Source organism: Betaproteobacteria bacterium (genome assembly GCA_016713305.1).
Classification (GTDB): Bacteria; Pseudomonadota; Gammaproteobacteria; order Burkholderiales.
This window is the reverse complement of sequence record JADJPK010000019.1, coordinates 1-57,671: the sequence shown is the minus strand read 5'-3', so window position 1 is coordinate 57,671 and position 57,671 is coordinate 1. Positions and strand designations below refer to the sequence as shown.

The window sequence follows — 57,671 nt, the reverse complement described above, 5'->3', positions numbered from 1 at the left end:
TCGCCGTGCTTTCGGCATGACGGATGAAAAGGAAGTCAGCGGCGGAAGCGGGTACCGCCTGGAGCGCCGCGAATACGAGAGTACCGATAGACAGCGTCTTGCGCATTGTTCATCTCCCCGATGGCAATTGAGTCACATGCAAGCGCACGCATCGCAAGAACGTTGGATGGTGAGCTTGTGTGCTTCGCCATCGTAGCCAGCCATCTTGGCTAGAGCATGGCAACGCATGGGATGGCGGAAGATCCGAGTGGACTATGTTGAAGATGGGCTCGGATCGAGCGAGGCATGCGCTCGTTTGCTTGTGGGTTCGCGTCGTCCCTGTGCAGTTCGGCACCGGCTCGGTCGTGGGTCAAACCGACGGGTGGCGGTACGAGTTCGCGCTAAGGGGTATCCGTTACACGGTCTTGCTGTTCGGGTGGTCGTCAATGAAGCGCTCCGTCCTCTGGCTGCGGCGCTGCGCCTGCGGAGCCGTCGCGAAGACGTGCCGCCGGACCCTGAGGCTATGAGAAAGCGTCTGACTTCAGTTCCTGTTTGAGACTGCCTATCATATGGTGCAATTTTGGCTTCATAAGAAAGGCAGCCATCTGATGGCAACCGTCGCTGGGACCCCGCCCCGAGCAGGACGCTACATCACCCGCCCTGTGGGCTGTCCGGCCTCATGCGTGCACTCCTGCCGCCGCAGCGTGCACCCAGCGGCGAGCTGTAGGCCGCGGTGGTCCAACGGTCGGTTACAAGGCCGAGTTTTGGCCGATGGCCGACGCCACTTTCATCGCCGATGTGAAGACGCAGACGAATTCCGTCGACGATGCCTTGCGTGCAGGCACGTTGGCCGCGTCGCCCTCAACGAACAAATGCGGCGCCTGCGACTACCGCGGCATGAGCACCGCCGGCCGCTCGGCGTCAAAGTGCTGACTTCCTAGACGCGCCGCCCATGCTCCTGACCATCGCCGAGTTCCGCGAAGCCGTACGTTCCGATCGGCCTGCGCTGATCGCCGCGCTCAAGTCCGCCACCGGCCGGGGCGGTGATGACGAGCGCGAAGCGTGGGAGTCCTCGCTGCCGGCACTCGCCGAAGTGCTGGCGGCGCCTGCGCTAGGGCCGCTGCACCTGTACCTAGGTGGCCACGGCTACCTGGCGCTGGAGTATCAGCTCCCGGCGGCATCTTCTTGGTGCGACGTCGTGCTGCTCGGCCGCGGCGCATTCAAGCCTTCGGTCGTCATCGTTGAACTGAAGCACTGGATCACCCGCGGCGACCGACCCGGCCCTGCCGAGGGGCTCATGGAGCGGGCCGGCTCCATCGCGTTGCACCCGGCCGACCAAGTCCGCGGCTACACCGAGTACTGCCGGCGATTCCACTCCGCCGTGCAGGACCAGCGCGCCGATGTGCGCGGCTGCGTGCTGTTCACGCGTGACTACTTCGCCGAAGCCTATGCCGATCCACCCAACGATACACTGGTGCGCGACTACCCCTGCTTCACGCTCTCGCCTAACGTCGTGCGGGAAGTGTGGCCTGTATACCTCGCGCGGACGCTGAAGGCGCCCGACGAGCAGTTTGCCCACGCGTTCGTGGCCGGCCGCTACCGGCAGGACCGTGGCTTCGTGCGCCAGATCGGCGCGCAGATCCGCGACCGCGCGAACAGCCCTTTCGAACTGCTCGATCATCAGCGCCGGGCATTCGCCCTCGTCCGCGCGCGGCTCGAGTCGGAAGTGCTCGGCCGCAGTTCCCCGCGCAAGCAGGTAATCGTCATCCAGGGTCCGCCGGGGTCGGGCAAGTCGGTCTCGCGGCGCGCATCTGGTCCGCGCTCGTCACCGACGAGCGGCTGCCGGAAGGTGCCGCCGTTCTTACCACCACGTCCACGGCGCAGACTAGTAACTGGTCGAAGCTCTTTCAGGTGGCCGGCGACGCCCAAGCTGCCAGCGGCGTCGTCAAGCGTGCTGCGAGCTACGTGCCGCTTACCACGCAAACGCTCGGTAGGCTGCGCCGCCAGCACGGCGCCGCCTTTGCCAGCGACGCCGCGGCATGGCGCGACAACGTCCAACTGCTGCGCGACTGGGGTGTGCCGTTCCAGGACGGCGCCTGCGACGAGCAGTACCTCGTCTCGGTAGTCGACGAGGCCCATGCCCTTATCAACCCCGAGCACTCGGAAGGGCGCGGTCAGTTCGGCTTTGCGCCCACCTTCGGCCCACTGGCTTGGCACATCATCCGGTGCTCCACGGTGTCGATCTTCCTGCTCGACGTCGAGCAGGGTTTCCGCGACCGCGAGAACACCACGCTCGCCGACATCCGCCGCTGGGCCGAGGAGCTCGGTGCCGAAGTGGGCGAGCCGATCTCGCTGCAAGGGGCGCAGTTCCGCTGCGCCGGCTCGGCCGACTACGTGGACTGGCTCGAGGGCCTGCTGCGCGGTGAGGCGCCGGAGAAACTGGCCGCCCTGGCCCGGCGGTGGCGCGGCGTGTTCGACGTTCAACTCGCCGATACCCTTGCCGAACTGGAGCAGCGCCTGCGCGATTGCGTCGACAACGGTCGCACCGTACGGCTGCTGGCCAGCTACGCTCGCAGGTGGAACACCAAAGGCGCGGCGCGTCCGCACGCCCTGCCCGCCGCGCAGCAGGATTTCCACGAGCCGTACCTGGACGCGTCGGGCACGCGGCGGCACTGGAGCAAGGTCTGGAACTTCATTCCCGGCGGCACCGACTACACCTGGTTCATCCAGCGCCGCTCGGCAGCCCGATGCACGCGGACCCGCTTTGCGAAGTGGGTTGCCCCTACGTTGTGCGCGGCTTCGACTTCGACACCGTCGGCGTGCTGTGGCTAGGCGACCTTGTCTGGCGAGGCAACCAGTGGCGCGCGGACGTCGCGCACGTGCACGATACGGGCCTCGACCGCAGCGTCAGTGCCGTGCGTGCCGAGGGAAACCCCGGTCAGGCGCACGAAAGACTGCGCGCCGCCCTTGCCCAGGCCTACCGTATCCTGCTCACCCGCGGCATCAGCGGGTGTCACGTGTGGATCGAAGACGCCGAGACCCGGGCGCACCTGTGTGCGTGTCTGGGCCAGACGAGCCACTGAATCAGGGCACGAGGACAGCCATGCCCTGACCCGAGGTCCCCACCAACAGGCCCGAGACAGCGAACCGCGAGCCGCGCACCCCTAGATCGGCCACACGCCGTCGCGAGAAGTTTCCGCGCGAATTTGTTTCTCGTGAAAGGGCCGTTGCATGCCGCGGGCGCGTGGCAGCGGCCCCAGCGACCGTCCATCCATTTCCGGGAGATGATGTGCATGCACCAGAAGTTTGCCTACGAGCAAGCGATCCTTCGCCGTCCGCAATTCGCGGCTACAAATTGCGATAGATCGCGAAGACGGCAGACCAATGCTCCGCTTGTCGTGAAAGGCGTTGTTAGGGCTGAGGCAAACGCCAACGGGAAGGCGACTTGGAATTGCGCATGAATGCCACTAAACCCGCAGAAGCGTGAGCTTCGGCGCGTAAAGCTTGAGCGACTGGATCGCGATACTGACGGCGGAATTCTTGGTGGGCAGTAGTGGGATCGAACCACTGACTTCTAAAGTGCTGTCGTGAGTCGCTGCCAGGCTGTTACATCTTCCGTTCGGACGGTCCTGGCGGAGCAGATGGGGTAACGAAGTAGGGCTCTGCGGGCCCTTTTGACGCCGTTTGACCGACCTCAACCGCCTATGCTTTAATTCGCCCCCTCTCGCGGCGGGCAGTTAGCTCAGCGGTAGAGCACTGCCTTCACACGGCAGGGGTCAGTGGTTCGATCCCACTACTGCCCACCACAATCCGCCGTTCGTAGTCCAGGTTTTCCTCTCGGCCCAGCATTTCAGGCTTGGCCATCTGTCTCGTCCAGGAATGTAAGCAGGGCCGCTCCCCAGAGGCCCTTACGTAGAATCGCGACCTTTCCCCGAAACAGACCCCTCGCATCATGATCCGAACCCGCTTCGCGCCCAGCCCCACGGGCTATCTGCACATCGGCGGCGCCCGCACTGCGCTGTTCTCCTGGGCCTATGCCCGCCGCCACGGCGGCAAGTTCATCCTGCGCATCGAAGATACGGATACGGAGCGTTCCACGGCGGCCTCCACCCAGGCCATTCTGGATGCCATGGATTGGCTGGGGCTGGACTACGACGAGGGGCCGTTCTATCAGATGCAGCGGCTGGACCGGTACCGGGAGGTCGTGGAGCAGTTGCTGGCCTCCGGCCATGCCTACCGGTGTTATGCCTCGAAGGAAGAACTGGACACCATGCGGGAGCAGCAGCGGGCGGCCGGGTTGAAGCCGCGGTACGACGGCCGGTGGCGGCCGGAGCGCGCGCGGGGGAAGACACCGCCGGAGGGCGTGCAGCCGGTCATCCGCTTCCGCAATCCGGACGACGGCACGGTGACGTGGGACGACCTGGTCAAGGGCCCGATCAGCTTTGCCAATGAGGAACTGGACGACCTGGTGATCATGCGGGCGGACGGGGTGCCCACCTATAACTTTGGTGTGGTGATCGACGATTGGGACATGAACATCACGCACGTGATCCGCGGCGACGACCACGTGAACAACACGCCCCGGCAGATCAACATCTACCGCGCGCTTGGGGCCGAAGTGCCCCTGTTCGGGCACGTCCCGATGATCCTGGGGGAAGACGGCGAGCGCCTGTCCAAGCGCCACGGCGCGGTGAGCGTGATGCAGTACTTCGACGACGGCTATCTGCCGGAGGCGCTGAACAACTACCTGGCCCGCCTGGGCTGGTCGCACGGGGACGACGAGGTGTTCGGGTTGGAACAGCTGGTGGAGTGGTTCGATCTGGGCCACATCAGCCGCAGCCCCGCCAAGTTCAACCCGGAAAAACTCCTGTGGCTGAACGCGCACTACCTCAAGCAGGCAGGACGACGCGCGGCTGGCGGACCTGGTGACGCCCTTCCTGGCCAAGGATGGCTGCAAGACCGACGGCGGGCCGGATCTGTCCAAGGTCGTCGCGCTGCTCAAGGAGCGCGTGAGCACGATCGAGGAATTGGCCGACGCCGCCGTCTACTTCTACCGCCGGCTGGAACCGCAGCAGGCGATGCGCGAGCAGCACTATCTGGTAGGCGTGGGGACGGCAATGGATGCCTTGCGGGAACGTCTTCGGTCGGTGGACTGGGCGCGCGCCTCGATCGGCGAGGCCATCAAGACCACGGCCACGGAACGGGGCTGGAAGATGCCCAAGATCGCCATGCCGCTGCGGGTGATGGTGACGGGCGAGGCGCAGACGCCCGCCATCGATGCCGTGCTGGAACTGCTGGGCCGGCAGGAAACGCTGGCGCGCATGGACGCCGCGCGGTTGGGCGTACCCGATTGATCGCTTGTCAGGGGGCATTCACGTCATGAACTCGAAGCTGTTCTCTCCGTTGCAGATCGGTCCGGTCGAGCTGCCCAATCGCATCGCCGTCGCGCCCATGTGCCAATACAGCGGCCACGATGGCGTACCGGATCCGGACTGGCACACGCAGAACCTCATGAACCTCGCCATGACCGGCGCGGGGCTGGTGATGATCGAAGCCACGGCGGTTGAACGCCTGGGCCGCATCACCCACGGATGCACGGGGCTGTGGTCGGACGACACGCAGGCGGGCATGGCGCGCATGGTGGCCTCCGCCCGGCGCGTAGCATTGCCGTGCACGTGCATCGGCATCCAGCTGGGTCACGCGGGGCGCAAGGCCTCGGCGCAGCGGCCCTGGGAAGGCGGGCGCGCGTTGAGCCCGGCCGAAGATCCGTGGGGGACGATCTCGGCATCGGCCCTTCCGTTCGAAGCCTCGTGGCACACGCCCAGGGCGATGGACGAGGCGGATATCGAACGCGTGCAGACGGCATTCTCGAACTCGGCTCGGCGTGCCGTGGCCATCGGGCTGGACGCGATCGAGATGCACGCGGCGCACGGCTACCTGCTGCATCAGTTCACTTCGCCGCTGTCCAACCAGCGCACGGACCGCTACGGCGGATCGCTGGAGAACCGGTTGCGGATGCCGCTGGAGATCGCGCGGCGGATTCGCGAGGCCGTGCCGAAGTCCGTGGTGCTGGGTGCGCGCATCACGGGGACGGACTGGGCGGGGAACGGCGTGACGCCGGAAGAAGCGGTGCGGTTCGCTCGCGGGCTCAAGGACGTCGGCTTCGACTACGTATGCGTGTCGAGCGGCGGCATCTCGCTGGGCATTTCGATTCCGGTGGCAGCCAACTATCAGGTACACCTCGCCGAGAAGATCAAGCGCGAGGTCGGCATCGTGACCCGCGCGGTGGGGATGATCGTGCGGCCGGATCAGGCCGAGGAGATTCTCGCGGCTGGGCAGGCGGATCAGGTCGCCATGGCCCGCGCCTTCCTCGACAATCCGCGCTGGGTCTGGCACGCGGCGCAGAAGTTCGGTGCAGAGTTCTCCTACCCGCCGCAATACGACCGCGTACGGGCTAAAGGTTGGCCGGGGGCGGCTTTGCTGCGCCCGGTCGCTCCATGATCGAAAGGTAGTCTCTCGCCGGAGGCAGCGCATGGCGCCGTGGTCTCGTCGCAGTTTCTTGTTGGGTGCAACGGGGATGGTGGCGGGGAGTGCGCTGTCGGCTTTCACTCGGGCCGACGACCGTTACGACCTGCTCGTTCGCGGCGGACGCGTGATCGATCCGTCGCAGGGGCTGTCCGACGAGCGTGACATCGCCGTGCATCACGGCCGCATCGTGGAAGTCGCTTCGAATCTGCCGGTCTTCAGCGCGCGGCAGGTGATCGACGCCACGGGCAAGCTGGTCACTCCCGGCCTCGTGGATCTGCACGCCCACGTGTATCCGCAAGGCTCGGCGCTCGGTCTTCCGGCCGACGAGTTGGTGCCGTTCACGGCCACCACCACCTACGTGAGCGCCGGAGATGCCGGCGCCAACAACTTCTCGGCCTTCAAGCACTACGTCGCGGCGCAGTCGCGCTCGCGGCTGTTCGCCTTCTTGCACATCTCGTCCATCGGCCTGGCGGGTTTTCCGGTGGGGGAGATGCTGAATATCGACTACGCGGATGTCGATCTCGCGGCGAAGACGCTCGCGGAGAACCCGGAGATCCTGCTCGGCGTGAAAGTGCGGGAGTCCCGCAACGTCGTCGGCGCGAACCTGCTGGAACCGCTGAAGCGCGCCATCGCCGCGACGGAGCGCTCGGGTACGCAGGGGAGGGTGATGTGCCACATCGGCGATGCGCCGGGCGAACTGGAAGCGCTGCTGGATCTGCTGCGGCCCGGCGACATCCTCACGCACGCCTACAGCGGGGCCGGAAACGACACGGTCAAGGACGGCCACGTGCGCGAAGCCGCGCTGCGTGCCAAACAGCGGGGAGTGATCATCGATGTCGGTCACGGCGGTGGCAGCTTCGACTACGCGGTGGCGGAGGCCGCGCTGGCGGAGGGCTTCGGGCCGGACACGATCAGCAGCGACATCCACGCCGTGAGCGGCAACACGCCCGGCAAGCCTTACCTGCCCTGGGTGATGAGCAAGTTCCTGAACCTCGGGCTGTCGCTGGAGGACGTGATCGCCAAGGCGACGGTGCGGCCCGCGGAGATCATCGGGCGCGTGCCGCTGCTCGGGACGCTGCAGACAGGCGCCCCGGCGGACATCGCGCTGTTCGATCTGGTGGAAGGGCCGGTGACGTTCGTCGACACCAAGGGCGCGCAGCGGCGGGGTAGCCGGTACCTGAGCCCGGTCCAGACGATCCGTGGCGGGCGGCCCTTCGGGCGGCCGTATCCGTTGCCTTTCTCGTATCCGTGACGTCTGCACGGTTCCCGTGACGACGCGCTCAGCGCCGCTGACACATCTCCGCGATTGCTCTTCGCGGCGTTGTCCGTCTATCGTCGGGCGACTGCTTTCCACCCCGAGGTTCGTTCGATGCGTTCCCGAGTCCGCGCCTTCTTGCGCCTGTGTGTCGCTCTTGTCATCCCGCTGCTGTTCTCGTTGTCCGCCGATGTCTTCGCGCAGCGCGCGCCGAAGCCCGATTTCAGTGCGCTGTCCTGCGACAAGCGATGGGACACCTTGCTCAATTACTGGGCCGCGGAACAGCGGAAGAAGAAGGATCCTTGCACCGAAGCGCGGGAGCGAGTCGAAGCACAACGCGACCTGATGGTCGCGGCCGGCGTCTGCCCGGGGTTCTTCACCGTGGACCCTGCCGACGTCGGGCGATACGAAGCGTGGGAGCAGGAATCCTGCAGCGCTGCCGCAACGCCGCCCAAGGCGCCCGCGACGGGCAGCAGCACCTGTCCGGCGACGGTCCGGGTCGAGCAGCGCGAGGAATCCGTGCTCGCGTCGATCCACTCCTTCGGCTCGGCGAAGGTGGCGCTGGCGGAGGCCAGGCTGCTGGCGAAGCGGGACCCGTCGAACGCGGTCTATCAGAAGCTCGTGGCGGCCCTCGAGTGTCACGCGGCGGCGGAAGAGGCGGGAGAACAGACCCAGGCGAAGGACGCCTCGGCGCAGTCGAAGGCCAAGGATGCGGCGGACAAGTCGAAGAGCGCGGCCAACGCCCCGGGTGGCAACGCCGGCCGGCCCTCGAGCAGCGCGGCAGGGGGCGGGAAGAAGTCGTCGAAGCCTGTTGCCAACGGAGCCTTCCCCACCCCGCACTGCGAGTTCCTGTCCGACAAGTCGCTCCGGCACACGGCCGGACGCAAGTACTGCTTCAAGGGCGAGGCGTATGTCTGCCGGTCCCTGCTGCCGGCCGATCCCAACGAGGCGTGGCAGCGGGTGAGCGGCGGCTGCACCACGGGCGGCGGTGACGACGTCGTCGTCGCGGAAGACCAGTTCCGCCAACTCATGGGCGTGCTGGAGGGGTTGTCGGAATGAGCGCGCTGGGGAAATTCGGATCGTGGCTTGCGAGCGCCGTCCTGGCGTCGGCGTGTGCGGGCGCTGTCTCCGGTGCCCAGGCGGCCCCGTCGGAAGCCGAGGTGCTCGCCCGACTCAAGGCGACCGTAGGGCAGCAGGTGACAGGCGTGAAGCGCTTCATCCTGCCGGGCTGGTGGGAGATGACGGTCGAAGGGGCAGGCAAGGAAGACCGCTACTTCGGCACCGAGGATGGTCGCTTCGTGTTGCGAACCGACGTCTACAGGGCGCCCGCGCCGAAGATCAAGGGCTTCAAGGACAACGTGCGGGGCATCTCCCGCGCAGAGGCGCCCGGGCTGGTGCAGATGCTCATGGGCGATCCGGGCGCGCTTCCGGGCGTGGTGCTGTACACCGGGCCCAAGGCTGAGTTCATCGCGGGGGGGCAGCTCCTCGACTACACGCAACGCAAGGACCTCACGGCGGAGTACCTCGCCGAGGCGCAACGGGTCGATTGGACCGAGTTGCCCCGGTACACCGCGACCCGCGTGCGGATCGGGACCGGCGCGCGTGAGATCGCGGTCTTCATGGATCCCCTGGAGGGCTACAGCAAGCGGTTCTTCAACCTGCTCTCCAAGACTCCGGGGGCCGTGGTCTACGTCTTCTGGACGCCCTTCGGAGAGGCGGGCGCCAAGGTGGCGCAGAACGTCGTCTGCGCGGACGATCCCCCGAAGGCATTCCTTGCGCTGGTGCTGAAGAACGTGCAGCCGCCGGACGCGCGGGCCTGCAAGACGCCGATCGAGGAGCACAAGGCCTATGCCAGATCCATCACGGTCAATGGCTCGCCCACGTTGCTGTTTCCCGACGGCAGCCGCATCCCCGGCGTGCCGAGCCCGGAGAAGATGAAGGAACTTTTCGAATAGGGGGCCGATGGGTGCGAATCGACCCTGAAGGTTCGCGGGCTGCTGCCGTTAGAGGGGGCTGGCAGCACCGCGGATCCACCCCGTCGTTCACAGAAGCGAAGCGCCTCCGGCGGAGGCGGCCAGGGGCCCCGCTGGTGTTTCGATCAAGACATCGAGCGCGCTTACAGACCGCGTGAGATGGGACAGCATCACTCGAGGCCTTCACCATGTCCCTGAGCCCGAATCTCGTTGCGCGCCTGCGCGAAGTCGCCACGCTGGACCCCGAAGACATCACCGGCTGGATGCATCTGTACTCCAACGAGGCAGAGGCGATCCTGCGTCTGCTCGCCGAAGTCGAAACCCTGCAGGCTGTCCGCAGCCTGGTGCTGGAGCACAACGTGTCGGGTGCTGTCCTGCGCACGCTCCTGTCCCAGCCCACGGCCACGACACTCCAGGGCATCGAGACCGCGGCCCGGCAGAACGCCGAACTCGTCGAACGGTAACCGTTGCCGGGCGCCCGCGAGGGCGTGTCAGGGGATGTCCAGAACCTTGTGCGTCTGGACGCTCACGCGCCACTGCGGGTGCGCCAGGCAGTAGTCCACGGCCGCCCGCGTGTTCGCGCCGCGATCCGGGCCGTCCATCGGCTGCAGGAAGAAGTGGTCGAAGGGCAGGTGCGCGAAGTCTTCCGGCTGCGCCCCCGCCTGCGGGTAGACGAGTTTCAGTTCGTTGCCACGTTCAAGGACCAGTGGCGCGCCGGCCTTGGGGCTCACGCAGATCCAGTCGATGCCTTCCGGCGCAGGCTGGGTGCCGTTCGTCTCCACCGCGATCTGGAACCCTCGCGCGTGCAGGGCGTCGATCAACGCCGTGTCGAGCTGGAGAAGCGGTTCGCCACCGGTGCACACCACGAGCCGGCGGGCGCGAGTGCCGTCGCCCTGCCAGCAGGCCGCCACGGCATCGGCGAGATCCGCTGCGGTGCCGAATCGTCCGCCGCCCGGGCCATCCGTGCCCACGAAATCCGTGTCGCAGAACTGGCACACGGCCGTCGCACGATGACGTTCCTCGCCCGACCACAGGTTGCAGCCGGAGAAGCGGCAGAACACGGCCGCGCGGCCGGCCTGAGCGCCTTCGCCTTGCAACGTGTAGAAGATTTCCTTGACGGTGTAGGACATGGATTCAGATCGGCAGCGCCGGGCCATCCTCGTCCCAGCCCAGGATCGTGCCGCAGCCGCGCGTCTCGTACAGATCGATGCGGTCCAGTTGCGGCAGCAGCGGTTCGGTCTGCGTGCGTATCCAGCGGGCGAGGCTCGCGGTGTCCGTGTCGGCCAGGCCTTGGATCTCGTGCAGCGGGTGGTGATCCAGGCGCTTGAACAGCGGATCGAAGAGCGTTTTCACGTCGCCGAAGTCCACGGTCCAGCCCATCACTTCGTCCAGCGGCGCGTGCAGATGCAGCCGCAGTGTGAACGTGTGGCCGTGAATGCGCCGGCGCGGATCGCCTTCTGGCGCGCGACGAAGCTGCACCGCGCTGTCGAGGGTCATCTCCTTCCAGATGCGGTAGTGCCGGCCGTCGAAGTGCGCGCCGCAGCTCGCGGTTTCGTACACGGTCACCCATGACAATTCGGGCAGCTGCGGTTGCAGGCGCTGCCAGATCCAGGCGGCGATATTCTCGCTCGTGGGGTTCTCCAGCCCGGGAATGTCGTTGAGGCACGCGTGGTCCAGCTCTGCGTGGATCGATGCCCAGAGCGCGTCGATGTGATCGTAGTCGACACCCAGCGGCCTTCCGCCGAGGTCCTGGTCGGCGTGCAGAATCACTTCGAAGCCGTGCCCGTGCATGCGTCCGCACTTGTGTCCGGGTGCCACGTTGGGCAGGCGATGTGCAGATTCGAAGCGGTAGCGGCGCCAGAGATGAACGTGGTCCTCGCCGTCCATGTCCGCACCTTCCTCGGCCGTGCTCTGGATGCCGATGGTGCGGATGCCCGGCACGTCGAGACGTCCGCGCAGCCAGCGGGCCAGGTTCTCGTCGGTGGGCAGGGCAATCTCGCGGTTGAGCAGGCTGTAGTCGAGCGGTGCGATGCAGCGCGCCAGACGCGAGTGCAGGACGTGCACTTCGGCACCGGGGAAGGGCGCCCAGCCTTCCGGCAATTCGGCGCGCACCTTCGCCACGAAGCTGTGGCCGTGCAGCCGGCGGGACCGGTGGTCGGAGGGAAGCAGCGGGATTTCCAGGGCGGCTTCGAAACCGGCGGCGGCGGAGAACCAGAGGTGTTCGGACATTGAGCTCTTGGTGGCGGGATTCTCAGGGAAGCCCGTGTTGGCCAGGCCGTTCTCCGCGGTTCGCGCGCGGGGAGATCGAGACCGGCTGTGTAAAGAGGGCCGGTAGTCTAACGCAGGCCCACGGAGGTTCCGATCGATGCGCGCGGTGCAAGTTGCATCGGCCGCTTCCTAACCCCGCCGCGATTCGCGGCGCGGGTTCATCGATTGTCGCGGGCTTCAGGCCGGATTTCGGCAGCCACACCCGGAACACCACGCCGCGCTCGCCGTTCTCTGCCCAGATCCGGCCGGCGTGGTGCGCCACGATCTCGCGGCAGATGGACAGCCCCAGGCCCGTGCCGCCGGCTCCGCTCTTGGTCTTGCTGCTCTGGACGAACTTGTCGAAGACGGTTTCCAGTTCGTCGGCGGGGATGCCCTGGCCTTCGTCGCACACGCTGAGCGTGACGGCGTCGGGGGTCGATTCGCCGTCCATCTCGGTCCCGGTCGCGGATTCCACGGCCACGCGCACCGTGCTGCCGTTCGGAGAGAACTTGAGCGCATTGGACACCAGATTGCGGACCACCTGCCCCACGCGCGCGGCGTCGCAGTAGAGGTCCGTGTCGCCCGACGGTCCCGGAATGTCGATCGTGACGGACTTGGCCCGCGCGAGTTCGGTGAACTCCCACAGGACCTCGGAGGCGATCTCGTGCAGATTCCAATACCTGATCTCGTACGGCATCTTGCCGGCTTCGAGCCTGGACAGGTCCAGCAGATCGTTGAGCAGGCGCATCAGCCGCTCGCCACTGGTGCGGATGCGCTGGAAGTACAGGGGGGCCTTGTTTACGGCCGCCCCATCACCGCTTCGATTCTGTCCCAGCTTGGCGAACGAGAGGATGGCGTGCATCGGTGTGCGTAGTTCATGCGAGATGTTCGCCAGGAACTCGGACTTCGCGCGGCTCGCTTCCTCCGCGGCTTCCTTGGCCACGCGCAGTTCCGCCGTGCGGCGTTCCACGGCCCCCTGCAGATTGTCGCGGTGATCGATGAGTTCGGCTTCACTGCGTTCGAGGGACTGGATGAGCGATTCCCGCCGGCGGACTTCGCGGGAGAGCATCCGGCTCAGCCAATGGAGGGCCAGGATCAGCGCGAGGACGGCGAGGATGTAGACGCCGGCGACCCGGTTCCACGGCGCAAGCACTTCCTGCTTGCTGAGCCCGACAAAGACCATCAGCGGCGAGTTCGGGATGGCGCGGGCGGTATAGATGCGCAGCACGCCGTCGAAGGGACTTTCGATCTCACCCGATGCAACGCCCTCATGGCGGATGGCCTGGAGGATCGAGGGCGTCGAAGGCACCTTGGCCCCGATGGTGCCTTCGAAGTGCGGCACGCGAATGATCAGGTCGCCATTGACGTGGCGTACGTTGATCGCGCCCCGGTCGCCCACGTCGATGCCGGAATAGGCGGTTTCCAGCCGTTCGGGCTCGATCGCCGCCACGACGACCCCCGCAAATCGGCCACGCTCGTCTTCCAGGCGCCGCGTCAGCACCATTCCCCATCGGCCGGTCAGGCGGCCGCGCATCATGTTGCTCACGTGCAGGCCATGATCGGCATCGACGTGAACGCGGAAATACTCGCGGTCTTCGAATCGGAGGGTGCGCGCCGGCAGGACTTCGGAGTCGTGGACCATCGCGCCACGGGCGTCGAGGATGTAGATCGAACGTACGTAGCGATTGGCGCGTACCTTTTCCCGGAGCAGGTGGTGCAGAGCCAGGGCGCTGGGCCGGTCCCGCGGAGGAACGGTCTTCCACAACGTGACGAATGTGGAAAGCGTCGCGTCGACCGCTTCCAGCGTTCGACCGGTCTGGGTTTCGAGCACCACGGCCAGATTGCGGGTGGTGAGACGCGCGGCATCGAGCTGGTCCTGCCGGCTGGCCCAGAGCGCGGTACCCATGATGACGATCAGAATGGCCACGAGCGTTCCCGTGATGACCGGCAGCCGGTTGGCGAGGCGACGGTCGAAAGCAGCCCCGACCCCCGTGCGGCGGGTGGGCGTGGAGCCGAACGCTGCCGGCTCGGAGTTCTTCGGGGCGGGAGTCGAGGATTGGGACTCGCCCGGTTCTGTGTCGCGGGTGGGGACTGCCACGATGCCTGGCTTGTGACGCACGCTCCCTGGACGAAGCGTGCTTTGCATCCCTTATCGGCGACGGGGTGGCAAGGATGACAGCAAGAAACGGAAAGATATTGTCCGCCCGTTCCCCCGGCGCTCAGTCTGGGGGTGCGGCAGGTGCGTCGGCCGGAGCCTCGGCCAGACCCTCCAGGATGGGGCAGTCGGGCCGGCCGTCGCCGTGACAGTGTTCCGTGAGGTGCTGGAGGGTGCGTTTCATGAATTGCGGCTCAAGGATCTTCCGGTCGGGTTCGTCGGTGTGCGCCAGCGCGCGCCTTCTCCGAAACGACGGTGAGGCAGGCAGGCGTGCCGATGTTGGCCGGGAAGGCGGCTTGCACGCCATGCGCCTTCGGAGTGGATGAACGCCTTGGCGATCCGGTCAGTCCGGCCGGCCACGGGCATCGATGGCCGCGCATCGAGAAAGGCCCGAAGGCGCGTACGGCGCGCTCGGGGTGGCACCGGCCGGTCGCCAGCGGCGCAGCAGCAGGGCGTTCGCGACCACGCTCACGCTGCTGAAGGCCATGGCGCCCCCGGCGATCACCGGGGTGAGGACGCCGAAGGCGGCGAGAGGTATCCCCACGATGTTGTAGACGAAGGCCCAGAACAGCCCGCGGCGGATGGTGGCGTAGGTGCGGCGCGAGATGTCCAGCGCGTCGGCCACCAAGCTCACGTCGCCGCGCATGAGTGTGATCCCGGCGGCTTCCATGGCGACGTCGGTTCCCGTCGACATCGCGATCCCGACGTCCGCCGCGGCGAGGGCAGGGGCGTCGTTGATGCCGTCCCCGACCATGGCGATGGTCTGTCCGGCACTGCGCAGGGCGTTCACGGCATGGGCCTTGTCGCCGGGCAGCACGCTCGAGCGGACGTCGTCGATTCCGGTGTCGCGAGCGACGGCCCTTGCCGCGCCTTCGTTGTCGCCGGTGACCATGACGGAGCGGATGCCCAGCGCCTTCAACCGCGCGATGCCATCACGGGCGGTGGGCTTCACCGCATCGCCGAAAGCCAGCAGCCCCAGGAGCTTCGTTCCGCCTTCGGCGCGTTCGGCGAGCCAGGAAATCGAGTGCCCCTCCGCTTCGAGCGACGTGGCTGCGGGAGCGAGGTCCGAAAGGACAGCATTCAGTTCCAGCATCAGGCGCTGGCTGCCCAGCACCAGTGATCTGCCATCGACGGAGGCCTCCACGCCGCGGCCCGGCAGGGCACGGGCATCGGTGGCCGGAGCGACGTCCAGGTCGTCATCGCTCAGGCGTTCCATCACGGCACGGGCGAGCGGATGTTCGCTGTTCTGCTGCAGCGCCCCGGCCAGGCGCAGCACGCCAAGGGGTTCGCTGCCGGATGCTGCATGGACCGCGACGACACGCGGGCGCCCCTCGGTGAGCGTGCCGGTCTTGTCGAACGCGACGGTGGTGACCCTGTGCGCGATCTCCAGCGCCGTGGCGTCCTTGATGAGAATGCCGTGGCGTGCGGCCACGCCGGTGCCCGCCATGATGGCCGTGGGGGTCGCGAGGCCCAGTGCGCACGGGCACGCGATCACCAGCACCGAAACGGCATTGACGATGGCGGTGGTCCAACCGGCGCCGGCGAATGCCCAAGCGGCGAGCGTGACGAGTGCGATGCCAAGCACTGCGGGCACGAAGACGGTGCTGACACGGTCGACCACGCGCTGGATCGGCGCCTTCGCGGCCTGGGCGGACTCGACCATGCGGATGATGCGGGCGAGGGTCGTCTCGGCGCCGATGGCGGTCGTGCGCACGGTCAACGCTCCCTCGGCGTTGATGGAGCCGCCGGTCACGCGGTCGCCCGCGTTCTTCGCGACAGGCCTGCTCTCGCCCGTGATGAGGGCTTCGTCCAGGTGGCTGCGGCCTTCGACGATCTCGCCGTCGATGGCGATGCGTTCGCCGGGGCGCACGATCACGAGATCGCCGGTCGCCACCCGTTCGATCGGCATGTCGATGTCGCCCTCCGGACGGCGTACGCGGGCCGTGGTGGGGCGCAACGCGTTGAGGGCGCGGATGGCATCGGCCGTCTGGCGCTTGGCCCGGGTCTCCAGCCACTTGCCGAGCAGGACCAGCGTGATGACGACGGCCGATCCCTCGAAGTACAGGTGAGGCATGCCGTCGTGAGAGTGCGCGAACATCATGTACACCGACAGCCCGTAGGCGGCCGAGGTGCCCAGGGCCACCAGCAGGTCCATGTTGCCGGTGCCTGCGAGCACCGCACGCCAGCCCGCACGGTAGAAGCGGGCGCCCAGCCAGAACTGGACCGGCGTGGCGAGCGCCAGCTGGATCCACGGAGCAGGCATCCAGTGAATGCCGGCGACGGTCAGCAACATGGGCAGTGCGAGCGGCGCGGTCAGCAGGACCGCGGCGGCGACAGGCCACCAGTCGGGCCATGCACGCCCAGCGGCCTCACGCGGCTCGTCGACCGGACGGGCCGTGTAACCCGCCTTCGTGATGCCGGCCATCAGTTCGGCCGGTGTCACGGTGGACAGAGCCCGGACAGAGGCGCGTTCGGTGGCAAGGTTCACCGAGGCGTCGATCACGCCGGGGATCTTGCGCAGGGCTTTCTCGACACGCGCGACGCACGAGGCGCACGTCATGCCCTCGACCTGAAGCTCCACGGCGGATTCGGGGACACCGTAACCCGCCTTGCGAACGGCAGCGGCCAGCGCCTCTGCGCTGACGGAGGCGTCGGCCGTCACGGCCGCCTGCTCGGTCGCGAGATTGACCGCGGCTTGCTCGACGCCCGGCACCGCCGCCAGGGACTTCTCGACTCGCCGGACACACGACGCGCAGGTCATTCCCTGGACGGGAATCGTGATCGGCGGGCGGGGGGCGGTGGCGTAGGCGGTCATCTCAGGCTCTCCAGCAGATTGGAATCGGTCCCCATGCTGGAGGTTCCGGTTACGGGAAGGGCAAGCGGTATTCTCGCCCAGAGGAAGGGGGCGATCACGGGGCCGGACTTGACTCTCCCCCCACGGGAAGGTGGAGCATGGCGGCTTTCCACCCCTTCGAGGAGCCATCTCCATGATCCGGTTCACCGTGAACGACATGACCTGCGGCCACTGCGCCGCGACCATCACCCAGGCCGTGAAGAGCGTCGATCCGCAGGCGGAAGTGCGCATCGATCTTCCGACGCATCAGGTGGAGATCGATTCGGGAACAGTGGACGCGCCGGCGCTGAGTGCCGTGATTGCGGAGGCGGGTTACACGCCGGAAGCGGCATAGGGGATCAGAGGCGGCTCGACTTGCCTCTTTCGGACCGTGCGAAAGAGAAAGGAGGGGGAATCGTGTCTCCCTCCAAAGAGCGATGACACATCTGTCGAACCGGCAGGATACTGAACGTGCCGCTTCGAAACAGCGCGCACGCGCCGAACCGGAGGCAGGACGAAGCGGGGGAGAAGCTGCCGCGAGACCAGGGCAGCTGCATCGAGTCGAGGGAAGCGTCTTCACGGAGATTCGCATGCCGCAGGAACTCAAGCACAACCTGGATCACTTCGCTGGTCACGCCGGGGACGTCTACCGCGATCTGCAGGAACTGACCTACGGCGCCGCCATCGTGACGCTGGTGTGGAGCGCCCGGCGTTGCAGGCCGAGATCGAAGGAACGATTGGTGTTGCTCGATGGCATCGACGCGCTGAGAAAGCACGTGGGTGGCGCGCTCTTCCGATGTACGTGCGATGGCGGAAGGGGAGGGTGGAAGTAGGCTAGCTGTGCGGTTCGACGGGGTCGGAGAGAACGACGCTCAGACTCTCCATCGCCTGCGTCCACTCCGCCTGGAGTTCCCGAAACAGATCCGCGTGCGCTTCCTTGCCGACCGTCGACGGCTCCTTCAGCGCCTCTTCCATCTGCGCGGCCGCTTCCTGCAGGCTCACCGCACCGATGCTGCCCGATGCACCCTTGAGGTTGTGTGCGAGGCGGGCGGCAGAGGCATGGTCCCGGTCATCGAGCGCGCGGCCGATGGCAGGAACGGCATCCTGCTGAGTGTCGCGGAACAGGCGCAGGAACCGTTTGAGCGATTCGGTCTTGCCGCGCATGCGCGCCAGGGCCGACGGGAGATCGAATCCGGGGACATTCTCCGGAGGCCACGGTCCCGCTGGCGACTCCTGCACTCGCACTCCCGCGGGAACGCCGGAAGAGGTCTTCTCTCCTTTCGGAGGCAGGCGCCGCTCGCTCACATGTCCGCTCGCGAGCCAGCCCAGCAGCGCCGAATACAGGAGTTCCGGCTCCACCGGTTTCGCGATGAAGTCGTCCATGCCGGCATCCAGGCAACGCTGCCTGTCTTCCGCGAACGCGTTCGCGGTCATGGCGAGAATGGGGACATGTTCTCCCAGGGGCAGGAGACGGATGCGCCGGGTGGCTTCCAGTCCATCCAGGTTGGGCATCTGCATGTCCATGAGGATCAGCGCGTAGCCGTTGCGCGTGGCGAGATCGACCGCTTCGAGGCCGTCGTTGGCGACGTCGGCGGTGAGCCCTGCTTCCTGGAGCAACTGAAGCGCGATTTCCTGATTGACCGGGTCGTCTTCGGCCAGCAGCAGCCGCGTGCCCGAGTGGTCCCGTCGGAGCTGCGCTTCCGCGTTTTCCGGTGACGAGCGTGTGCTCGCCGATTCGATCGCCTTGCCCTTGGCGAGCCGCGCCGTGAACCAGAAGGTGCTGCCCGAGCCGGGGACGCTTTCCGCACCGGATTCGCCGCCCATCAGTTCGGCGAGGCGTTTGGTGATGGCAAGACCCAGCCCGGTTCCTCCGTACTTGCGCGTGATCGAGTTGTCGGCCTGCTCGAAGCTGTTGAAGAGTTTTCGCAGCGCCTCGGGCGGCACGCCGACGCCGGTATCCTCCACTTCGAAGCGTACCAAGGCACTCTTCTCTGTGTCCTCGACGAGCTTCACTCGCAACGCGATGCTGCCGCTTTCGGTGAACTTGATCGCGTTGCCCGCATAGTTCAGCAGGGCCTGCTGCAGACGGACCGGGTCTCCCTGCAGGCCGACCGGCAGGGCATCGATCTCGCTGCGGATCTTCAGACGCTTGGCGTCCGCCCGTTCGCGCAGGATGGAGATGACGTTCCCCAGGAGGGTTTCCACACGCACTGCGGTGATGTCCAGCGCAAACTTCCCGGCCTCGATCTTCGACAGCTCGAGGATGGCGTTGATGATGTGGAGCAGGTGCTCGCCCGACGCGACCAGCGTGTCCATCCGTCTGCTCTGCTCGGGTGTCAGCCCGCTGCGTCGGATGAGATGCGCCATGCCGGTGATGGCGTTGAGCGGTGTCCTGATCTCGTGGCTCATGTTCGCCAGAAAGGCGCTCTTGGCGAGATTGGCGCTCTCTGCAGCGGCCTTGGCCTGGATCAGCGCCTGCTCCGTTTCCTTGCGGCGGGCGATGTCGGTGACGAACGTGATGAGCCGTGGCGCAGAGAATTCGGTGCCTTCGTGGTAGTAGATGTGGACTTCGACCGGAATGAGGCGTCCGTCTTTCGTACGCTGGCGCGATTCGAACTGCACGTGCCCCTGCGCCCTGATGCGGGGCCGAATCTCGAGGAACCGTTCGAGCGGAAAGCTGGGATCGATGTCGCCCACGGTGAGACCCGTGAGTTCCTCCACACTGTAGCCGAGGAGATCTGCCGCGACGTTGTTGACGTACGTGATCCTGGACGTGTCCAGATCGACCCAGTGGATACCGATGCCGACCTTGTCCATGGCGAACTGCGTGTCGAGCAGCTTGTGATGCAATGCCTGCAGGTCGATGGTGCGCTCTTCGACAAGCTCTTCAAGGCGATAACGGTGGTTCGCGAGTTCCTGGGCGGCCTGCTTGATCTCGGTGATGTCGTCGTACATTCCGAGCACACCGAAAATCTTGCCCTCGCTGTCTCGCAGCGGGACCTTGGAGGTGCGAAGCCAGATGTGGCGGCCGTCCGCCGTGGTCTGCGGTTCTTCGAAATTCAGCTTGACGCGGCCGGAGTTCAGGACATCCCGGTCATCCGCCCGGTACAGGTCGGCCTGATCGGCCCAGGCCATGACGTAGTCGTCGTTGCCCGTCAGCTCGTCAGGATGAGTCTTGCCGGCGTCCTGCGCGAAGAGCGGATTGCAGCCGAGATAGCGGAGGTCCCGGTCCTTCCAGAAGATGCGCACGGGCACCGAGTCGATGACCGCGCGAAGCAAGGTCCGCGACTGGGCGAGCTCCCGCTCCCACGTCTTTTCTTCGGTGATGTCACGGGCGAGGCCGACGACGCGCAGGGGCCGGCCGTCTTCCGCGAACTCGACCGTGCCCCGGTCCTCCACCCACTTCGTCCTGTCGCCGACACAGATGCGGTATTGCGCATGGTAAGGCTCCTTCTCGACGATGGCTCTTTGCATGGCCGCTTCCGCAACGCCGCGGTCGTCGGGATGCTCCATCGCGCTCAGCCATTCGCGGGACGGCTCGATCTGCGGCGCGCCGAACAGGGTATAGATCTCCGGCGACCAGTACAGACGATTCAAGACGAAGTCGAACTCCCACACCGCCATCTTTGCCGAGCTCATCGCCAGCCGCAGGCGTTGCTCGCTGTCCGCGAGCTTCTGCTCGGCCTTCTTCCGGTCGGTGATGTCCCGCGTGACGGAGACGGTGACATTCCGATCGCCGATGTGCGCGTGCTGGACGCTCACCTCCGCGAGGTAGACCGATCCGTCCTTGCGCCGCTGGCGTGATTCGAAGGTGTAGTTCGCCGAGGGACGGAACGGAAAGCGCGCTTCGAGGTCCGCTTCACACAGGTCGGTGTCCCACTGCCACGGATGCATGCCGATCATTTCTTCCGGCTGGTAGCCCAGCATCTGGGCGAACCGGTCGTTCACTTCGACGACAGCCTTGCTTTCGTCGAAGATGCACACGCCCTCCACGGTGTTCTGCAGCAGGGCGCGATGCCAATCCGCGGCGCTCTTGAGCGCCTGGCTGGCCTGCTTTTCCTGCGTGATGTCACGCCACACGGATACGAGGCAGTCACGACCATGCAGCCTGATGGGGCGCACGTTGATGTGGATGTCGAAGACCGTGCCGTCCTTCCGGCGGTGTTGGCCGGGGAAGCTTGCGCTGCCCTTGGCGACGATCCGCGAGATGACGCCATGCAGTTGCGCAGCGTCGAAGTCCGGCTGGATGTCGGTCACCGACAGACGCACGTACTCGTCGCGGGTATAGCCCATCATCTGGCAGGCCGCGTCGTTCACTTCGAGGATGGCCAGGGTCTCGACATCGACCAGATCGATGCCGTCACCCGCGTGCGAGAAGATGGCACTCAACATCTCTTCGCGTTCCTTGAGCGCGGTCTCGGCCTTGACCCGCGCCGCGATGTCCCGGAACTCCCACAGGACGCAGCGTTCGCCGCCGCGTTCGATCACGCGGCCGGAGATCAGGTGCGGGACTTCATCGGTCCGCGTACGCAGGCGTGCTTCGTAGTCGCGAACCCGGCCCGTCCGGGTGAGTTCGGCGATGCAGTTCTTCCGGTCTTCCGGATCGGCCCAGACACCCAGTTCGAGAGCCGTCCTGCCGATGGCCTCTTCACGCGCAATGCCGATCGATCGGACCCACGTTTCGTTGACGTCGACGATGCGCCCTGACTCCGCGTAGGTGAACGCCATGCTGTTGCTGGTGGCGTCGAAGATGAGCCGGTAGTCGACCTGGAAGGGTTGGTCGGAGGTGGAAAGAGCCACTTCGTTCAAGCGATCGCTCCCCGGGGGTTGGGGGGTTGTTCAACGTATGCCGCGCCTTGGCGAGAGCCACGGAGCCGCGCTCGCACGGACGATCGCGGTGCGACCTTTCGATGGCGTGCGCCAGATTACAGGTCGAAACGGATTTCCCGTAACGCTCAGTGGAAATTTCGGCAGATTCCGCGGAAAACTGAGGGTGAACTGCGTGCGACCTGAACCAGACAGAGGGGCGGGCGGGCCCGCGATGCGAGCCTCTTCAGCCGTGGCCGCCTTCCAAGAATCCCAGTCTTTGCGAAACCTCGGCAGCGCAGGCCCTGAGGGGCTTCGCGACCTTTCCATTCCAGGCGGAATCGAATGTCGCGGCGGGGCCCATGGCAGTGATTCCCAGTACCAGGTGTCCCGCTGAATCGAATACCGGGGCGCAGAACGCATTGATGCCCGGGATGGGCTGCCCGATCGTCCGCGATAGACCGTGCTTTCGCGTATCGAGGATTGCTTCTTCTACCTGGGGCCGGGTCAGGTCCATGGGCCCATCCGCTCGTCCGCTCTGGCGCGCCAGATCTTCGGTGACGAGTCTCTCGACCACCTTGGGGGGCAGATACGACGCAAAGAGCCGTCCCGTGGCCGTGTGCGCCATGGACATGACCGTGCCGACGCGCAGGTTCACGTGCAGTGGATGCACGGGTTCCTCCAGCCGGACGATGGTGGGTCCGAGGTTGCCCCACACGGCGAGCGCCACGCTCTGGCCGGTTTCGGCCGCCAGCGCTTCCACCAGCGGAGACGCTTCCTTGACCACGTCCAGCCGCTGCAGCCGGGTCAGCCCCAGTTGCAGCGCGAAGGGCCCCAGTTGATAGCGGCCGGACGCGTCCTGGGTGACGAACCCGACCTTGAGGAAACTCACCAGGTAGGGATGGGCCTTGCCGGGCGTCATTCCGGCCGCCTTGGCCAAGTCCTTCAGGGCCATGGGGGCCACGTTCAGGGCCAACGCCCCGAGCAGTTCGCTCCCGATCTCGATCGACTGGATACCGCGCCGTGCCTTGCCTTCCATGCGTCCCTCTGGACGGGGGGTGAGCGCCGAGTATAGCGGCCGGAAAGCGTGCGATATAGACATACGTCTTTGTTTGCATCGCAACATCAGTCATTATCGAATGCGTTTGACTTAGTCGCGGGGCGTCACTAGACTCCCTCCCGTTCATTACGCTGCGGAGCAAGGCCCATGGATCAGCGCGATCTCGAATGCGATGTGCTCGTCGTCGGAACCGGAGCGTCCGGCATGTCCGCGGCGATCACCGCGGCGGCCCAGGGCCTGAAGGTCCTCGTGGTTGAGAAGGAACCGCTGTTCGGCGGCACGACGGCCCGTTCGGGAGGCTGGCTGTGGATTCCGGGGACCCGTCTGGCGACGGAGCAGGGCATCCATGAACCGCCCGGGGCCGCGCGGACCTATCTGCAGCACGAAACGACCACGCACTTCGACCCCGCCCGGGTCGATGCCTTCATCGAGAACGGCCCCAAGGCGGTCGACTTCTTCACACAGCAGACCTGCGTGCAATTCGACATGCCGCCCGTGTTCCCTGACTACCACGCCGAGGCACCCGGCGGGCTCCAGGGCGGACGATCGATGGTCACGCGTCCGTTCGACGGGCACGAGCTCGGCGCCCGCGTGAAGCAGCTCGCGCCTCCGCTGCCCGAGTTGACCGTCTTCGGAATGATGCTGGGCTCGGGCAAGGAGATCTGGCACTTCATGCGCGTGTTCCGCTCGTTCGAATCCTTCGTCTACGTCGCGAAGCGCCTCAGCCGGCATGCTCTGGATGTCATGCGCCACGGCCGCGGGATGACGCTGACGAACGGCAACGCGCTGGCTGGCCGCCTCGCCAAGGCGGCCATGGACCTCGACATCCCGGTCTGGCTCAACTCGCCCGTGCGCAAGCTGGTGGTGGAAGGCGGGCGCGTGACGGGTGCGCTGGTCGAGAAGGAAGGAACGCGGACGCGAGTGTCGGCCCGCTTGGGCGTGGTCCTGGCCTGCGGGGGCTTTCCTCACGACGTGGAGCGGCGCAAGGCAATGTTCCCGCATGCGCCGACCGGCAAGGAGCATTACACGCCGTCTCCCAAATCGAACACGGGCGATGGCCTGCGGATGGCCGAAGCCGTAGGCGCCGTAGTCGACCCGACGATTCCGCACGCGGCGGCGTGGGTTCCAACGTCGGTCACGAAGCGTCCGGACGGGTCCTCAGGGGTGATGCCGCATTTCATCGACAGGGCGAAGCCGGGCGTGATCGCGGTGACACGTCACGGCAAGCGCTTCGCCAACGAGGCGAACTCCTACCATGACTTCGTGCAGGACCTGGTGAAGGCGACGAAGGGGGACCAGGAGATCTTTGCGTGGGAGATCTGCGATCACGCGACGCTGCGCAAGTACGGAATGGGATGCGTGGCACCATTCCCGATGCCTCTGGGGCGCCACTTGCGCACGGGCTACCTCAAACGGGGGCGTACTGTCGCCGAACTGGCGAAGGCAATCGGCGTGGACGCCGCCACCCTGCAGGCGACGATCGAGACGTTCAACGAACATGCGCGCAGGGGTGAGGACCCGGCCTTCGGCAAGGGAAGCAAGGCCTACAACCGCTATCAGGGAGACGCGCTGAACACACCGAACCCGTGCGTTCGCGCCATCGAGACGGGCCCGTTCTACGCCATCAAGCTCGTCATCGGCGACATCGGGACGTTCGCAGGGCTGGCGGTCGACGCACAGACGCGCGTGCTCGATGCCAACAAGCAGCCGATTCCTGGGTTGCACGCGGTGGGCAACGACGCCGCCAGTGTCATGGGCGGCAACTACCCCGGGGCAGGCATCACTCTGGGCCCGGCACTGACCTTCGGTTACGTCGCGGGGATGGCCCTCGCCGCGTCCGCGAAGGAGTCGACCGTTGTCTCCCAGTTCCCCACCCGGCTCTCGAACGCAGCATGACCATGACTTCGACCCCTTTATCGATTCCGCGACTTCTCGAAGGCCGCCTCGCGCTGGTGACCGGCGCCGGGCAAGGCAACGGCCGCGAGATCGGTCTGGGACTTCATCGTGCAGGTGCCCGGGTCGTCGTCACGGACGTCAATCAGGCAACTGTGGAGGAAACCGCGCGGATGATCCGCGAAGAAGGCGGCAGCGCGTGGGCATTCGTGCTGGACGTCACCCAGGCAGAGGCGTGCCAGGTGCTTTCCGCCCGCGTTGCGGCGGACATCGGTCTGGTGGATCTGCTGGTGAACAACGCCGGGATCATCATTCGCGAAGGCAGCGACAGCGCTCAGGCGGCCTCCAACTGGCACAAGACGATGGACGTGAACGTGAACGGGACGTTCAACGTCACCCAGGCCTTCCTGCCGTCGATTCGTTCCCGTCGCGGAACGATCGTGAACATGGCTTCCATCGCGGCGTACTCGGGGCAGGGATTCAGCCTGGGGTATTCGCCCTCCAAGGGAGCCATCAAGATGTACACGCAGTCCTTGGCCGCCGAACTGGCGAAGGATGGTGTGCGCGTCAATGCCCTCGCGCCGGGCGTGATCGAGACGCCGATGACGGCGCCGACGCGCCAGGATCCGCAGCGCCTGGAGAAGTTCATGACGCGCATACCCATGGGGCGCCTGGGCGTCACGGCCGATCTCGTGGGGCCCGTGGTCTTTCTCTCGTCGTCCATGTCCGAGTACGTCACGGGGGTGACGCTCCCGGTCGACGGCGGCTTCCTGGCCATCTGACGCTTCCGCAACCAAAGGCTCCGCTCCGAAGCGGCGGCCGCATTTCCACACTGGGGGAGGGAATCCAATGAGATTCGGTCGAATTCATCTGGCTGCCGTGTTTGCTGCACTTTCGTTCACGGGCGCGGCGCAGGCCCAGGAGATCAAGCTCGGCTACAACGGCGATCTGTCGGCGTCGCCGTCGGCGCAGAGCGGCCAGGCTGCCGTGCTGGGCATGCAGGCGGCGATCGACGACATCAACGCTGCCGGGGGAGTTCTCGGCCGCAAGCTCGCCCTCGTGGTCCGCGACGACACGTCGCAGCCGCCCAAGTCGATCCAGAACATGAGCGACCTGATCGACAACGAGAAGGTCGCGGCCGTCTTCGGTCCGACGAACTCGGGCAACGCCATGGCCTGGAAACACATTCCGAACCAGAAGAAGATCCCGGTGATGGGCAATGTCGGTTCGGGAACCGACATCACCAAGCCGATGAGTCCCAACGCGGACAACTACATGTTCCGTGTCTCCATGGTGGACCGCGAGCAGGTCGCCGCGCTCATGGCGTACGTCAGGAAGAGCAGTGCAACGTCCAAGATCGTGGGGCTCATGGCGGAGACGACAGGCTATGGGCAGGGCGGTCTCAAGGACATGGAGGAGATCGCCGCTCTACAGGGCATCAAGCCCGCCGCGGTCGAGCGATTCGGCGTGGGTGATACCGACATGACGTCGCAGCTCAACAAGATGAAGGCGGCCAGGGTGGACACGGTGGTCGTCTGGGCGCAGGGCACGCCCATCGCGCAGCTCATCCGCAGCATGGAGAAGATCAACTACTTCCCTGCGGTGCTTACGTCGTGGGCCGCGGACAACATCACGTTCTTCGACGCGGCAGGCAAGACGCTGGCCGAGAAGCCCCTGTTCATGCGGACCGTCAGCGAGAACCGTACACCGGCGCAGCAGAAGCTGTTCGGACGCGTGGGTTCCAGGCTCAAGGCCCCGAGCGCCTTTTCGTTCGCCCTGCACGGATACGACTCGGTGCTTCTGATGGCCGAGGCCATGAAGCAGGCGGGGACGACCGACGGCGTGGCGGTGCGGACCGCGCTTGAGGACCTGAAGGCCCCCGTGAACGGACTGCTCAAGACGTACGACAAGCCGTTCTCCCGGACCGACCACGAAGCCTTGACCGCCAAGGACTTCGTCTGGATCAAGTGGAAGGACGGCAAGCTCATGCCCTACACGGATCCGATCATCGCCGGGTTCGTCCCTGGCGATTTCAAGAAGTAGTCGTCGTGGCCAATGCGGCGTCCTTTCGGCCGCCGCAGCCTCCGGAGTGATCCCAGCGTGTCCGAAGCCCTGTTGCAGGCGTTGGTGAGCGGCCTCGCCGTCGGTGGCGCCTATGCGCTGGTGGCGCTGGGTTTCAGCATCACCTTCACCACGACAAAGACCCTCAATTTCTCGCACGGCGAGTTCGTGTCGGCAGGCGCTTTCGTCGGCATGAGTGCGCTGTTCCTCGCCCTCGGCAAGCCGCTCGATTCCACCTCGTTCGGAGGCGAGACCCCCGGCGCCGCCGGGCAGCTTGTGGCGCTTCTCGGAGCGCTCGGCGTCATGGGTGTGCTGGGCTGGCTGCTCTATGTGCTGGGAGTGCGGCCGTTCGCCGGGCGTCCCGGCATGGCGTGGGTGATGAGCACCCTCGGGTTCGGCGTGATCCTGCAGAGCGTCGGACTGGCGATCTGGGGTCCCAAGCCGGTGGTGGTGCCGGGCCCTGCGGGAGACGAGGTGCTGCGCCTGGGCGAGATCGGAGTGCGGCCTCAGGAATTGCTGACCCTCGCCGTGGCGGTGGTCATCATGGTGGTGTTCGACCGGGTGATGCGCACCACGATGCTGGGCAAGGCAATGCGGGCCGTGGCCCACAGCCCCGCCAACGCGAGCCTGATGGGCATCAACGTCAATGCCGTGATGGTCGGCGCCTTCGTATTCAGTTCCGCCCTGGCGGGTCTGTCCGGATTTCTTCTCGCGCCCATCGCACAGGCGTCGCTGTTCATGGGCCTTGCCGTGGGACTGAAGGGTTTTTCCGGCGCCGTCATCGGGGGGCTCGGCAACCCGCGCGGTTGCGTGCTTGGAGGTTTCGCCCTGGGCGTGCTGGAGTCCACGGTCAATCTCTGGCAGGCGCAGTGGCGTGACGTCGCGGTCTTCCTGCTGGTCATCCTCGTGCTCGCATTCCGCCCGACGGGGCTGTTCGGCACCCGGCTGGTCGAGAAGGTCTGACCACCGTGCTTCGCTCTTTGGACACCCTGCTCGTCGTCGCGCTGGCCGCAGGGGCGGCGGTGGCCGTCGGCCTGGTGGACAATGACTACTACCTGCGCATCGGATTCACGATGTGCACGTACTACCTCTGCGCAGCCGGAATGAACGTGCTGGTGGGGTATGCCGGCCAGAAGTCGCTCGGACAAGCGGGACTCTTCGCCGCCGGTGCCTATGCCGCGGCCCTCATCTCCGTCCACACGGAGTGGAGCGCCTGGGTGGTGTTGCCCCTGGCCGCGGTGGCAGCCGCCCTGTGCGGCGTCCTCGTCGCGCTTCCGTCGCTGCGCGTCAAGGGGCCCTATCTCGCCATGGTGACTCTGGCATTCGGGGTTGTCGTGGAGAAGCTCGTCTCCGAGTGGACGGACGTCTTCGGCGGGGCGCAGGGTCTTTACGGCGTCAGGCCGCTCACCTGGGACAACGAGCCGTTCACGAGCCGGCAATGGGTCTGGTTCGGCATCGCGCTGTGCGTGGTCACGCATGGGCTACTGAAGAACCTGTTGCAAGGCCGATTCGGTCGTGCCCTCTTGTCGCTGCAGGCGGACGAGATCGCGGCGTCCTCGGTCGGCGTGCGGGTCTATCGGGCGAAGGTGATGGCGTTCGTCGTCGCGGCCGTGACGTGCGGCGTGGCCGGAGCTCTGGTGGCCCAGCAGAACCAGTACATCAACTCCGACTTCATCAACTTCAATCTCTCCATCTTCATCCTCCTGCTCGTGCTGTTCGGAGGAGCCGGAACCCTGGCGGGGCCCTTCGTGGGCGCGGTACTGCTCACCTTGCTCGATGCCTTCCTCGCGCGCTGGCCAGCCGTCCAGCACTTCGTCTATGGGGCGTTCCTGCTCTTTGCGCTCTACGTCATGCCGGGTGGCGTCATGGGATGGGTGACGCGCTGGCTTCCAAGATCAGGGAAGGGTGGACACGCGGCCGCGCCGCGGGATCTTTCCCGGGTGGCGATGTGCGAGGGCGGTCCGGGCGAGTTGCTGGAGGTCTCCGAAGTGAGCAAGGCCTACGGGGGCGTGAAGCCCGCTCAGGAGGTTTCGTTCCGGTTGCAGCGCGGGCACATCCACGCGCTCATCGGTCCGAACGGTGCAGGCAAGAGCACCATGATCAACATGCTTACCGGAATCGTTCGTCCCGATTCGGGCGCCATCCGATTCCTCGGGCGCGATGTCACCGGCGAGCCCGCCCACGCCATCTGCCGCAGCGGAGTGGGCCGCACGTTCCAGAACCTTCGTCTCTTCAGCGAACTCGCGGTTCTGGACAACGTTCTGTTGGGACGGCACTGCCGCATGGGCAACGGCTTCTGGGTCTCGCTTCTTGGCCTGCCGTCTGCCCGGCGAAGTGAAGCATCCGCCCACGAGCACGCGCTCGCGTTGCTCGAGTGGCTGGGCCTGGCGGAACATGCCCGCCTGCCTGCCGGCAGTCTGCCGTACGGACTTCAGCGCCGGGTGGAGCTGGCGCGTGCGCTTGCGACCGATCCGCGGCTCCTTCTGCTGGACGAACCCGCGGCCGGCCTGAACCCGCAGGAGACGGAAGAGCTGGGGCGGTTGCTCGTGCGCATCGGCGAACGGGGAGTGAGCGTGCTGATGGTGGAGCACCACATGGACCTCGTGATGTCGATTTCTGACCACGTGATCGTTCTCGACTACGGCATGAAGATCGCGGAGGGTCGCCCGCCGGAGGTCCAGGCCGACCCACGCGTCATCGAGGCCTATCTGGGGACCGGCGCGACTCCGTCGGCCGTGGCCGCGTGAGAGCCGCCATGCTGAAGCTGTCGTCCGTCCGCATCTCTTACGGTGCCATCGAAGCGGTCAAAGGCGTCGATCTCGAGGTGTCCGCCGGCGAGGTAGTCGCGATCATCGGTGCCAACGGGGCGGGCAAGAGCACGCTGCTCAAGGGCATCGCAGGGCTGGAACGGCTTTCCGGCGGGCACATTTTCATTGACGGAAGCGATTGCTCGAGCGTTCCGCCGCATCGGCGCGTCGGTCTCGGCGTGGCCTTGTCCCCGGAGGGACGGGGGATCTTTCCGGATCAGACCGTGCGCGACAACCTGCTGCTGGGTGCCTATCTGCGCGGTACGAAGGATCCGCGCACGGCGCAGGCGCTGCAACGGGAGTTCGATCGATTTCCGCGCCTGAAGGAGCGCGAAGATCAGCTCGCCGGCACGCTCTCGGGCGGAGAACAGCAGATGCTCGCGATCGCCCGGGCGCTCATGAGCGAGCCGAGACTGCTGCTGCTGGACGAGCCCTCGCTCGGACTCGCTCCGCTGATCATCGACGACATCTTTCGCACGATCGAACAGCTCCGTGCCTCGGGCCTGACGCTCCTCCTCGTGGAGCAGATGGCCCACCAGGCTTTGGCGATCGCCGATCGGGCCTACGTCCTGGAAACCGGCCGCATCACCATGGAAGGCAATGGCCGAGATCTGCTGAACGACCCGAAGGTTCGGGCAGCGTATCTGGGGAAGGTCTGATCGGTGCGCACGGATCACATTGTCACCGGACACGGGAGGGAAGGGAGACGGGCGCGGAAGCGGTATCGGACCTGCGCCTCGAATCCGACCCGCCATCGAACCCTGCACATGCACCCATTGACACCAAGGACCCCTCCATGAGCACCAAGAAGTTCGCCTCTCAGGCCGATCTCGAAGAGAAGCGCATCACGTTTTCCCGGCTGTCTGAACACGCCTACGCCTACACCGCCGAGGGCGATCCCAACACGGGCGTCGTCGTCGGCGACGAGTCGGTGATGGTCATCGACACCCAGGCCACGCCGGAAATGGCACAGGACGTGATCCGGAGAATCCGCGAGGTCACCGACAAGCCGATCCAGTACGTCGTCCTCAGCCACTATCACGCCGTACGGGTGCTGGGTGCGTCCGCCTACCGGCCACAGCACATCATCGCGAGTCAGGACACGTATGACCTCATTGTGGAGCGCGGAGAGGCCGACAAGGCGAGCGAGATCGGCCGCTTTCCGAGACTGTTCCGCAACGTCGAGACGGTACCGCCCGGTCTGACGTGGCCCACGCTGACGTTCTCCGGGCGGATGACGCTGTGGCTGGGCAAGCTGGAGGTCCGGATACTGCAGCTCGGCCGAGGCCACACGAAGGGCGACACGGTGGTGTGGCTGCCGCAGGAGCGCGTGCTCTTCAGCGGCGATCTTGTGGAGTTCGACGCGACCCCTTATGCGGGTGACGCCTACTTCCAGCAATGGCCCCAGACCCTGGACAACCTGGCCGCCCTGGCACCCACGGCGCTCGTGCCCGGCCGCGGACCCGCGCTGCAGGGCGAGACCCAGGTGGCGCAGGGACTGGCCGGCACCCGCGCGTTCGTGAGCGAGCTCTACGCCTGCGTGCAAGCCGGTGCCCGCGCGGGGAAGGACCTCAAGACGGTGTATCGCGAGACCTATGACCGGCTGGCGCCGGTGTACGGAAAGTGGGTGATCTTCGATCACTGCATGCCGTTCGATGTCTCCCGCGCGTTCGACGAGGCCACGCAGTATCCGGACCCGAGGGTCTGGACGGCGGAAAGAGACCGGCAGATGTGGCAATCACTGGAGGGTTGAGGCAATGATCGTTCGTTCCGGATTGATTCGAAAGAAGCCCGACTGGAGCATGGACGACTTCCGTCGTCACTGGCGCGAGAAGCACGGACCGCTCGCGGCGAAGCTTCCCGGGCTGCGGCGCTACGAGCAGAACCACGTGACGGACAGCGTGCAGAGAGGCATCACCTTCAATCGCGGCCCGGAGCACCTGGACGGGTTCTCGATGCTGTGGTTCGACAGCATGGAGGACATGAAGGCGGCCATGGCCACGGAAGCGGGGCGGGCCCTGGTGGCCGATGAGAATCACTTCATCGGCGATCTGCGGATCGTCGCGATCGATCAGGTCGAAGTGATTCCGCCGGAGAAGAACCGGACACTCATCAAGCGCATGTCGCTGCTGCGAAGGATCCCGGAGGTTCCCGTGGACACCTTCGTGCATGAGTGGCGCGTCGAGCATGCGCGCCTGGTGCGCCGGCTCAAGGGCGTGCGCGGTTACCGGCAGAACCTGATCGTCGGGCGCGAGGCTCCGAAAGGCACGCCGGTCGACTATGCGGCCATGCCCATCGACGGCATCGTGGAGCTGTGGTTCGACGATCCGGAGTCGCTCAACGCGGCCTTCGGCTCACCGCAGGGCGCGACGCTGATGATGCACGCCCGGGAATTCATTTCCGAGATCACGACCTTTCTGGTCGAGTCTCACGTCATCGTATAGCCCATGTCCTGCAAGGAGAGTCCCATGCTCGTTCGCAAGGTGCACCACGTCGCCTACCGTTGCGCAAATGCCAAGCAGACCGTCGAGTGGTACGGCAAGTACCTCGGGATGAAATTCGTCCTCGCGATCGCCGAGAACCAGGTGCCGTCGACGAAGGCCCCCGACCCGTCCATGCACATCTTTCTGGACGCGGGAGATGGCAACATCCTCGCATTCTTCGAGCTTCCATCCTACGCACCCATGGGACGGGACCCGAACACACCGGCCTGGGTCCAGCACCTCGCGCTCGAGGTCGATTCCGTGGACACGCTCCTTGCCACGAAGGCACGCCTGGAGGCGGACGGAATCGAAGTGATCGGACCGACCGATCACACCATCTTCAAGTCGATCTACTTCTTCGATCCCAGCGGCCATCGACTGGAACTCGCAGCGAACACCGGGACGCCGGAGATGATGAAGCGCCTCGACGAGGTGAAGATGGACATGCTCGAAGAGTGGGATCGCACCAAGCGTGCGCCGAGGCACGCTGCGTGGATGCACGACGGCAGCATGGTCACGGCGTGACCGCTCAACTGTCGATGGACTCCATCAACGAAACCCACGACCCGGGCTTGACGAGCTGGGTCGGCACGGCTGACGGTCATCCTGACTTTCCCCTTCAGAACCTGCCCTTCGCGGTCTTCCGCAGGCGGGGCAGCGACGAGGAGTGGCGCGGTGGCATTGCTATCGGGGAGTCGATCCTGGACTTGCGGAAGCTTGCCGCGGCGGAGGTGCCCGCCGGAACCGCCGGGGAAGCGCTCCTGGCCGCGGCGAAGCCTCATCTCAACGAGTTCATGGGGATGGGGAAGGCCGCGGGATCCGCACTTCGCCAGTGGCTGTCCCGAGGTCTTCGGTCCGGCGCGCCGCGGCAGGACGTGTGGCGGCCATGCCTCCTGCCCCAGGCCGACGCGGAGTACCGCCTGCCTGCGACGGTGGGCGATTACACGGACTTCTACACCTCGATCCACCATGCAACGCGCGTCGGACGCCTGTTTCGTCCGGACAACCCGCTGCTGCCCAACTATCGCTGGGTGCCCATCGGCTACCACGGACGGACGTCGTCGCTGGGGGTGTCCGGACAGACGTTCCGGCGTCCGCGTGGACAGCTTCGGGCGGGAACGGCGGATCCCGCGCTCGCGCCGAGCCGTCGTCTGGACTTCGAACTGGAGATGGGTGTCTTCATCGGCGCGGGCAATGTGCTCGGGGATTCGATCGCGCTCGATCGCGCCGAAGACCACGTGTTCGGCCTCTGTCTGCTCAACGACTGGTCGGCTCGGGATATTCAGGCGTGGGAGTACCAGCCGCTGGGTCCCTTCCTCGCCAAGAACTTCGCCACGACGCTGTCGCCCTGGATCGTCACGGCCGAGGCATTGGCGCCGTTTCGTCTGCCCTGGACCCGTGACCCGGGCGAGCCGGAACCCTTGCCCTATCTTGCCTCCGAGGCGAACAGTCTTCGCGGCGCGATCGACGTTCGCCTGGAAGTCTGGCTCCGGACGGAACGCATGCGTGCCGAAGGCCGGAGCGCGCAGCGTCTGAGCTGCACGAACTTTCGCCACGCGTACTGGACCATCGCTCAAATGGTCTCACACCACACGGTGAACGGCTGCAATCTGGCGCCAGGCGACCTGTTGGGAACCGGCACGCAGTCGGGCCCGGAGGAAGAGGAATCGGGATCGCTGCTGGAACTCACGCAGGGCGGGACGCGCCCCATCGCGCTGGCCGACGGAGAATCCAGGACGTTCCTGGAGGACGGCGACACGGTCATCTTCAAGGGCTGTTGCGAACGCGAGGGAGCGGTTCGCATCGGCTTCGGGGAAGTCTGGGGTACCGTTCTTCCGGCACGGTAGGCCGCACCTGAGCTCGTTGCTCGAACAAGAAGCCACCGCAAGGTGGCTTTTCTTCTTGTAGTAAGGCCGGGGGGCGCGCCATGCCTGCGTCGGTTCCATCCCTCGTCATTCCACCCAGTGCGTGGGACGACCGCACTAGCGGCGTCCAAGCGCGCGGTGCTCGCTTGTCGAACCTCATGGGGTTGCCGTGCCACCGCACAACGAAAACCCGGGCTGTTTCCCCCCCCCGGGGGCCCCCCCCCCCGCCGGGGCCCCCCGGTGCGCGCCGTGCGTCCAAGCGACCGGTGCTCGCTTGTCGAACCCTTGTGCGGGTTCTCATGCCGCGTGTCCTGCAAACGAAAAGCCACCTTGCGGTGGCTGTTCGTTTGGCGTCCCCACGGGGATTGTGCCGGGCTCGCCTTGGGGCGATCCGTCATCCCGCGCGGTGCGCGGGACCGCAGTCGGGACTGCGTCCAAGCGAGCGGTGCTCGCTTGTCGAACCCTCATGCGGGTTCTCATGCCCGTGCCGCCGCACAAACGAAAAAGCCACCTTGCGGTGGCTGTTCGTTTGGCGTCCCCACGGGGATTGTGCCGGGCTCGCCTTGGGGCGATCCGTCATCCCGCGCGGTGCGCGGGACCGCAGTCGGGACTGCGTCCAAGCGAGCGGTGCTCGCTTGTCGAACCCCTGTGCGGGTTCTCATGCCGCGTGTCCTGCAAACGAAAAAGCCACCTTGCGGTGGCTGTTCGTTTGGCGTCCCCACGGGGATTCGAACCCCGGTTACCGCCGTGAAAGGGCGATGTCCTAGGCCTCTAGACGATGGGGACCCGAGACTATTTTCTGAGTGGTGGAGGTAAGCGGGATCGAACCGCTGACCTCTTGCATGCCATGCAAGCGCTCTCCCAGCTGAGCTATACCCCCTCTCGGAAAGGCGCGCACTATACAGGCGGCCGCGGCCCAAGTAAAGCCGTCGGATACCATGCCGGGGTTTGGTCCGGCCGGACGAGATTACTCCTCGTCTTCTTCCTCTTCTTCCTCCTCATCCTCCTCGAACTCGTCCATCGCCTCGAGCTCGGAGTCGATCATGTCGCGGATCTCCATCAGGAGATTGCGCAGCGCTTCGTTCTGCTCTTTCAGTTCCTGTTTTGTCATGGTGCACTCCCAGCCTTGGTTTACCCGCTCGTGGCGGGGGTTGGCGAACGTACGATCTTCTTCGACCCGGTCGAAGCCGACCCGGCTGCCGACGACGCGCGGATTATAGCCACAGCACTCGTGCAGGCATCCAGCCTTGTGTCATCGAATCACGAAATCGGTTCGGGATCCCGACACATTCTGCTTCGCCTCCGCTGACAGAGACTTCGGCTCCAGTAGAAAGATCCGTTCGGGCGCGATCTGGCCCTTCGTCGTCAGGGCGTCCTTCACGGCCTGGGCCCGCTGCATGGCCAGATGACGCAGGTCGTCTTCGCCGATCACGATATGGGTCAGCATCAGCTTTTCCATCTCTTCCTTGGGCAGCGACTTCTCCAGGCCGATGGCATTGCGCGGTTTGGGAAACTTCTCCGTCTTGTACGCCTTGGTCAGCACGCGCTCGTACTGGTCCGGGGCCACAGTGACGGCCTCCACGCCGGCGGGCGCTTCACCGGCCCGGACCAGTTCGTTGAATCGCTGGGTCTTGAGTTTGCGTTCGAAGGCGGCGCGCAGCAGACCTTCGTGATCCTTCTCCGGGTCCACGTGGCCGGTGATCTCCAGCTTGAGCGCGGGCCGTTCGGTCAGCGCCTTGCTCAACTGGTCCAGCTTGCCCTGCCCCGCGGACTCGAAGGCGGCGGCGCCGACGGGAAACTCCAGGTAGGACAGTTGTTCGCCGTCGCCTCCCATGAGGGAACCCAGCAGCGCGAAGGGCGAAGTGATGGCCTTGGTGATGAGATTCACGATGACCTGCCAGATCACGCGGCCGAGACGGAACTTGGGGTCGTCGAGCGAGCCGGAAACGGGGACATCGAGATTGATCTGGCCGTTGCGGTCCTTCAGCAGCGAGACCGCGAGCGTGACCGGCAGATTGACGGCGTCCGCACTCTCCACTTTCTCGCCGAAGGTGAACTGGTCGATGAACACCTTGTTCTCTGCCTTGATGCTGCGTTTCTCGATGAAATACGAGAGATTCAGCGAAAGCTTGCCCTTCTCGATGGTGTAGCCGGCGTACTTGCCCGAATAAGGCGTGAACGGCGGCAGTTCGATGTCCCGGAACGACACCTTCAGATCGGCGAACAGGTCGCCCGCGAGCGGGTTGATCTGCCCGGTGATTTCCAGCGGCGCGGAATTGCCCAGCTTGCCGCGCAGATCCACGTCGGCCCGGCTTCCGGCATCGGAGAGCAATCCGGATACGCGGCCCCCCACCTCCGTGAGGGTGGCGTTCACGTTGGGCTTGATCATGCGGTCGCTGAAGTGGACCGTCCCGCCCTGCAAGGTGACCTGGTCGATGCGGATGGACTTGGGGACGGGCGAGCCGGCGGTGGCATCCGCGGGAGGTGGCGCCTTCGACGCAGCAGGCGGGGTGTTGCCGGCAGCCTGATCCTTCGCCGGGTCCTTGACCACGAGGTTCTGCACGTTGATGGTGCCGTCCGGCAGGATTTGCAGCTGCGACTGGAAGTCGGTGAGAGCGACGTTCCGCACGGCGAGTGAGAACGGTTCGGTGCGGGCCTTGATGCCTTCCACGAACAGTGAATTCCACTTGAGCAGCGACTCGGCGGAGGCCTTGTCGACGAGCGCGAGTTTGGCCAGGCCGAAATTGCCCTCGTAGCCGACGACCGGGGCTCCCTTGTCAGGCAACGACACGGTCAGCGCGCCTTCGAAGGACGCGGCGGCGCTGTTCAGCGTGACGTTGAGCTTGTCCGCGAAATACGGCTCGAACGGCAACAGGTCCAGCGCCGTGAGTCGAGTCTTGAGCGATGCCTGAACGGGCGCGAGCCCGAACGTGCCTGACACGCCAAGCTCCGCCGTGCGGTTGATGCGTGTCCTGAAATCCAGGTGCGAGGTCGCCGGCGCGCCGAACGCGACGTCACGCACTTCCATGCGAACCGGTGAAAGTTCCAGGACCACCCGGCTGGGCGGAACGTCGTCCGTGAACTGCACCGTGCCTTGGTCGAGCAGGAACTTGCCGAGCGTCACGGACCAGGGGGCATCCGCGGGCGCGGAGGAAGCTGCGGTCGCTGCGGCGGGTGCCGTGGCCGGCCGGGGTTCGCCGGGGCCGGGAACGAGCTGCGTCAGGTCGATGGCCCCGTTCTTTGCGCGGCTTGCCCGCGCGACGGGCTTGATCAGGCGGATCTCGCCGACCGACGCCTTTCGCTGAACGGTGTCGGCTCCGGCGTCCGCCACGCTCAACGACGCAAGCGCCAGGAAGTCCTGCGGCTGTCCACGTTTGCGCAGCTTGAGGTCTCGGAGGTCCAGGCCGGCCCGGCTGACGACGATCCGCGGCGGCTGTTCGGACAGACCGGCATTCAGGTGGGCCCGCAGATCCAAAGCTCCATCGACGATGTCGAACAGGATCCGGGAGGCGTAGTACGGTGCATAGCGGCGAGGGGCGAGCTTGGCGAGCGACGCGTCGAGTTCAAGCGCACTGGAGGCCACGCCATAGGTGCCCTCCACCTCGATCTGTTCACCGGCGTCCGTCGATGCGCTCAGCCGGATGCTCGCAGGCGCTGCGTCGGCTGCGGTGGAGAGTCCTTGCACCGAGACGGTGATGGGTGCCAGTGTCGTCGCAAAGCCGGGCTGCACGGATTCGTCGCGGAATGCCACGGATGCATCCACCGCCACGCTTTCGACGGTGACGGTGCGGGCCTTGCCGCTGGCCGGAGGCTTCGCTTCGGCAGCAGGCTCCGGTTCCGGTGGATTCCCGGTGGCGGCGGAGTCCTTGCCTGTCTGACCCAGGACGGCCAGGTTGATCGAGCCGTCGGAAAGCCGGGTGGCGTGCACGTCGAGTCCTTCGAGCTTCACCGACTTGAGGGGTACCCGGTCGCCGAAAGCTTCGATCCCGTCCGTCCTCACCTCCAGCCGCTTGAACCCCACGAGGGGCTGCGACTCTGGCGACGCAAGCTTCACGTCCCGGAGGGCCGTCATCCCCGCGATCACGAGCTTGGGCTTCGCCGCCGCGGACTGGGAGAACGTGAGCGTGGCGTCGACATCCAGACGCGCACTGTCCAGCCGGTAGGGGAGCTGGAAGGGCACGTACTTGAGGTAATAGGGGATGTCGAGGTCGTTCAGCCGCACCGTCAGGGTCGTGTCCGGGTGGAGTGGAAGGGCTTCGACTTGCCCTTGAGGTCGAACGCGGTCCCGTTGATGCGCGCGGAGAAAGCCGGCTGGACGAAGGTGTCGCCGTGATAGGGCAGATTGGAAATGAACGGCACGGCGATCGTGAGTTCGCGGACCTGGTGCTTCGTGCCGCCGGGCTGGTCATCGACGTCGATGCTGCCGCCGGTGAGGCGGATGTTGTTGACGGAGAAGCGTGCGGGCTCCTCGTCCTTCTTGTCGTCCTTGGCGAACTTCTCGAGCAGATCCGTGAAGTTGAACCGGTTGCCCGGCATGCGCACCACGTGCACGTAGGGGGCCTCCAGCAGGACCTCCCGCAGCACCGGCGCGCGGCGATAGATCGATTCGCCCTCGAGATCGATCCGGAGCCGCTTGAACGCCACGAACTGCTGCTCGCTGCCTGGCTCATGGATGGCGAAGTTCTCCACCTCGACAGTGAGCAGGAGCGGATTGATCCGGATCTCACCCACGGTCACCTTGCGGCCCAGCTCTTCGGAGGCCTTGCCGACCAGCAACGACTTGACGAGCGGCGGTGCGACGAGAAAGCCGAAGGCGACGAGGAGGCCCAGCGTGATGGCGATGCCCAGGAGCGTGCGCTTGAGCCACTTGCGGCGCCGGGGAGCGGGTTGGGCAGCTGCGGCCTCGAGACGGGCGCGCTTGCGCAGGATCCTGGCGAGCAGTGTCACGATGGGGCGACCTTCCTCATGGAGTTCTTCTTGGAAAGTCCGAGAGTACAGAAACGCCGTCCCGAAATGAAAGCGGGCCGCATCGGCCCTGCGAAGCCGATGCGCCCACGGCCGCGGGGGCGAACTGCGCTCTCGCGCTATTTCTTGAGCATGGGCTGCAGCTTCGCCATCACTTCGGAGCGTCCGGCTCCACCCGGGTGGCAAAGCTGTAGACGGTCTTGCCATCCGGCGCGATGAGATATTTGTGGAAGTTCCACTGGGGCGATTCGCGCGTGGCCTTGGCGAGCTGCCTGAACAGAGGGTTGGCGGCATCACCGCTGACGGAGGTCTTCTCGACCATGGGGAACTGCACGCCGTACGTGAGCCGGCAGAAATCGCCCACCGCCGTGTTCGTGTCCAGCTCCTGGCGGAAATCGTTCGACGGAAAGCCCAGTACCACCAGACCCTTGTCCTTGTACTGGCGATACATGCCCTCGAGCTTCTCGAACTGCGGGGTGAACCCGCACTTGCTCGCCGTGTTCACGACGAGAATCGCGCGGTTCTCGAACTGGCACAGGTCGAGCGGCTTGCCGTCGAGGGACTTCATCTGATGGTTGAGCAGGGCGGGGCAGGCCGCACCCGCGACCGCGGGGATGGCGAGCAGGGTGGCGGCGAGGAAGGGCAGGATCGGCTTCTCGTTCATGGCGGAGTCCGGTGAGAGGGAAACTGCGCGGTCAGAGACGCCAGGTCTGTGGAAAGTTCCGCACCGCGGGGGCCCAATGGGTACCATTGCCATGCCGGTATCGCGCCGGCTCGCCGTAATGGCGCACAACCCAGCGTGGGGAGAACCGCTCATGCACAAGATCGTCGTCACTGCTCTCTTCGCGGCATTCTGCGCCGCACCGGCCTTTGCGGAGAATGCCCAGCAGAACAAGATGAAGGAATGCAACGCGCAGGCCAAGGAACAGAAGCTCTCGGGCGACGACCGCAAGAAGTTCATGAGCGAGTGCCTCTCGGCCGCCAAGGAGGACGCGAAGAAGAAGCTCACGGCGCAGCAGGAAAAGATGAAGAGCTGCAATGCCGAAGCGAAGACCAAGGACCTCAAGGGCGCAGACCGCAAGAAGTTCATGAGCGACTGCCTGTCCGCCAGTTGACGGACGGCAGCCGGTCCGGCCGAAACCCCGTGATGCAACGCGGGGTTTTTTCATGCCCGAGGCGCGGCCCGTCGCCTGGCCGTGCTCCGGTCTGGGAGTGGTTCAGCGCGTACTGCACGGTGCTGTTCCTCGCCGTGGGCTCGGCAGGGCAGAGCCCGGCAGGATTCGCCTGGGCGAGCGGCGGTACGCTCCTCGGCGGATTCGCCGCCGGCGGCATAGTCGGCAACCTGGGCTGGATGCCTGGTATGCGCGGACACAATGAACTGGGTCTGATTCCATTCGGTTCCATCGGCATGACCGTCTTGCCCCTTGGCACTGCGCTGTGGGTCGCTCACGACGCAGAGGCGATGACGCACGCGTTCGTATCGCTGAGTGCGGCGCTACATGGAGCGTTTTCCGCCTGGTTCGCTGTCCCGCTCTACCGGTTTCTCCGTGACCGCCCCGGCGCGCCTGACGCGGGAACGAGACGGGTAGCGGCGCTCGCATCCATGCTGATCCTCGCTGCAGCCGGATTTGCTGCGCACCGCGCTGGAACGCGCCGGCCTGGCGGCCTGGCACGTGTGGGTGGTCCTGTCGTTGATGAATGCAGCCGTCGCCCTGTTCATCTACCGTCTGCTGCCGGAATTCCTGCTGCGGTTTCTCGCCTGGCTGCTGGTGCATGGCATCTACAGGCTGCGCCGTGAAGGCATGGAACACATTCCGGAAAGAGGAGCCGCCCTGATCGTCTGCAACCACGTGAGTTTCGCGGACGCGGTCGTCGTCATGGCTGCCTGCACCCGCCCCATCCGGTTCGTGATGGATCACCGGATCTTTCGCGCGCCGGTGCTGAGCTTCATCTTCCGGGAAAGCCGGGCCATCCCCATCGCCCCGGCAAAGGAAGACCCGGAAATGCTGGAGCGGGCCTACGACGAGGTCGCGCGGGCGCTGGAACAAGGCGAACTCGTGGGCATCTTTCCGGAAGGAGCCATCACGCGGACCGGCGAACTGCAGACCTTTCGCAATGGCGTGCGCAGGATCATCGATCGCACGCCGGTACCGGTGGTTCCCCTCGCCCTGGCCGGGTTGTGGGGGAGCGTATTCAGTCGCCGATACGCGGGACTGTGGCGGTACCTGCCCAAGGCCTTTTCGCCGCGAATCCGCATCCGTGCGGGCGCACCGGTGCCGCCCGAGTCTCTCGACCCGCAGCGGCTGCCGGAGATCGTGCTGGAGCTCCGCGGTCGCGAGCCATGGGCGCGATAGACGCATCGGAGGCCACCGGCTAGAGTCCCTTCGTATTGGGCCGCAGCGGGGATCCGCCGATGGGAAAGAAGGGCGCCAGGAAGGAGTCCGACGACTCGGACAAGAAGAAGGACAAGGAGAAGGGCGGCAAACGGCGCGCTCGGCCGCCGGATCTTCCGCTCATGGACCTCGTGGAAGGCTGTCCGCCCCATGGCCGGCTGGTCTTCGAATGGGTGGTCGGGAATGGGATCGGCGACGCCGCCGTGGAAGATGCCCAGGCTGCGTTCGAACGCGCCTACGAGTGCGGCGGACCCGGGCGGAGGAACTGGCGCGGAGCGAAGAGGCGCAAGAGAGTGACCGGAAAGGGGACGAAGTCGTGTGCCGGATTCGTTCGCGCATGGTCATGGGGCCCGTGAACGGCCAGCAGTCGTGGCGTATCGACGAGGATCCGGTGCGGCGGGCGACGACCTGGAACTGGGTCGGATTTTTCGTCATCGAGGACCGTTCCTGGAGTTGACTTTTCTCTGTCAAGCAACCCGACAAAACCATCCACAGAACCTGTGGATAAAACTGTGAATGACGCTGGGAGAAACCCCAAAAAATGCTTTCGCGAGGCTGACTTAGCTTGTTCCGCTCAAGTTTTGGTCACGGCGATTTCTTCAATTTTTCATTGACTTATCTCGATCTTCGAGGAAGTGCCCGGGCCGGTTGAACGTGCTTGACTTCTGTGTGCCGGTTCGTTTGATAACTGCCGTTCGCGCTCTTGACAGAACCGCCGGATTTGCGCTCTTCCAACAACGGCGCGCGTCCCCCCGAAGGATCGCAGATGCAACCCCAGTATCGGCGCCGTTTTTCGAGCGCCACGGCCGCCGAAAGCCCGTGGATTGGACATCCGGATGTCCAGCGGTGAGGCGATCGGCGCGTTTCGGTTACCGTCTCTGTTGGATCCGTCGTCGGCATGCAATATGCCAATGAGGGCAGCGTGGGCCCGCGCCTGACCGTCCTGGAGACCGCCATGAATCGACTGTCCGTTTGCATTGCCGTGATCGCTTGCCTGTCACCCCTTGCCGCCCAGGCGGACCGGATCACGACGATGACCCGGGAAGAGAAGTGCGTGTACGTCGCACGGCTGCAGGTGGCGGCCGCCTTCTACTACACCCAGGGACAGCGACGTGACGAGGTGAAGATCCATTGGCACGGCGACGACAGCCAACGAACGGGAGTTCGTCACGCGCACCATCGATCAGGGATATCAGGCGATGGAGCGGGAGTCCCGGGAGGGGAAGGCGGGCATACCCGTGGAACTCATCGGCGATCGTGCGTATCAGTCCTGCATGACGGAAACGGCGCTCTGATCCCGGTCGTGACACCGTGACAGGGGGCTCACCTGTCTCGGTCGAAGGCCGGAAGCGGAGGTTTCCGCGCTACGCCGAAGGCTCGGGCTCCGAGGCGTCGAAGTCCAGTTCGACGCGTGCACCGCAGGGATCGAAGCAGAACAGTTGCCATGTGCCGGAGTCGTTCTGACGGGCGCAGGTCGTACTGATTCCGTGGGCTTTGAGGCGCGCCGTGGTCGCCGGCAGGTCCGTGGCGGTCCACGCCATGTGATCCAGCACTCCGCGGGGGTCGGCAGGCAGCGGGCGGCCGGCGATCACATGCAGTGCCGGCTGTTTGCCGATATAGAGCCAGACGCCGGGAAATCCCATGTCGGGCCGCGGGCCCGGCACGAGGCCCAGTAAGTCGACGTAGAAGTGCGTGGTGGCCTCGAGATCAGAGGTCAGCACGGTGAAGTGGTTCATTCCTTCGATGGGCATGTTCTCCGGGATTCCGTGGGCGAGGCAGCGCTATTTCTTCGTGCCCGCTGACGGTGCAGGGGGACGACGATGCACCAGTTGCAGCCGCGGGGTTGCCTGGGCGCGGGCTCACCGTGATGGTGACCTCTGAACCGCGCAGAGCCGCCGGGGTGATTTCCACGTGGGCGGTCCGATCGCCGCGGAGGAACGTGAGCTCGCTCACCTTGCCCTGGGTCGCCATCACCGGTTCCCACCCGAACGTCGGCATCTGTTCGGCGTAATAGGCGTACGCCAGCGTGGAGGCTCGCTTGAGCACCAGCACCACCTTGCCGAACCAGCGGTCGGGCCCGCCCAGAATGATGATCGAACGCTCGGTGTTGATTCCGGGTGTTGGGCGGAATCGGAATGTCCGGAGACGGGTTGGTAAGTCGGAGATCCTCCTGCCGGAGGCGATGCAGCGCCCGAGGCAGTCGCCGAAGTGGAGGTGTTCGGTGCAGTTCCGTTGGTCGGCTTCGTGCCGGTCGTCTGCGGTGTGCAGGCGGGAAGCGCGAGGACCGCGACCGCGACCGCGGCGAGCGATGGATTGCGCCAGGAAAATGCGACAAGATTCATGAGCCGCCCGAAGTGACGAACTGGATTTTCGATGATGCGGGGTGCGTGCGGGGGTGTCAACGCCGGAGCACGCACCGGCTTGCGCCCGCGACGGGCCGCTCAGGAAACGAGAGAAGAAACACGCCCGTGGATCGCACCGAACGCTTCTATCGCATCGAACGCATGCTGCGTTCGCGGCGGATCGTGACGATCGACGCGTTCCTCGACGAACTGGAAGTCTCGCGTGCCACTTTCAAGCGGGACCTCGAATACCTTCGCAGCCGGCTCAGCACCCCCATCGTGTGGGACGGCGAGGCGGGCGGTTACCGGCTGGCGTCCGACGAACCGGAATCCGAACTGCCCGGCCTGTGGTTCGACGCCGCCGAGGCCCTGGCGCTCCTCACGATGCACGAGCTGCTGGAGCAGATCGGAGGCGGCATGCTCGAGGCGCACGTCGCGCCGATCGCCTGAACGGCTGGAGAAGATCCTGGGCCGCCGCGGCCACGCGGCTCGCAGGTGCGCAACAGGATACGGCTGCTGCAGATGGCGCGGCGGTCCGTGGGGTCGGCACAGTTCGCCGTGCTCGCCCAGGCACTGCTGGAACGCAAGCGGCTCGCCATCGTCCACTTCAACCGGGCGTCCGGGAGAGGCTGGAGCGCGAGATCTCGCCGCAGCGCCTCGTGTACTACCGGGACAACTGGTATCTCGATGCCTGGTGCCACTTGCGCAACGGCCGCGAAGTTTCGCCGTGGACGCGGTGGAATCGGCCCGCTTCTCGATGCGGCGGCGGCCGAGGCGTCCCAGGAGGAAATGGACAGGGGCTGTCCAGCGGCTACGGGATCTTCTCCGGCGCGAACGTGCGGTGGGCGACGCTGCGCTTCACGCCGGAACGTGCGCGTTGGGTCGCGTCGGAACAGTGGCACCCGGCTCAGCGGATCCCGGTTCGAGGCGGATGGAAGCTACATCCTGGAAGTGCCCTATAGCGATGATCGGGAGCTTTCGATGGACATCCTCAAGCATGGGGCCGATGTGGAGGTACTGGCACCGGACACGCTGCGTTCGTCGCTGGCGGCCCAGTTGCAAGGCTCTTGGCCGTTACGGCGATCCTGCCGGAGGTGGCTCACGCAGTGAGCCCGGACCCGTCATCGGACCCCGGGCAGTCTAGGGAGGGCGCGCTTCGGCGCTTGCTGCCATTTACTGACGCCTTCGCGTCAGACCGCCGACAACGAGCGGGATCACGGGAAATCAAGCGATAGCCTGTGTGATGAAAGGCAAGGGTTCAGACTGTTCCTGCAATTGAGGAGAGAACATTGGGTCACTTCCCCGCAATCAACTCTGCAGCTTTCCGCCATGGCCATGATCGGCAGATTGGTGTTTCCGCTGATCACGGTTGGCATAAGCGAACCGTCGATAACGCGTAGATTATCGATGCCCCGAACCCGAAGCTTGCTATCGACTACGGCGTCGCGATCCTCACCCATGCGACATGTTCCGACCGGTGGTAGATCGTTTCTGCGCGGGCTCGTATCCACTTCTTGCGGGATTCCGCGCTGGTAAACGGATCGATATCGAGTTTGCGCTTAATCTGCTTTAGGAGCGCCGGCTGATCGATGATCTCGCACATCTGCCGAACGCCTTCCTGCATACTGACGAAATCACTTTCATCGGATAGAAAGCGGGGGTCGATCGCCGGCGCAACGAAGGGATCGGCCGATCGCAGTCAGCGTTCCACGACTCTTCGGGCGAAGCTGACATACACGAATGGCAAAGCCGTGTGGGACGCGCTCGCCCGGCGGCGGGTTTCGAAGCGCGACGATGAGATGAGCCTGCCACTCGGGCCACGATGAGGTTTTATCGGGCCCCCAGAAGGCTCCGGCTTCGACGCCCTGCGAGGTGCCGGGCCCTGTTCCTCGGAGCATATATTGTGCGCCAGCCAAGGCACCTCTGATCAATCCAATGTACGGCGTCAGTGTGATCGGCTGCGACGCCTCCAATCGAATCGCACAATCCAAATGATCTTGCAGATTGCTTCCAACGCCGGCGGAATCGAGCACCGGCTTGATGCCGAGTGAACGGAGGTGATCGGCCGGTCCAATTCCTGACAGCATCAGTAATTGCGGCGAACCGATGGCCCCGGAAGTCAGCAAGACTTCTCGTTCGGCCGAGACGGTGACCTCACGCCCGCTGTGCTCAATGACAACACCCCGAACGCGCGTGCCTTCGACCGCGAGGCGCCGAACCTGAGTGTTGGCCATGATGGTCAGATTGCTTCGTCCCTTTCCCTGGTCGAGAAACTTGAAAGCACCTGAACGCTTGCCGTCTGAGATCGTGAGTTCGTAGAAGCCTGCGCCCATCTGAGACGGACCATTGAAGCCGTTGTTCTCGGGGAGGCCTGCCGACTTGGCGCTCTCAATAAATGCCTTCGAGATTGGATGCTGCAATACGCCAGACAAGTCGGATCGGACCAGAATAACCTCGGTCCTGATCGGGCTGGGACGTTACCTGGGCGGCGTCCTCGATTTTCCTAAGGTAGGGGCGGAGGTTTTCGTACCCCCACCCACGACAGCCTTGCGCTTCCCATGAGTCGTAATCCTGAGGGTTTCCCCGGATCGCAATCATGGAGTTGATGGCGGACGACCCTCCCACCACCTTGCCACGGGGAATGTAGATCTTGCGATTGTTGAGTTCGGTCTGCGGTTCGGTCCAAAATTGCCAGTTATGCTTCGGACTCGTGTAGAGCACGCGAATGCCTGCCGGCATGTGAACGAAGATTGAAGAAGAGGACGTCCGGCCTCGAGCAGCAACACCTTGACGTTGGGATCTTCGCTCAATCGAGCGGCGAGCACGCATCCTGCCGATCCTGCGCCGACAACGATATAATCGTATTTCGAGAGCTTCATCCTCCGTCCCCTATTTCAAAAGCCGACGATCGGTTCGTTTTGCGACCAGTTTCGCCAAGGTCAGAGCCTTCCCGACTTGCAAAAGCCATCGCCAAACTATAATTGGTCCTACCAATCAGGTCGATCCAATTATAGCGACGAAGGCTTGGTAGTCAACGGAGAGCTCGTCTCATGTTTCAATACCGGAGGATCGTGGCCGCGTTCCTGCTCCTCGGCGCAGGGCTCGCCGTCTTGCTGCTCGCTCCTGCCAAACCTGCCATCCAGCCAGACCAAGAGACGATTCGACGAGTGATATGGGCTCTGGGCCCCTAGCCGACTTCAGGACGTCCGATATCGATGATCCGTCGCTCATTTAGATCTTGGATGGCCGCCGAGTCGTACTTCAGTATCGACTTGAGGATGTTGCAGTATCTTCGCCTCGCCGCGGCGGTCCTTTGGCATATTCGATCTTCGTTCCGGAAAACTTGATCGGGTTGGCGACGAGAGGGGCTGTTGCGCCGGAAGAATGAGGAAGATTGATCTGCATTTCCCGATGGATCACCTGAGGGTGAGCGAACACCTGATCCAGCCGGTTGATCGGCGCGCAAGGCACGCCCACGGGCTCCAGAATGGAAATCCAATGCTGGGTCGTCTGCTGTACCAGATGCGCATCCAGCAGGGGGATAAGTTGGTCACGATTCTTAAGCCGATCGGTGTTCGTGACGAAACGGCTATCGGTTGCCAAGCCGTTAAACCAGTAGCTGCACAGAATTTCCGGAATTGCTGATCATTACCAACGGCGAGCACGAAGGAACCATCCTTTGTTTTGAAGACCTGATATGGAACGATGTTTGGATGCGCGTTGCCGGACCGTTTGGGCGGCGTGCCGGTCGTGAGGAAATTCAAATTTTGGTTGGCGAGAACCGCGACCTGGACGTCCAGCAGTGCCATGTCGATATGCTGTCCTTCTCCGGTGCGCTCGCGATGCAGTAACGCGGAGATGACGCCGGCGGCGCTATACATGCCGGTGAGAATATCGACGATCGGAACTCCGACCTTCTGAGGGCCTCCGCCGGGTCTGTCGTCACTCTCTCCGGTAATACTCATCAGGCCGCCTATAGCCTGAATAGCCATATCGTATCCTGCTACATCTTTCATCGGGCCGGTCTGGCCGTAGCCGGTGATCGAGCAGTAAATGATGTCAGGCTTCAGCTTTCGAGTGACTCGTAGTCGAGGCCGTAACGCGCCATGTCGCCGACCTTGTAGTTCTCGATCACGATGTCGGCTTGTTGCGCAAGCGCGCGCACAATGGCGCTGCCTTCCTCGGTCGATATGTCGACGCAGATCGAATGCTTGCCGCGGTTGGCACTCAGGAAATACGCGCTTTCGGTCGTATCGATTCCGCCGTCTTTCCGCAGAAAGGGCGGCCCCCATTGCCGTGTATCGTCGCCGGTGCCGGGCGTTCGATCTTCCAGACCTCGGCACCGAGATCCGAAAGCAACTGCCCCAACCAAGGCCCCGCGAGAATTCTTGAAAGATCCAGCACTCGGTAACCCACCAACGGTCCAGCCATGACGCTTCCTTGAAGTTTGCGGCGCGAATAGTTGCGCGACCCGTGCGGCCTTCATTCAAGCATAATTGGACTAGCCAAATTGGTCAAACCAAATAGGCTGGGATCGGTTTTGATGGGTCAGGCCTGCTTTCCGGTCGCGTGAGAGCCGCTCAACGATCGCGGGTTGGTGCCAACTGCGGTGCTTGACACCCCAGCAGGCGACGCGTACGGACAGACCAAATTGGTTTATCCAATTAAAAACGCTGCGCGGTCAAAGCTCCGCGCATGGTGAAAATACCGGGAAGAACGTGAAGGCGGTGCTGTATGGCGCGAGTAACTCTCCAGAATGTCGCGAAATCCTTTGGAGGAGATCGAGGGCCGTGGGCGGTGCAGGACTTTTTCGTTGGATATTGCCGATGGCGAACTGGTCGTTTTCGTCGGCCCGTCCGGCTGCGGCAAGTCCACGACGTTGCGCATGCTTGCCGGGGCTTGATGATGTCACATCGGGCAAGATTCTGATCGGCGGGCGGGATGTGACTGCGCTCCCGCCAAAAGATCGCAATATTGCGATGGTCTTTCAGAACTACGCGCTCTATCCGCAGAAGACAGTCTACGAAAACATGGCGTTCGGTCTTCCGTGTCCGGGGAGTCGAAAGAAGAGATTGATCGTCGCGTGCGTAGCGCGGCATCGAGCCTCGGTCTTGAGCCTTTGCTCGAGCGGAAGCCGCGCCAACTGTCGGGTGGCCAGATGCAGCGGGTCGCGCTTGGCCGCGCGTTAGTCCGCGACCCCGACGTTTTCCTGCTCGACGAGCCTCTCTCCAATCTTGATGCCAAGCTGCGCGTCAGGACGCGTGAGGAGATCGCGACGCTGCACGCCCGGCTGGGCGCCACGATGATCTTTGTTACCCACGATCAGGTCGAAGCCATGACGCTCGGTGACCGGATCGTGATCATGCGTGATGGCTGGATCCAGCAGGCGGGCGGCCGCTGGACCTTTACGACCGGCCGGAGAACGTCTTTGTGGCGGCCTTCATCGGGTTCCCAGAGATGAACCTGGTCGAGGCGGATTGCTCCGCGACGGGGCGTGGTCGAAATGCGTTCCGGCGGTCTGAGCGCCAACTGGATTGCCTGACGGCGAGTCTTCTCGAGACGGAGAAGGGCGTCACGCTCGGCATCAGGCCCGAGCATATCGATCGTGCGGAAAGGCGTCCACGGCATTTGAGATGATCGTCAGCCTTGTCGAGCAAATCGGCGCGCAGACTTATGTGCTGGGGACGATATTCGGTCAGAAGTTCCGCGCGGTATTCGCGCGCGACGACGTGCTCGCGGCCGGCGACAAGGTCCCCGTCATTCTGCCCGCGCAGAGGTTGCATATGTTTTCGCGCGAGAACGGAAGGACGTTGAGGCAATCAAAATCAATAAGCGAAATTAGCAAAGGGAGGGAAAAGCGTCATGCGACCAGGCACACTCAAATCAATGGAAGTCAGGGTAGGTCTTTCGGCCTTAGCCGACGAGACTTTCTCAAAACATCGGCCGGAGCGGTGGTTGGAGTGACGGGCTCTCTGGCGGCTCCGTACGTGAACGCTCAAGCCGGGGTGACGCTCCAGTTCCTGAACAATGAAACCGCGGCCGATAGCGAGCCGTGTTGCAGAAACGCGTGCAACGAATATGAGACGATGGCGGCGATCAATTCCGGTACTCCGTATGACCTCGCCACCCAAGGCTATATCGCCCATATTCTTCAGTATGCCCGCGGCGGTCATCTTCTTCCGGTGACCGATCTTGTGAAGCAGCATTCCTGGGGGCAGATGGGCGCTTGGAAGTATCAGGGAGAAAACTGGTTCTATCCCTACGACTACAATCTGGTGACCTGTTATTATCGAAAGGATCTTTACGCCGAGAAGGGCCTCAAGATCCCTAATACATGGGCGGAATATCTCGAAAACTGCCGGGCGCTGACTGTGACAAAGGACGGCAATAGAGCGAGTGGCGGGTTGCGTAATGCCGCTTGCGAGCGACAGCGCGACCAACTGGGCAAGCTTCGGAAATCTGTTCGCGGAGGCCCCGCAATTTTACGATGACAAGTGGAACGTTGTCCTTGACGCTCCCGAGAATGCGGATCGGGCGGGCCGCTTCCTCGATCTTTATGGCGAACTCTACAAGACTATGCCGCCAGGACTGAATACGGTGGGTTATGCCGAGCTGATGAGCCTGTTCGTCACTGGGAAGGTGCGCATACCCTTTACTCCGGTCGTGTAGTCGAGGCGCTTGAAGCGCGAAATCCGGATCTCGCGGACAAGTATGGCATCTTTGCCGCACCAGACAGCGCCGGCAAACAGAAGGCGCTGCCGTTTGCCTTCGACGGGTTCGTCGCATTCAAGACCAGGCAAAGCGAGGAGACGCTCAGGTTCCTCGATGGTTTATCGATGAGCACTACATCGACTGGCTGCATTCGGCTTGGATGAACTTCCAGCCGGTGCGATTAGACATTTACGAGGATCCGCGCTGGAAGAAGCACCCGATGATTCAGAAGCATTGGGCAACGATGATGCAGATGAAGTCGTTCATCGACCCGGACAGCAAGGTCAGGCTCTCGTCGGTCGACTTGATCGGTCCGTCAATCGATCTGCGGCCGTGCAAGGTCTTCGATTCGAATGTCATGCCCGAGATGCTGCAGAACAAGGTGCTCAGGAACATGTCATCGGCCGATTGCGTGAAGGCGGCGGCCAATCGCATCCGGAAGCTTGGCTGAATTTTGTTGACGAAAAGGTAGGTGCCTCATGAGGCAGGATTGGCGAATCATCGGCTTGTTCGTCGGGGGCGTTTTGATAGTCGGCGCGATCGTTGGCGGGCCACTCCTGTACTCCATCAAGCTCTCATTCTACGCGGCGGAGTCCTTTATCGCTCCGCCGCGATGGGTCGGGTTTGGAATTATCTCACCGTCCTGGAGGACGGTAACTTTTTAGGGGCGCGCTGTTAAACGGGGTAATGATTTCGATTCAGCGATCGTATTGCAGGTCGCGCTCGGCGTGAGCGTTGCACTCGTTCTGAATCGTCAGTTCATGGGGCGAACGGTCGTTCGTGCGCTGTCGATCATCCCTTACTTTCTTCCGACAGTCGTTGCCTGCCTCATCGCGCAATGGATGCTCGATCCGAATTACGGTTGATCAAAGGGTATCCTGGCCTCGTTCGGGTCGAGCATGTTCGATTGGGGCGCCGACTCGCCACCGCAGGAACGGTTGTTCTCGTCAGCGTATGGATATGGACTCCGTTTGTAGTGACGTGCGTGCTGGCTGTCTGCAGACAATTCCGGTCAGCTTTACGAGGCCGCTCGCGGTCGACGGCGCAGTGCCTGGAAGCAATTCTGGCATCACGCCGCCGGGTCTCAGGTCCGTCTTGATCGTCGTGGTTCTGCTGAGCGGCATCTGGATGTTCAACAAGTTCGACGTGATCTGGCTGTTACCCCAAGGGAGGCCCGATGAACCAGACCGAGATGCTCCCGACCCTGGCCTATCGAAGGGGCGTTTCTGGAGTTCGATCTCGGGGGGAGCCGCGGTGGCGACAATCTCGTTGCGCTTCTGGCGACCGTTATCCTGATCTATCTGCGATTCTTCCCCATCGACGAAACAAAGCAAGGCACGATGACGGTGACAGCAACACCAACTCTCCGCCGAGGCCGCCTCTCCGTCGTTGCTGCTGTGCCGATCCCCGCGGCAGGCTTCCCAGCGCCTCTCGGGTTCGATCCGCTCGGCACGGACGGCGCCAAGGCCGGCATCCGGAAACGAAATTGTTCGGGTTTCAGCCGGTCGGTCAAAAAATTGCCAGGCGTGTCGGCCTCTACGCGGCTGTGGTGGCGATCTGTATCTACTCGTTCTTTCCGATTTACTGGATGATTCTGTCGAGTCTTCGCCCGCACAGCTGTTTCTGGACACGTCGTTGGTGTTCTGGGCCGCCGGATCTTTTCTTGGTAATCGCTGCTGGAGCTTACGAACTACCTGGCCAATTTTCTCAACAGCGCGCTGATGGCGGTGGCCACGATCATCGTTGCCACCACGTTTTCCCTGTTCATTGCCCTAGGCGCGACGCGGCTGCGGTTCCGCGGCAAGACGACGTTGGTTGCCTCGATGTTGTTTGCTTATATGTTTCCGCCGTTGATGCTGGTTGTCCCGATGTCGGCCTTGTTCCGCATGGTCGGGCTTTCCGACAGCCTGTGGGGCCTGCTGATTGCTCACCTCGCAATCTCGCTCCCGTTAGGCGTCTGGCTTTTGTGGGGCTTCTTCAAGTCGATGCCATTTGACCTGGAAGAAGCGGCAATGGTCGACGGGTGCTCGCAGTTCGGCGCGTTCATCAAGGTGGTCTTGCCGCTTTCCGCACCCGGCCTGATTACGGTCGGTATCTTCTCGTTCCTGCTGTCCTGGGCCGACTATGTGTTCGCTCTCGTCTGATCTCGGGATTAAAACATGACGCTTCCGGTGGCGTTGGCCTCGATGCTGGGAAGGCGCAGGATCTGCGTTGTGGGCGAGATCTTGCCGGCGCCTCCCTCATCGCCTTGCCGCTGTTTGTCATCTTTGCGTTCTGCTACCGCTACTTCGTCGCGGGGCTGACGGCGGGTGCGCTTCAAGGGCCAGGAAAAATTCTGAGAGATCCGCCCTCGCCCTGCCGAGGCGGGAGACGCGCCAAAGGCCGGAAGTCCGAAGGCATTCCATAGCCATGCGGCATTGCCGGATCGTGAGCTGCCGCGCGCCACGCCGCCTCCGGCGATGCACGCTTCTTGGCCTTGGTTCGCCTAACAGCACCGCTACGCCTCGCTGGTTCGGGAGAGATGAGCGTTCATCTGTTGCTCGGCCTGGCTGACCTGTCGTTCTTCATGGCTTCCAGGATCGGTCAATGATCTCTTGGCAATAGGGGGCTGGCGCCCGCGACTATGGTCGGCAAGTAGACCTTCCACCGATGCCCGGGATAGCTCGTGGAACGATCTCTGCCACGCGGAGCAAAATGTCATTCTTGGTGGCGGAAAAGATCGCAAGATGGAACGCCCCTGTCCTCGCGCTCATGCTTTGGCCTCTGGATAGGCGCTTGTTAGTCTCTTCAAGTATGGTATTGATCTCGCGGATGTTGTCCGCAGTCCAGTGCGTGCAGGTTAACCTGACCGCCTGCCCTTCGAGCATACGGCGACCTCCATGACGGCTTTGTATACTCTTGGCCTCGAATGGAACTCCTGATTCAGTATAAAGCATTATATTATCGATGCCGCCTTCTGATCTTCGCAGATAGATCCCAGAATTTGGGCGCCGTTCTATCACCGCATGGTTTCTGCGCGGCCAGAGCGGCTTCACGAACGGCGCCGGCGGCTGGTCTCGAAACTTCTTCTGCGAAATCGCGCTCTGGAGATGGCAACCGTTCGGAGGGCTGAGAAGTGGCGCCTCCCGGATGAAGGAAAGTGATCCCTTCCGATGGCGAGTTCGGGGGCGGAGCCTCAAGCTTGTCGGTTCGATTTCGCCTATTGGGTCCTGGAATAATCCTGCCTGGTCCTGCCGATCACTTCGATTTCGATCTCTCCGATGGCTAATCATGGTCTGCCAAATTGGCCAAACCAGTCCTTTAGAGGTAATCTTGAGATCCTCGGTTGAATCTACCCCGTTTGCAGATATCAGGCTAAGAAATTGAAGCATCTGAAACCCGCCAAATCCACCCAAAGAATTGATTTCCCGGCACGGATAGCCTTGAGACGGATCTGTTTGTTGTCAGGCGGCGGCGGCTCGGGCGGCGTGCGTGCCGCGCGGATCGCCGCCGTCGGCCTGGCGCCCGCGGCTCGATCGCCGAAGAGTGTCTGATGGGCGGCACCTGCGTTGTCCGCGGGTGCGTGCCGGAAGAAGCCGCCCGCCCGTACGCCTCGCATTTCAGCCACGACTTTGCGGATGCGGCCGGTTTCGGCTGACCGCGCTGCTCGTGACCTTCGACCGGCCGGACCCTGATCGCCACCAAGGACAATGAGATCGCGCGGCTGGGAGCGTCTTTATACTTCCATTGTCGAGAACTCAGCGACAGGTCATCAGGGTCGCGCGCCGTGTTCGATGGATCCGCATACGTTGGTGCTCAGATGAGCGGCAAGAAACCCGAGTCGAACAGTCATCCTGATCGCCACGGGCGGCGCGCCGAACTACGGCAAGATGATCCCGGCATTGAGCTGCGATTTCCTCGAACGAGGCGTTTCATCCGCCCGCACCTGCCGAAGCGCATCTGATCCAGGGCGGCGGCTATCGCGCTGGAATTCGCCGGCATCTTCGCCGGCCCGGCTCCGACGTGACGGTGATCTATCGCGGCGACAAGCATTCTGCGCGGCTTCGACGACGATGTGCGCGCCCGATGTCCGCGCCGAGATGGAGAAGGACGGTATCACGCCCCTCACCGGCTGCACCGTGGACAAGATCGAGAAGCATTCCGTGGCGATCGAGTACACCGCATCTGTCGAAGAACGCTCCAGCATCGCCTCCGACAAGGTGATGTCCGCGATCGGCCGCCAGCCCAACGTCGCCAATCTCGGGCTGAGAAGGCGGTGTTGCCATCAACTCGGAAGAACGGCGGCATCGCCGTCAACGAATCCTCGAAAGCCTGTACCTTATATCTACGCGGTCGGCGACGTGTCACCCATCGCTTCAACCTGACTCCGGTGGCGATCCGCGAAGGCCATGCCTTCGCCGACACCGTGTTCGGCGCGCCGGTGAAGGTCGATCACGCCGATATTCCAATGACCGTTCTACGCAGCCGAGGTCGGCAACGCCGGCCTGACGGAGAGGCGACAGGCGAGGGCCCAGTCCGCTGTCGTCGATGTCTACAAGACCACCTTCCGCCCGCTGAAGGCGACCATGTCAGGCAGCCAGTCGCGGGTGCCGATGAAGCTGGCGGTGGATGGTGCGACCGACCGCGTGCTCGGTGCCATATCTGTCGGGCCGGGCGGCCGAACTCACTCAGCGGTCATCGCCATCGCCGTGAAGATGAAGGCGACAAAGGCCGACTTCGACGCCACCATGGCGCTGCACCCGACCTCCGCCGAGGAGTCGGTGACGATGCGCACCGGTAATGCACGTTGCGCGCAGACGCGGCGGCGTAGAAAGCTCCAGTTCCGATCGGGATTGTGTGAGTTCAGGCCGTGAGCGCGCCGGTTATGCGGTGCCGCCAAACACCACTTGATAGTACGGTTGATCGCACCAAACCTGGTCCGACCAATATATCGGGGTGAACTACCCAGTTAAAGAAGAAGGTCCTCGCCATCCGGCGGGTTGCTTGTAGTCGAGGTGCTGATGCGAAATTCGGTTCTGGCCGGAGCGAAGATTGGGCCCGGCCATGGAAGTGCGGTGGATTTTTGACTCGACCCGTCATGACGCATCCACCTCATTGTGGAACGAGGGGGCCAAAGCGGGAGCCTCCCGGTTGGCTATTACTGACGAGCAGGGCAACGTCTGGTCCTATCGAAGATTGATCGATACGGATCGAGGCCGTCGGCAGGTGATATGGGCGCTACTAGGGAATCCGGGTCCCGGTGATCGGGTCATGGTGGTGGGCGAGAACTCCACTGACGCCAACGTCCTGATGTAGCGGGTCAGCCGGCTTGATGCGGGGGTGGTGATGACGAACGCCCGGCGGGGTCCGCAATGAACTGGACGTCATTGAGCAGATATCGTGAAACCCAGACGCGGTATTCTAGCAAGCGCACGGAATATCGGTGGAAGGCAGACGCAGCAGCGCCGGCGGCGTCTGGTTTCAAAGACGATTCACAGGATTGAGCGACCAGGTAGGTAAGCTGGAAGGGCGAAGCACCGTCTTCTGAGGAGGTCTATGAGGATCCTGCCCGCCAGGTTGCTGTTCTCATCTACACGACTGGAACCACTTCACGCCTGAAGGGAGTGATGCTCAGTCACCGCAACCCGGCTCACGGGTCGGGCCGAGGCAAAAGAACCAACACGCTTCTTCCCGAGGACGCTCGCCGCCTCGCGTTATGCCGACTTGACAGTCCAGCGCTGGGCTGACGTCGCTGCAGGCAGTGGCGCTGTCATGGCGCGCAACCTGAAGAGATCATGCCGAGGTTCTCTCACGCGAGCAATCGATGCCAACGGGAATGTCGGTTCATTGACCATCTTCAAACCCGTTGCTCCTAAGTGCTGCTGTCGCGGATCATTGCTTACGCCGATCGGAAAAATACCATCGTTTACGCCCGACAACCTTTCTGGTATGTCTCGACAGGAACGGCACCAATACCGGATCTGTCTCTGCGACAGCAGCGGCGATAGTCTGCTCGGCGGTGGAAGTTCCAAATGGTTACGGACTGATCGGAGACGTCTCCGACCATCAGTCGGACGCTGCATGCCATGGGAAGTTAACGAAAGGCATCGGACCGCCAAAGGCTGAATCGAAACCAAGATCGTCGGACCTGATGGCGGGAAGTACCCGATGAGAAGCGGGCGAACTGCTCGTTCAAGGGCCCAACGGGATGTTGGGGTATTATGGTCAGCCGGACATGACCGCGGAGGCGATCGATCGCGAAGGATATTTGAAAACCGGAGATATAATCAGCCGGCTGCCGTGGGCGGCGAACTTGTATCCAAGGCCGGTCGAAGGAGCGTAATTATCAAAACCGGGCTTCAACGCCCATCCAAGCCTGGAAATCGAGGCTGTCCTCAAATTCTCATCCGGCGGTTCTAATTCTGCGGTAGTCGGAAGATCAATCGAGGGGCAACGAGAAATTCATCGCTTTCGTTGCTGAGCCGACCCCCCAGCACCATCGAAGTGGCCGAACTGCTCGCGCGCGTGGAGCGGCAGCGGCAGAACGGCGCGGTTGCAGCAGATCATTGTCCATGCCGGAACTTCCAGTAGCCCTGAACGGGGAAGATTAGAAAGCACGACTTGAAAGCGCGCCGAGGAAAGTCCTTTTCATCGCGTTATATTCACGGGTTTAACGAATTACAGACCGGATCCGAATGGGGGTGGAGCGTTGCGGGGTCGCGAGTGATTTACCTTGATACAAAGTTCCGTATCGATGGATCCTGGCGCGATGGAACGATGGAAAGATATCAAACAGAGCCACATCCTGAATCCGTTGGCGACGGGAAAATTGGATCGGAACAGTTGCGCACGCGTTCCATCCCCGAGCTTCCGACGACGCACTTTAATCGGCCGTGCGCGGGTCTGAATTGCCAGGCGGAGGACGTCTTCCTTCGAGCGATACAATTTCGCCGATGCGGGGGGCTGCTGAAAAGCTCCAGTGAGCGAGCCAGCCTCACGCGCGCGTATCAGCAAGACGCTCGAGCAAGCCCAGCCGCCGGGCGAGGCGAAGCGCGGAGGTGCTGTCGGCGCGCAGACATCATCGACCGGTTCGCGTGAGTGAGGCGCGTCGATCCTACGGTCGGACCATTCTGTCACGTTCCGGCGCCGGACAGCAGGTCGTGATCCGCGGAGCCACTACCCTGGTCGCCGCCTTCACGGGGGTTAATTTTCCGATCAACCCGGCCGTCAGAAAGATATCAGCTGGGATGGCGGCCGGGTGCGCCGTGATTCCGAAGGGACCCGGAAGAAACGGGGGCAAGTTGTGCAGCCTGGTCAATGCTTATGTCGATGCCGG

At 64.2% G+C, this 57,671-nt stretch carries 40 protein-coding genes, 3 tRNA genes and 12 pseudogenes (1 of these 55 running past the window's edge); 38 read left to right on the top strand and 17 right to left on the bottom strand.

The features are described from left to right. Positions 1-106: the 5' end (the start) of a histidine phosphatase family protein gene (locus IPK20_20090; protein MBK8018769.1), read on the bottom strand. 548 nt of this gene lie to the left of the window's left edge; 106 of the gene's 654 nt are visible here — the first part of the coding sequence; the start codon lies at positions 104-106; the stop codon falls past the left edge of the window. A 644-nt stretch (positions 107-750) separates the two neighbouring features. Between IPK20_20090 and IPK20_20085 the strand changes: the two genes are divergently transcribed. The 11 genes and pseudogenes from IPK20_20085 (at position 751) to IPK20_20035 (ending at position 10,199) form a co-directional block, all read left to right on the top strand. Further along, positions 751-912, top strand: coding sequence for a hypothetical protein (locus IPK20_20085; GenBank protein ID MBK8018768.1), 162 nt, complete (start codon positions 751-753; stop codon positions 910-912). Between the two features lie 19 nt (positions 913-931). Beyond that, positions 932-2,104 carry a hypothetical protein gene (locus IPK20_20080; GenBank protein MBK8018767.1) on the top strand — a complete coding sequence of 391 codons (1,173 nt, stop codon included), beginning with the start codon at positions 932-934 and terminating at the stop codon, positions 2,102-2,104. Further along, entirely contained in the window at positions 2,056-2,811 is a 756-nt protein-coding gene (locus tag IPK20_20075; protein MBK8018766.1) for a DUF2075 domain-containing protein, read from the top strand. The genes IPK20_20080 and IPK20_20075 overlap by 49 nt, the downstream gene beginning before the upstream one ends. Then, positions 2,769-3,062 (top strand): DUF2075 domain-containing protein, encoded by a 294-nt coding sequence (locus tag IPK20_20070; GenBank protein ID MBK8018765.1) that lies wholly within the window; start codon positions 2,769-2,771, stop codon positions 3,060-3,062. Before IPK20_20075 ends, IPK20_20070 begins: the two co-directional genes overlap by 43 nt. Positions 3,063-3,710: 648 nt before the next feature. After that, positions 3,711-3,785 (top strand) — tRNA-Val (locus IPK20_20065). A 146-nt stretch (positions 3,786-3,931) separates the two neighbouring features. After that, positions 3,932-5,333: pseudogene (gene gltX, locus IPK20_20060) on the top strand (glutamate--tRNA ligase). Positions 5,334-5,358: 25 nt separating this feature from the next. After that, positions 5,359-6,480, top strand: a complete 1,122-nt coding sequence (locus IPK20_20055; protein ID MBK8018764.1) for an NADH:flavin oxidoreductase/NADH oxidase — start codon at positions 5,359-5,361, stop codon at positions 6,478-6,480. 31 nt (positions 6,481-6,511) lie between these two features. Beyond that, positions 6,512-7,759, top strand: coding sequence for an amidohydrolase/deacetylase family metallohydrolase (locus IPK20_20050; protein MBK8018763.1), 1,248 nt, complete (start codon positions 6,512-6,514; stop codon positions 7,757-7,759). Between the two features lie 117 nt (positions 7,760-7,876). Then, positions 7,877-8,821 carry a hypothetical protein gene (locus IPK20_20045; GenBank protein ID MBK8018762.1) on the top strand — a complete coding sequence of 315 codons (945 nt, stop codon included), beginning with the start codon at positions 7,877-7,879 and terminating at the stop codon, positions 8,819-8,821. Continuing rightward, positions 8,818-9,717, top strand: a complete 900-nt coding sequence (locus tag IPK20_20040; protein ID MBK8018761.1) for a DsbC family protein — start codon at positions 8,818-8,820, stop codon at positions 9,715-9,717. Before IPK20_20045 ends, IPK20_20040 begins: the two co-directional genes overlap by 4 nt. 206 nt (positions 9,718-9,923) lie before the next feature. Then, the gene (locus tag IPK20_20035; protein MBK8018760.1) at positions 9,924-10,199 is read left to right on the top strand and encodes a hypothetical protein; all 276 of its coding nucleotides are present in this window, start codon (positions 9,924-9,926) and stop codon (positions 10,197-10,199) included. Between the two features lie 27 nt (positions 10,200-10,226). On the opposite strand, the gene queE is transcribed toward IPK20_20035, so the two are convergent. The 4 genes from queE to IPK20_20015 all read right to left on the bottom strand — a co-directional run bounded on the left by queE (position 10,227) and on the right by IPK20_20015 (position 16,952). Continuing rightward, positions 10,227-10,865, bottom strand: coding sequence for a 7-carboxy-7-deazaguanine synthase (gene queE / locus IPK20_20030; protein MBK8018759.1), 639 nt, complete (start codon positions 10,863-10,865; stop codon positions 10,227-10,229). A gap of 4 nt (positions 10,866-10,869) precedes the next feature. Beyond that, on the bottom strand, positions 10,870-11,964 hold the full coding sequence (locus IPK20_20025; protein MBK8018758.1) for a 6-carboxytetrahydropterin synthase: 1,095 nt from the start codon (positions 11,962-11,964) through the stop codon (positions 10,870-10,872). A 22-nt stretch (positions 11,965-11,986) separates the two neighbouring features. Further along, positions 11,987-14,080: a hypothetical protein gene (locus IPK20_20020; GenBank protein ID MBK8018757.1), complete on the bottom strand. Its 2,094-nt coding sequence runs from the start codon at positions 14,078-14,080 to the stop codon at positions 11,987-11,989. 400 nt (positions 14,081-14,480) lie between these two features. Next, positions 14,481-16,952, bottom strand: a complete 2,472-nt coding sequence (locus tag IPK20_20015) for a copper-translocating P-type ATPase (protein MBK8018756.1) — start codon at positions 16,950-16,952, stop codon at positions 14,481-14,483. 172 nt (positions 16,953-17,124) lie between these two features. Here IPK20_20015 and IPK20_20010 point away from each other — a divergent pair, with 172 nt between their 5' ends. After that, positions 17,125-17,325 (top strand): heavy-metal-associated domain-containing protein, encoded by a 201-nt coding sequence (locus IPK20_20010; GenBank protein ID MBK8018755.1) that lies wholly within the window; start codon positions 17,125-17,127, stop codon positions 17,323-17,325. Positions 17,326-17,560: 235 nt separating this feature from the next. After that, positions 17,561-17,803, top strand: a complete 243-nt coding sequence (locus tag IPK20_20005; GenBank protein ID MBK8018754.1) for a hypothetical protein — start codon at positions 17,561-17,563, stop codon at positions 17,801-17,803. Position 17,804: 1 nt separating this feature from the next. Here IPK20_20005 and IPK20_20000 read toward each other — a convergent pair whose 3' ends face one another. Both IPK20_20000 and IPK20_19995 read right to left on the bottom strand, forming a co-directional pair. Next, the gene (locus IPK20_20000) at positions 17,805-21,779 is read right to left on the bottom strand and encodes a PAS domain S-box protein (GenBank protein ID MBK8018753.1); all 3,975 of its coding nucleotides are present in this window, start codon (positions 21,777-21,779) and stop codon (positions 17,805-17,807) included. A 244-nt stretch (positions 21,780-22,023) separates the two neighbouring features. After that, positions 22,024-22,815 carry an IclR family transcriptional regulator gene (locus IPK20_19995; GenBank protein ID MBK8018752.1) on the bottom strand — a complete coding sequence of 264 codons (792 nt, stop codon included), beginning with the start codon at positions 22,813-22,815 and terminating at the stop codon, positions 22,024-22,026. A 168-nt stretch (positions 22,816-22,983) separates the two neighbouring features. On the opposite strand from IPK20_19995, the gene IPK20_19990 reads away from it, so the two are divergent. From IPK20_19990 to fahA, 10 genes are all read left to right on the top strand, one after another. After that, positions 22,984-24,732 (top strand): FAD-dependent oxidoreductase, encoded by a 1,749-nt coding sequence (locus IPK20_19990; GenBank protein MBK8018751.1) that lies wholly within the window; start codon positions 22,984-22,986, stop codon positions 24,730-24,732. A 2-nt stretch (positions 24,733-24,734) separates the two neighbouring features. Further along, on the top strand, positions 24,735-25,511 hold the full coding sequence (locus IPK20_19985; protein MBK8018750.1) for a glucose 1-dehydrogenase: 777 nt from the start codon (positions 24,735-24,737) through the stop codon (positions 25,509-25,511). Positions 25,512-25,578: 67 nt separating this feature from the next. After that, positions 25,579-26,772 (top strand): ABC transporter substrate-binding protein, encoded by a 1,194-nt coding sequence (locus IPK20_19980; protein MBK8018749.1) that lies wholly within the window; start codon positions 25,579-25,581, stop codon positions 26,770-26,772. 57 nt (positions 26,773-26,829) lie between these two features. Beyond that, positions 26,830-27,753, top strand: coding sequence for a branched-chain amino acid ABC transporter permease (locus tag IPK20_19975; protein ID MBK8018748.1), 924 nt, complete (start codon positions 26,830-26,832; stop codon positions 27,751-27,753). A 110-nt stretch (positions 27,754-27,863) separates the two neighbouring features. Further along, entirely contained in the window at positions 27,864-29,537 is a 1,674-nt protein-coding gene (locus IPK20_19970; GenBank protein MBK8018747.1) for a branched-chain amino acid ABC transporter ATP-binding protein/permease, read from the top strand. 8 nt (positions 29,538-29,545) lie between these two features. Beyond that, a complete protein-coding gene (locus IPK20_19965; protein ID MBK8018746.1) occupies positions 29,546-30,256 on the top strand; it encodes an ABC transporter ATP-binding protein in 711 nt (236 codons plus the stop codon). A gap of 137 nt (positions 30,257-30,393) precedes the next feature. Beyond that, positions 30,394-31,350 carry an MBL fold metallo-hydrolase gene (locus IPK20_19960; GenBank protein ID MBK8018745.1) on the top strand — a complete coding sequence of 319 codons (957 nt, stop codon included), beginning with the start codon at positions 30,394-30,396 and terminating at the stop codon, positions 31,348-31,350. Positions 31,351-31,354: 4 nt separating this feature from the next. Continuing rightward, the gene (locus IPK20_19955; protein ID MBK8018744.1) at positions 31,355-32,041 is read left to right on the top strand and encodes an EthD family reductase; all 687 of its coding nucleotides are present in this window, start codon (positions 31,355-31,357) and stop codon (positions 32,039-32,041) included. A gap of 24 nt (positions 32,042-32,065) precedes the next feature. Continuing rightward, a complete protein-coding gene (locus IPK20_19950; GenBank protein ID MBK8018743.1) occupies positions 32,066-32,605 on the top strand; it encodes a VOC family protein in 540 nt (179 codons plus the stop codon). A 14-nt stretch (positions 32,606-32,619) separates the two neighbouring features. Then, positions 32,620-33,927, top strand: coding sequence for a fumarylacetoacetase (gene fahA, locus IPK20_19945; GenBank protein ID MBK8018742.1), 1,308 nt, complete (start codon positions 32,620-32,622; stop codon positions 33,925-33,927). A gap of 728 nt (positions 33,928-34,655) precedes the next feature. On the opposite strand, the gene IPK20_19940 is transcribed toward fahA, so the two are convergent. The 6 genes and pseudogenes from IPK20_19940 to IPK20_19915 form a co-directional block, all read right to left on the bottom strand. Continuing rightward, a tRNA-Glu gene (locus tag IPK20_19940) sits at positions 34,656-34,731 on the bottom strand. A gap of 18 nt (positions 34,732-34,749) precedes the next feature. Further along, positions 34,750-34,825, bottom strand: a tRNA-Ala gene (locus tag IPK20_19935). A gap of 87 nt (positions 34,826-34,912) precedes the next feature. Further along, complete coding sequence (locus IPK20_19930; GenBank protein ID MBK8018741.1) at positions 34,913-35,056, bottom strand: hypothetical protein; 144 nt, start codon at positions 35,054-35,056, stop codon at positions 34,913-34,915. Positions 35,057-35,197: 141 nt separating this feature from the next. Beyond that, on the bottom strand, positions 35,198-38,167 hold the full coding sequence (locus IPK20_19925; protein MBK8018740.1) for a DUF748 domain-containing protein: 2,970 nt from the start codon (positions 38,165-38,167) through the stop codon (positions 35,198-35,200). A gap of 2 nt (positions 38,168-38,169) precedes the next feature. Further along, entirely contained in the window at positions 38,170-38,892 is a 723-nt protein-coding gene (locus tag IPK20_19920; GenBank protein ID MBK8018739.1) for a DUF748 domain-containing protein, read from the bottom strand. Between the two features lie 137 nt (positions 38,893-39,029). Beyond that, positions 39,030-39,574 (bottom strand): annotated as a pseudogene (locus IPK20_19915) (glutathione peroxidase). A gap of 151 nt (positions 39,575-39,725) precedes the next feature. Between IPK20_19915 and IPK20_19910 the strand changes: the two are divergent. From IPK20_19910 to IPK20_19895, 4 genes are all read left to right on the top strand, one after another. Continuing rightward, positions 39,726-40,025, top strand: a complete 300-nt coding sequence (locus IPK20_19910; protein MBK8018738.1) for a phosphate-starvation-inducible protein PsiF — start codon at positions 39,726-39,728, stop codon at positions 40,023-40,025. 579 nt (positions 40,026-40,604) lie between these two features. After that, the gene (locus IPK20_19905) at positions 40,605-41,264 is read left to right on the top strand and encodes a 1-acyl-sn-glycerol-3-phosphate acyltransferase (GenBank protein ID MBK8018737.1); all 660 of its coding nucleotides are present in this window, start codon (positions 40,605-40,607) and stop codon (positions 41,262-41,264) included. A 59-nt stretch (positions 41,265-41,323) separates the two neighbouring features. After that, the gene (locus tag IPK20_19900; protein ID MBK8018736.1) at positions 41,324-41,659 is read left to right on the top strand and encodes a hypothetical protein; all 336 of its coding nucleotides are present in this window, start codon (positions 41,324-41,326) and stop codon (positions 41,657-41,659) included. Between the two features lie 599 nt (positions 41,660-42,258). Next, entirely contained in the window at positions 42,259-42,618 is a 360-nt protein-coding gene (locus IPK20_19895; protein ID MBK8018735.1) for a hypothetical protein, read from the top strand. Between the two features lie 49 nt (positions 42,619-42,667). Here IPK20_19895 and IPK20_19890 read toward each other — a convergent pair whose 3' ends face one another. Next, entirely contained in the window at positions 42,668-43,054 is a 387-nt protein-coding gene (locus IPK20_19890) for a VOC family protein (GenBank protein ID MBK8018734.1), read from the bottom strand. A 717-nt stretch (positions 43,055-43,771) separates the two neighbouring features. Between IPK20_19890 and IPK20_19885 the strand changes: the two are divergent. Next, positions 43,772-44,755, top strand: a pseudogene (locus IPK20_19885) (WYL domain-containing protein). Between the two features lie 184 nt (positions 44,756-44,939). Here IPK20_19885 and IPK20_19880 read toward each other — a convergent pair. Further along, positions 44,940-46,524: pseudogene (locus tag IPK20_19880) on the bottom strand (GMC family oxidoreductase N-terminal domain-containing protein). Between the two features lie 308 nt (positions 46,525-46,832). Beyond that, a pseudogene (locus IPK20_19875) lies at positions 46,833-48,076 on the bottom strand (CoA transferase). A gap of 382 nt (positions 48,077-48,458) precedes the next feature. Here IPK20_19875 and IPK20_19870 point away from each other — a divergent pair. From IPK20_19870 to IPK20_19850, 5 genes and pseudogenes are all read left to right on the top strand, one after another. Further along, complete coding sequence (locus IPK20_19870; GenBank protein ID MBK8018733.1) at positions 48,459-48,548, top strand: ATP-binding cassette domain-containing protein; 90 nt, start codon at positions 48,459-48,461, stop codon at positions 48,546-48,548. Positions 48,549-48,692: 144 nt separating this feature from the next. Then, the gene (locus IPK20_19865; protein MBK8018732.1) at positions 48,693-49,106 is read left to right on the top strand and encodes an ATP-binding cassette domain-containing protein; all 414 of its coding nucleotides are present in this window, start codon (positions 48,693-48,695) and stop codon (positions 49,104-49,106) included. Positions 49,107-49,428: 322 nt separating this feature from the next. After that, positions 49,429-50,807, top strand: a pseudogene (locus IPK20_19860) (extracellular solute-binding protein). A 28-nt stretch (positions 50,808-50,835) separates the two neighbouring features. Further along, a pseudogene (locus IPK20_19855) lies at positions 50,836-51,693 on the top strand (sugar ABC transporter permease). Positions 51,694-51,842: 149 nt separating this feature from the next. After that, positions 51,843-52,763: pseudogene (locus tag IPK20_19850) on the top strand (carbohydrate ABC transporter permease). Positions 52,764-52,853: 90 nt separating this feature from the next. Here IPK20_19850 and IPK20_19845 read toward each other — a convergent pair. Further along, a pseudogene (locus tag IPK20_19845) lies at positions 52,854-53,572 on the bottom strand (FadR family transcriptional regulator). Positions 53,573-53,718: 146 nt separating this feature from the next. Between IPK20_19845 and IPK20_19840 the strand changes: the two are divergent. The 5 genes and pseudogenes from IPK20_19840 to IPK20_19820 all read left to right on the top strand — a co-directional run bounded on the left by IPK20_19840 (position 53,719) and on the right by IPK20_19820 (position 57,671). Further along, the gene (locus tag IPK20_19840; GenBank protein MBK8018731.1) at positions 53,719-53,889 is read left to right on the top strand and encodes a hypothetical protein; all 171 of its coding nucleotides are present in this window, start codon (positions 53,719-53,721) and stop codon (positions 53,887-53,889) included. Further along, positions 53,889-55,209: pseudogene (locus IPK20_19835) on the top strand (FAD-dependent oxidoreductase). The gene IPK20_19840 and the pseudogene IPK20_19835 overlap by 1 nt, the downstream one beginning before the upstream one ends. 687 nt (positions 55,210-55,896) lie before the next feature. Continuing rightward, a pseudogene (locus IPK20_19830) lies at positions 55,897-55,980 on the top strand (AMP-binding protein). A gap of 563 nt (positions 55,981-56,543) precedes the next feature. Beyond that, positions 56,544-56,678, top strand: a complete 135-nt coding sequence (locus IPK20_19825; GenBank protein ID MBK8018730.1) for a hypothetical protein — start codon at positions 56,544-56,546, stop codon at positions 56,676-56,678. Positions 56,679-57,435: 757 nt separating this feature from the next. Next, positions 57,436-57,671, top strand: a pseudogene (locus IPK20_19820) (aldehyde dehydrogenase family protein).

Excerpts from the sequence above, each read along its gene's own strand:
- IPK20_20080 (MBK8018767.1), top strand. The coding sequence starts at position 932 with ATGCTCCTGACCATCGCCGAGTTCCGCGAAGCCGTACGTTCCGATCGG.
- IPK20_19895 (MBK8018735.1), top strand. The coding sequence starts at position 42,259 with ATGAATCGACTGTCCGTTTGCATTGCCGTGATCGCTTGCCTGTCACCC.
- IPK20_19990 (MBK8018751.1), top strand. The coding sequence starts at position 22,984 with ATGGATCAGCGCGATCTCGAATGCGATGTGCTCGTCGTCGGAACCGGA.
- IPK20_19995 (MBK8018752.1), bottom strand. The coding sequence starts at position 22,815 with ATGGAAGGCAAGGCACGGCGCGGTATCCAGTCGATCGAGATCGGGAGC.
- IPK20_20025 (MBK8018758.1), bottom strand. The coding sequence starts at position 11,964 with ATGTCCGAACACCTCTGGTTCTCCGCCGCCGCCGGTTTCGAAGCCGCC.
- IPK20_19950 (MBK8018743.1), top strand. The coding sequence starts at position 32,066 with ATGCTCGTTCGCAAGGTGCACCACGTCGCCTACCGTTGCGCAAATGCC.
- fahA (MBK8018742.1), top strand. The coding sequence starts at position 32,620 with ATGGACTCCATCAACGAAACCCACGACCCGGGCTTGACGAGCTGGGTC.
- IPK20_20015 (MBK8018756.1), bottom strand. The coding sequence starts at position 16,952 with ATGACCGCCTACGCCACCGCCCCCCGCCCGCCGATCACGATTCCCGTC.
- IPK20_19910 (MBK8018738.1), top strand. The coding sequence starts at position 39,726 with ATGCACAAGATCGTCGTCACTGCTCTCTTCGCGGCATTCTGCGCCGCA.
- IPK20_20040 (MBK8018761.1), top strand. The coding sequence starts at position 8,818 with ATGAGCGCGCTGGGGAAATTCGGATCGTGGCTTGCGAGCGCCGTCCTG.
- IPK20_19930 (MBK8018741.1), bottom strand. The coding sequence starts at position 35,056 with ATGACAAAACAGGAACTGAAAGAGCAGAACGAAGCGCTGCGCAATCTC.
- IPK20_20005 (MBK8018754.1), top strand. The coding sequence starts at position 17,561 with ATGCCGCAGGAACTCAAGCACAACCTGGATCACTTCGCTGGTCACGCC.
- IPK20_20085 (MBK8018768.1), top strand. The coding sequence starts at position 751 with ATGGCCGACGCCACTTTCATCGCCGATGTGAAGACGCAGACGAATTCC.
- IPK20_19825 (MBK8018730.1), top strand. The coding sequence starts at position 56,544 with ATGTTGGGGTATTATGGTCAGCCGGACATGACCGCGGAGGCGATCGAT.
- IPK20_20035 (MBK8018760.1), top strand. The coding sequence starts at position 9,924 with ATGTCCCTGAGCCCGAATCTCGTTGCGCGCCTGCGCGAAGTCGCCACG.
- IPK20_19980 (MBK8018749.1), top strand. The coding sequence starts at position 25,579 with ATGAGATTCGGTCGAATTCATCTGGCTGCCGTGTTTGCTGCACTTTCG.
- queE (MBK8018759.1), bottom strand. The coding sequence starts at position 10,865 with ATGTCCTACACCGTCAAGGAAATCTTCTACACGTTGCAAGGCGAAGGC.
- IPK20_19965 (MBK8018746.1), top strand. The coding sequence starts at position 29,546 with ATGCTGAAGCTGTCGTCCGTCCGCATCTCTTACGGTGCCATCGAAGCG.
- IPK20_19900 (MBK8018736.1), top strand. The coding sequence starts at position 41,324 with ATGGGAAAGAAGGGCGCCAGGAAGGAGTCCGACGACTCGGACAAGAAG.
- IPK20_19960 (MBK8018745.1), top strand. The coding sequence starts at position 30,394 with ATGAGCACCAAGAAGTTCGCCTCTCAGGCCGATCTCGAAGAGAAGCGC.
- IPK20_19905 (MBK8018737.1), top strand. The coding sequence starts at position 40,605 with ATGAATGCAGCCGTCGCCCTGTTCATCTACCGTCTGCTGCCGGAATTC.
- IPK20_20055 (MBK8018764.1), top strand. The coding sequence starts at position 5,359 with ATGAACTCGAAGCTGTTCTCTCCGTTGCAGATCGGTCCGGTCGAGCTG.
- IPK20_20010 (MBK8018755.1), top strand. The coding sequence starts at position 17,125 with ATGATCCGGTTCACCGTGAACGACATGACCTGCGGCCACTGCGCCGCG.
- IPK20_19970 (MBK8018747.1), top strand. The coding sequence starts at position 27,864 with ATGTGCACGTACTACCTCTGCGCAGCCGGAATGAACGTGCTGGTGGGG.
- IPK20_19890 (MBK8018734.1), bottom strand. The coding sequence starts at position 43,054 with ATGCCCATCGAAGGAATGAACCACTTCACCGTGCTGACCTCTGATCTC.
- IPK20_19955 (MBK8018744.1), top strand. The coding sequence starts at position 31,355 with ATGATCGTTCGTTCCGGATTGATTCGAAAGAAGCCCGACTGGAGCATG.
- IPK20_19985 (MBK8018750.1), top strand. The coding sequence starts at position 24,735 with ATGACTTCGACCCCTTTATCGATTCCGCGACTTCTCGAAGGCCGCCTC.
- IPK20_20045 (MBK8018762.1), top strand. The coding sequence starts at position 7,877 with ATGCGTTCCCGAGTCCGCGCCTTCTTGCGCCTGTGTGTCGCTCTTGTC.
- IPK20_20050 (MBK8018763.1), top strand. The coding sequence starts at position 6,512 with ATGGCGCCGTGGTCTCGTCGCAGTTTCTTGTTGGGTGCAACGGGGATG.